Below are 52,665 nucleotides of genomic sequence, written 5' to 3'. Positions count from 1 at the left end.
CTGACGTTTGGTGTTTGCCTTCCGCTATATAGTGAGCCGGTAGACCAGCCAGCCGCGGAATTACTTTTAAAGTAATAAAGAGGCTGGAACTCCTGTCCAACCTCTTTTTAACAATTGAATTACTTTTCGTCAGCTGGCTTTTCCTTAGCCCACTTGCGAATCGCTTCAATCTTCTTTTCTTTTAATGCTCGCTTGTACTTAGGAGCAATTGGGCGACGGCCTTGAACGCCGTATGGGTGTGCTTTACGCATAGCTAATATGCCTCCTTATTGTGTACGTAAATTAATTAACGTTCCAATTATACCGGGCTGGCAAATAAAAAGCAAGCCCTGGTCAAAAAGCATTCACAAGCGGGCCCGTTTCAACTTTTTCCGCCCAAAAAATTTACTAAATTTTCCCTTTTACTAAGGCATTTTACTAGCAACCAGAAGTCTACTCCACCAACGCATCCGCAAAGATGGTTAGACCAATTTGATATTATTAGCTTTTAAATACTGATATATTAGGACTTGCATTGTAGACCAATCAAGTGTAGTATACAAAATGTAAATAAGAGCGACGGATAAAAAACATTACTCAGCTCCGGGAGGAATTTATTATGACTAACACTAAATCACTGAACGTTTTCATTACCACTGCTGACTGGCGGGCCCTGGACCGGCAAAGTGCAGCAACCGAATTGGACCTGCTTTGTGCAGACATCAACCACTAATTTAAGCTTAGGAGAGGCTGGGAATTAACTCAGTCTCTTTGCTATTTTAAAGGTAATAATGCAACAGTGCAGTAGCTGGCTGGCAGTTCAAGCACTGATAAATCAGCATTTGACCAACCCCATACGCCTTGTCGAGGAGGTTGTTTCCCACTCCCTTCTATATTTTAAACGGCTGCTCGCGCGTTGAAACAGCACGCCATGTTCTTCACGGCTTTTTCCTTGCCAAATCAGTTGCAGATGACATAATGTTCTTAGTCGGAAAGCAACAAATCATTTGACCTTTTTTGACCAATCGAGTATAGTATTAATATCGGTTAGCAATACTTGCTAACAAGTGCTAATTTACAAGGAGGCCACATAATGAACTTAGTTCCTACCGTCATTGAGCAGTCATCACGCGGTGAACGTGCTTATGATATTTACTCACGGCTTCTGAAGGACCGGATCATCATGCTATCTGGTCCAATTGAAGACGAAATGGCAAACTCAATTGTTGCGCAGCTCCTCTTCTTGGACGCGCAAGACTCAACTAAAGATATCTACCTTTATATCAACTCTCCTGGTGGTGTCGTTACCTCAGGGATGGCGATTTACGACACGATGAACTTTATCAAGTCAGACGTGCAAACGATCGTGATCGGGATGGCCGCTTCCATGGCGAGTGTCCTAGTTTCCTCCGGGACCAAGGGCAAGCGCTTCGGTCTGCCACACTCCCAAGTACTGATTCACCAGCCATCTGGTGGCGCACAGGGTCAGCAAACCGAGATTGAAATTGCGGCAACGGAAATTTTGAAGACCCGGAAGATGATTAATGAAATCCTGGCCAAGAATTCCGGTCAGCCAATCGAAAAGATTAACCGGGATACTGAACGGGACCACTACTTAACCGCCCAAGAGGCCGTTGATTACGGCCTGCTAGACGGGATCATGGAAAATAATTCCAGCTTAAAGTAGTGTTCTAGTGACCAACCGTGATGGTTAAAAAAGCTCCAGAAATCGATGAACCGATTTCTGGAGCTTTTTTCGTTACCGCTAGCTATTCGAGAGCTGGGCTATTTAGGCACGCAAACGCGGCCGGGAAGAAAAGCTATTTTCCTCCCGACCTCGTGTGCAATTTAGTACCAGTACACAAGTGCCACGAGCTTTAAACTAACCCCGGTCACAGGGCAAACTGATTATAACCATCAACAAATGCCCGCTGACCATCAAGCACCAGCTTCATTAGTGCCCCGTTAGCCGGGTTTGCGTACTGCTGCCCCGGGTCCAGTGTTCCCGCCAGGTACTGAATAATCGATCCATGGCTCGCCACAACGACGTTGCTACCGTCGGGGAGCGCCTCCAAGAGCTTCAGCGCCTGGTTGAGCCGGTGGTCAAGCTGCTGGCTATCCTCGGCCAGGTGGGCCGGGTCGGCCTCCTTTAACAGGTCGTGCGCCCGCCGAATTCCAAACTCGTCAACTAGTTCGCCGATCCGCCGCAACCGCTGACCCCCAAGCTGGCTCGCCCAAATGGCCCCCTCTTCGTTGCTGTGCCCTTCAAAGGAACCGTAAAAGACCTCGCGAAAACATTCCTTGGTTGTCGGCCGGCTAATATTCGCCGGGTGCAGCTCATCAATAATCAGCTGCGCCGTATCAACCGCCCGTTTCAAGTCGCTGGAAAAGAAGTAGTCAATTCGCAAGGGTGCAAGAACCTTGGCAACGCGCAGCGCGTCCTGCTGTCCCTGCGCGGTTAGGGGCGTATCCGACCAGCCTTGCAGACGAGCAAAGCAGTTGAAATAGGTCTGACCGTGACGGAGAAAGTACACCGTAATTGCCATTGTCTAGTCACTCTTCCTTACGCTACCGCTGGCGTGCCCAGCCAATCAATAATTTCTTTCATCTTGGCGGTAATCGCCTCGGTTCCCGGCAAGAGGAGCTTGCGAGGATCATAGCCCTTTTGCGCTTGGTCGAGGTCACGCGCTTGTTCGATGTAGTCCCGGGTTGCTGCCTGGAAGGCCAGCTGGAATTCAGTGTTAATATTCACCTTCGCAATCCCTAGGGCAATCGCACGTTGGACCTGGTCCTTAGGGATTCCGGACCCACCGTGCAGGACCAGCGGAATGTCCACGGCATCCGCAATTGCCGCCAGGCGGTCGAAGTCCAGTCCCCGCCAGTCTGCCGGGTAAATTCCGTGAATATTCCCAATTCCGCACGCCAGCTTATCAACTCCCAGTTCAGCAAACTTTTTGGCGTCAGCAACCGAAGCCAGTTCGCCGCTATTGGTGTCCTGGTTTTCACCGACTTTGCCAATCTCCGCTTCCACCGAAATTCCCCGCTGGTGGGCCGCCTGGACAATTTGGGCAGTCTGGTCATAGTTGGTGGCCAGCGGCAGCTTATGACCGTCGTACATCACGGAAGAATAGCCCAGGTCAATGCACTCCATTGCGGCCGCAAAGTCGCCGTGGTCCAGGTTGAGCACGACCGGCACCGTAATCCCCATCGCGTCAATCTGGTCGGCAACCATATCACGGACAAACTTAAAGCCGCCCATGTACTTGGCCGCCCCCATCGATACCTGGACCAGGACCGGGGTTCTGGTTTCGTTGGCCGCTTGCAAAATTGCCCGGGTCCATTCAAGGTTGTTAATATTGTAGGCACCCACTGCGTAGTGGTTTGCCCGGGCATCGGCAAAGATCTGGTTACCATTATCAAAATAAGCCATTGTGTTAACTTCCTTCCTCATTAATTAAAGCGCATTAGAGACGGGAGCCTGCTGCCAGTTCACCATTTCCAGGAAATGGTCTGCTTGTAAGCTGGCACGACCGATCAACACCCCGTCAACATCAGGATTGGCCATAATCGCGGCGATATTTTGGGGGTTAACGCTCCCGCCGTATAGGATCCGGACCTGGTCCGCTAAGCGCTGGCCATAAACCGCCGCAATCATTTCCCGAATGCGGCTGCACCCCTTTTGGGCGACCAGCGGGTTAGCAGTTTGACTGCTCCCCACCGCCCAGCTCGGTTCGTAGGAAAGGACGATTTTCTTGAGCTGGTCCGGCGCGACCCCATCGAAAACGCCCTTGAGCTGGTCAAAAATGTAGTGGATCTCGCCATTAATTTCCGCCTGGACCATCTTATCATCGGTACAGATAATCGGCGTCAGCCCCGTAGCCAGGGCCGTCAAGACCTTTTGGTTAATCGTTTCGTTATCTTCATGGAATAAGCGCCGGCGTTCGAGGTGGCCCAGCATCACGTACGAGGCGCCAGCGTCCGCCAGACAGCGGACACTAATCTCGCCAGTGTACGGCCCCACCAGCTCACTGGCCGCATTCTGGGCAATGATCTGCAGGTTGGCCCCCTGGACCATCTGTTTCATGTTCGCTAGGGCAACCGCCTGGGCGGCAATGCCGACTTCTTCAACCCCAGCCTGGGGCAAGCATTCTCGGATCTGCTTAATAAATTCTACTGATTCCTGAATATTCTTGTGCATTTTCCAGTTTGCAATAATAAATGGTTTGCGCATACTATCCCTCCTGTGCCTAGGCCAGCGCCCGAAATAGGCAGGCGGAATAATCGGCTTTATGATCCAGCGGTCCTGGAGTCACGCGATTTCCTTCCCGGTGCTGACCACTAAAGTCAGTGTCAAGTTTTAAGACCGTCCCGGAGCCCGCGTCATTAGCAAAGGTTAACAGGCGGCAGCTGTCTTCATCGACCACCTCGTCCAGGTTGTGCTTCAGGTAAAAGCCGGTTGGTCGATCTTCTACTTTTAGCTGGACCGCTGACTCGTTGTCGTCAATCACGAGGTTGCCCGCCTTATTCGCGGCCAGTTGAACCAAACGGTTATCCTTAGTCGCAAAGAAGCTGTTGTTGCCCCGCTTTTGGCCACTATTGCGACAGTCGTCAGCTACCTGCCGTTGGGCAAGTGCCAAGGCGGTCGTCAGTTCTGGCCGTAAGGACTTGTTAATAAATAAGTTGTTGTAAAAGTACGAGCTTTGCTGCTGACCGTACTGCTGGCCCCGGCTAATCCGGTGAAAGAGCGGGCTATTTTCTGCCTGTCCCGCCTTGGCCGACAGCCAGGCGGTCCGCCCGTAAATCAGGTTATGGGTCAGGAGGATCTGATAACTTTCCAGCCGGAGTGCGTAGTCAGACAGCAGGAAGTTGTTATCAATCGTGGTCACCCCGACGGAATTTTCAATTCGGATGTCTTCACCCAACCCAGCGAGCAGGTCCTGGTGGTGCTCAGCGGCTGATTGCTTTGCCGAGAGGCCGTTAGCATACATGAGGTTCCGGCTGATCTGCGCACGTTCAACCCGGCCGCCTAGCCGGACGCCCCGCCGGCAGTCATGAATGCAGTTCCGGCTAATCTTTGCACCGACCACCGGTGAGAGGTCAATCGCCCCCGCACTTTTACCACGGAGGTTCAGCCGGGTGTTGATCCTAAACAGGTGGTTATGTTCAATTACGGGTGCTGGGTTACCGTCCACCCCGATAATACCGACCTGGCCGCAGTCAAAAATCCGGCTGTTCTTAATCAGGTGCCGGCTCGGGTACTGAGCAAAGTCCGTGCTGGCTGGCGTGGTCGGGTAGCGCCCCAGAGAAATCCCCGCGCACTTGCCGTGGGTGATGTTGCAGTTGAGGATCTTCCAGCCCTGCGCCTGGTTCGTACCCACGACCGCCTTATTGTAGTCTGGTCCGACCCAGCGGCTCGCCGCCTTGGTCAGTACAAACCCGGAGAGCACTAAGAAGTCGACTTGCCGGCGCTGGGGATAGAAGCAGGTTTCACGGAAGGTCAGTTCCACGTTGGCGTGGTTCGGGTCCACGCCCAAAAAGTTTGCATAGATGACGGTCGTATCGGCGGCCTGGTCCTGTTCGGTGTACCAGTGGGCCGCCCCGGTTGCTGGCGACTGCTTGACCGCCGCAAACCGGTCAGCTTCCGCCAGCGCCCGGTTGTTTAAGAAGACCTCGCCCGCGTGCTGGCGGCCAGTTCCCTGTTTAATCAGCGTCGTGTACGGGTTATAGTCACCAAAGCGGCGGTTGGCAATCACGATTCGCCAAACATCTCCGGCTACCTGCTCCCATTCGTCCAGGCGTTCCGCCCCGCTAATAACGGTCGAATTCTGCTTTACTGCCCGGTATAGGATTGGCTTATCCTTGCTTCCAGAATAACGGGGGTTCACGCTCTCGCGGTACACTCCCGGCATTACCCAGACAACGTCACCCGGCTTGGCAACGTCCGCGGCCGCTTGGATTGTGGCAAACGGTGCCTGACTAGTTCCATCACCATGCTGCTTGGCACAAGCATCAACGTATAACTGCATCTTAGTCATCCTTTCTCGTATTACCATGCAAGGTCATTATCAACCGTCCGGCCCCGACCCGTCGCCTGGTCCAGCAACAGGCGCTGCTCAAAGTGGGCCACGTTGCGTTTGGTTTCCTTCACCATGTCGGGGTTCACCGATACGCAGTCGATCCCGTTGCGGATCAAGAAATTCGTAAAATCAGGGTACTCTGATGGTGCCTGCCCACAGATCGAAACGGTCCGGCCGTCCCGGTGGGCAACCGTAATCAGGTGGCTGATCGCCCGTTTAACGGCTAGGTTGCGTTCGTCAAAGAGGGCCGAAACGGTATCATTATTACGGTCACAGCCGAGCACCAGCATCGTTAAGTCGTTGGAGCCGATTGAATACCCATCCACGTACTGGTTGAACTGGTCCGCCAAAATGATGTTGGCGGGGATTTCAGCCATCATGTAGACCTTAAAGTCCGCACTCCGGTGCAAGCCGGCCTGGTTCATTAACTGCGTTACCCGGGCCAGTTCCGCGACCGTCCGAACAAACGGGATCATTACGTTGACGTTCCGTAGCCCCATTTCGTTCCGCACCCGCTTAACCGCGGCCAGCTCCAACTTGAAGGCTTCGACAAAGTGCGGATCATAGTAACGGGAAGCACCACGCCAGCCCAGGAGGTCAGCCGGCTCGTGCGGCTCAAACTCCTCACCGCCCGTTAAGTGCCGGTATTCTCCCGACTTAAAGTCCGAAAAGCGCAGGGTTAACGGCCGGGGAGCCATTGCCCGGGCCACCTTGGCAATACCCCCTGCCAAGAAGTCCACAACTTTTTGCGGCTGGCCGGCCTTAATCAGGGCCAGGGGGTGTTCATGAATGGCGGTGGTCCAAATAAATTCTTCCCGCATCAGGCCGATACCGTCTGCCGGCAGGGCCGCGTAACGTTGCGCGAGGTCCGGATCACCCAAGTTCATCATGACCTGGGTAGCGGTCGGCGCAAAGTATTCGGCCACCGCTTGCTCGGCCGGAGCGGCTTCCTTTGGCGCTAACTGCTTCGTCAGGTCCCCCGCGTAGACGACTCCATTCCGGGCATCGACCGTTACCTGGTCGCCATCATGCAGGGTTGTCATTGCCGCTTGCCCGCAGCTCGCCGTGCCGACTAAGCACGGAATCTGCATTTCCCGGGAAACAATCGCCGCGTGACAGGTCATCCCGCCATTGTCGGTAACGATTGCCGCGGCCTTCTTCATCGCCGGCACCCAGTCGGGCGAGGTCATTTGGGTTACCAGCACCTCCCCGGACTTAAAACTATCAATGTCAGCTGGATCAGCAATCACGTGCGCCCGGCCACTGGCCAGACCCGGACTGGCGGGAAGACCCTTGAGAACCGGCCGGTGGTCTTCAAGCGAATTATTTTCTTCTGCCGGAGCTGCTGGCTGCTGGTTCGACCAGGCCGTTTCGGGACGGGCTTGGACCAGCCACAGGCGACCGGTCGGGCCGTCAAGCGCAAATTCCATATCCATATGGCAGCCATAGTGCTGTTCAATCCGTTTGGCGTAGCCCGCCAGTTCCTTAACCTGGTCGTCACTTAGCGCCGGTTGGTCGGCCAGGGCTGCGGGAACGGTCTGCTCATAGGTTCCCCCGCCCGGCTTCTGCAGCAACTCAACCGGCTTGTTGGTAATCGCCCGGTCGATAATTGCCAAGTCTGGCTTGTTGATAACGTAATGGTCTGGAGTTACTTTCCCGAGAACGATGTATTCGCCGAGCCCCCAAATCGCGTCCACCACAATTTGCTGGTCATTGCCGTCGGCGACGTTAAGCGAGAACATGATCCCCGCAGCTTTGGAAAAGACCATCATCTGGATAGCCGCACAGAGCGCGACCTTCTCGTGCGGGAAATGCTGCTTGTGCCGGTAATAGGTTGCCCGGTCGGTAAAAAGCGACGCGTAGCATTCCTGAACCTTCTTAACTACCAGAGCGGCACCGCTAACGTTCAGGTAGGTCTCCTGCTGGCCCGCAAAGGAGGCGTTTGGCAAATCCTCCGCAGTCGCACTGGAGCGCACCGCGACAAAGGGATCCGGCTGGTCCATCTTTTCGGCCAGCTGTTCGTAAGCCGTCGTAATTGCCATGGCCAATTCTTCTGGCATCGTGGCGCTGATAATCAGGGAGCGGATTTGGTTGCACACCGTGTGCAGCTCGTCCGTATTTTCATAGTCCTTGATTTCAGCAAGCAACTGGTTAACCCGCTGGTTCAGACCGGTGGCTTCCATAAAACGGCGGTAAGCGTGCGCGGTTGTGGCAAAGCCATACGGTACTGGTATGTCGGTTGCCGAAGTGAGCTCACCAAGCGAGGCCGATTTACCCCCGACTAAGTCCACATCCTGCCGGCGCAATTCATCAAACCATAAAACATCCTTTTGTTCTCGTTTTACCATCACGGCATCTCCTTTTTCTGAATGTATCTTTTTCCTAATCGGTCTGGGCAAAGCTGTCAACCACTTTTTGGGGATGTAATTTTGAGCAACTGGTTGCATCCGCGGCAACACTATATTAAATAATTGATATTTTTTATTAATGTACGGTTTGCCGTGGGCTTGTTAACTTTGTAATTTGGAGCTTTTTCCAAAAATTTAAATTGGTATATATAAATTTTCTTTGATTTAAAAGGGTTTACGGTAGATTGGTCTAATTTTTAAAATAAAAAAATCACCATTGGTAAGCGACTTTACTCGTCAATTACCAATGGTGATTTTTCTGATTCTGGTTAGCAACAGCGGGGTCCTTATTCCTGCCCCAGCCCGCCAAACCGGTTCATGCGCAATTCGTCGGCGTAGGCGTTTAGTTTCCGCAGGCGGTGGTTGACCCCCGACTTGGAAATCGGTCCCCCGGGCACAAGCTGGCCAAGTTCCTTGAGGCTGACCTCCTGGTGGTTCAGCCGCGTCTGGGCAATGTCCCGGAGCTTGTCCGGGAGGCTGACTAGACCCACGGTGTCCTCAATCAGCTTGATGTTTTCAATCTGTCGGGTCGACGCGTTCGCAATCTTGTTCATGTTGGCGTTCTCGCAGTTTACCAGCCGGTTGACCGAGTTGCGCATATCGCGGACAATTCGGACATTCTCAAACTGGAGCATCGAGTTGGTTGCCCCAATCAGTGACATAAAGTTAGCAATCTTTTCTGCTTCCTTGAGGTAGACAATGTAGCCGCTGCGCCGGGCCGTCGTTTGCGCATTGAGGCCAAACTGGTTCATCATCCGGGCAATCATTTCATTGTGTTCCTCATATAGGGAATAAATTTCCAAGTGGTAGCTGGAGGTTTCGGGGTTATTAACTGAGCCCCCCGCTAAAAAGGCCCCCCGCAGGTAGGAACGAACCATCCACTCATCCTTGAGCAGGGCCAGTGGCACCTGCTCCTTGATCTGGAAATTCTGCAGGATTCCCAGGTCGTCGAGCACCCGCCGGGCGGAATAACGCAGGCGGACGATGTACTGGTTATTCTTCTTCAGCTTCATCTTCCGCCGCACCACGATTTCGCTTTCGACATCGTAAAATTCCTTCAGGAGCGAATAAATCCGGCGGGCAATCGCCGGATTTTCAGTTTGGATATTGAGGATTAACTGCCGGTTGGCAATCGCAATGCTGCCGTTCATCCGAATCAGGGCCATCAGCTCGGCCTGGGCGTTCTGCTGGTGAACCTTAATTGCCGTTAATTCCTTTTTGACTTCACTTGCGTAGGACATTGCACTCCTCCTCTATTCATGGACCTGGTGGAGGCGGTTCATCAGCTCGGCGACTACCCGGTCACGGTCATGGAAGGCCCCGTTATCTTTGAGCCGCAGGAAGTTGGCACTGATCACCCGGCAGCCCAGGTCCCGCAAGCCCTGAAAATCATGCCCGACCGGCTGGGAAATCTCATTCCACTGCTTAAAGTCCAGGTAGTTTTTTGGTACCGGCTGGATATTGACCAGGACCGTGTCGATAAAGTTTTGCCCCAGGTGGTCGTTTAGCACCCGGACGTGGTCGGCATCCGTAAAGTGGTCGGTCTCGCCCTTCTGGGTCATGATATTGCAGATGTACACGACCTCCGCCCGGCTTTCGCAGATCGCGTCCCGGACCGCCCTGATCGTCAGGTTCGGCAGGATGCTGGTGAAGAGGCTCCCAGGGCCAATCACAATCTGGTCGGCAGCCCGAATTGCCGCCAGTACTTCCGGGACCGGCTGGATCTGGTCGCCATCCGCACCATCAGCCGTCGTTACCCAGACCCGTTTAATCTGCCGGTGGGCCGCCGTAATTTCCGCTTCCCCGCTGAGCTTCGTCCCATCTGTAAACTCCGCGTTAAGGGTCAGGGGTTCGTTGGCGACCGGGTAAACGTGGCCGCGAATCTTCATCATCTGGGAGAGTTCCTGGACCGCTGGGAAAATCCCCCCCCGCATTTCGGAGAGGGCCGAAATAATCAGGTTGCCGATGGCGTGGCCGGCAAAGAATTGGTCCGAGCTCTTGAACCGGTACTGGAAGACGTCTAACTCCAATGGTGACATCTCTGACAGGGCAACCAGCACGTTTCTAATATCGCCCGGCGGCACCACGTTGATGTAATTGCGCAGGATTCCTGAAGAACCGCCATCATCAGCAACCGTAACGACTGCCGTGACGTCGGCATCCTGGTCACGCAACCCGCGCAGGACAACTGGCAGGCCGGTGCCGCCACCGATCACGACGATTTTCGGTTTATGGATCATCCGTTATCACTTCCTTCCTACTGTGCCTTGCTAACGTCGCGGTGGTAAAGGTTGACCTTATACTTGTCATCCTTGAGATCCGCGGCTAGCTGATTGGCAATCGTTACCGACCGGTGCTGGCCGCCAGTACAGCCAATCGCCACCGTCAGACTGCTCTTGCCCTCCTTGATGTAGCCAGGCAGGGCGTTCTCCAGCAGGGACCGCAGGTGGGCGTAAAACTGCTGGGCCGCCGGACTGCTCATCACGTATTTCTGAACCGCCGCGTCATTGCCGGTCAGGTGCTTCAGCTCCGGCAGGTAAAAGGGGTTCGGCAGAAAACGAACGTCCATCACGATGTCGGCATCCAGAGGCAGACCGTACTTAAAGCCAAACGACATCACTTCAACGAAGAAGTTGTTCTCTTCCCCATTGCTAAAGAGCTTGTCAATCCGCAGCTTGAGGTTCCGCGGGGTCAGGTCGGTGGTATCAATAATCACGTCCGCCCGACTCTTCAGCTCACTCAGCAGCTGCCGCTCCATCTCAACCCCGTCCATGATCCGGCCCTGGCGTGCCAACGGGTGGAGCCGACGGGTTTCCTTATAGCGGGACACCAGTTTGACGTTATTGGCGTCCAAGAAGAGCAGTTTGACGTCGAGGTCGGCGCGCCCCTTCAGCTTGTGCAGTGTCGGCAGGACCTGGTCATAAAAGCCGCGTGACCGTAAATCCATGACCATCGCGACCTTCTTAAATTCGCCGGACTCCTCGATTACATCGACGAACTTCTCCGCCAGGTTGGGCAGCATATTATCGATTACAAAATAGCCGAGATCCTCAAAGCTATGGACTGCCAGGGTCTTTCCGGCCCCGCTCATCCCAGTGATAATTACCACTTTAATTTTTTCCGTCATCGCTACTTCTCCTTCTCAGACAACTTCCTTTGTATTGTACCACAACTATGCCGGGCGTGTCTTTTATTGCAATCCAGCGGCTAAGTTTTGCTTAGCCAATAGCCTGACCGTCGTCTCCGGCAGGAAGCGGGCAACGTGAGCGGGCGTCAGCGCCTCGTCCCCAAAGACCTGAATGCCATGCTGGCGCAACAGGGCCGCCGTCACCCCCGAACCGGCAATCCGCTGGCCGGTAAAACTGCCGTCGTACACCTCCCGGGTCCCACAGGCCGGGCTTTTTTGCTTCAGGTAGGCAACCGTCACCCGCTGCTTCTGGGCAATCGCTAGAACCCGCTGGGCCGCTGCCAAGTAAGCTGCCGTGACGTCCCGTCCGGACCTGGTCACCACCCGGGCCCTTCCCGTCAGAACATCCGCCCCCGTTCCGCCCTGGATCTCCGCCGGCTCGCGCGGGGTAGCAAAGCCCGCCATAATTTCCGGGCAGACCGTGATGGCCGCCCCCAGCGCTAAGAGCTTCACCGCTAGTGGCTGGCGGGCATTACCGCCATCGTACCGCACGTTGAACCCCGCTAAACATGAACTCAGTAAAATCATCACTAACCGCCTCCTTGCTGTTCCCATCTTACCATGATCTTAAAAGGGCGGTCCCGGGACTTTCCCCGGCAACCGCCGACTGAATTATTCAACTGCTTGTAAGTTCTTAATGGTGTTATCGCCGTCTTCGCTCGTCAGGTGGAGGCAGTTAGCCGCGTTGGCATTGGCCTGCTGTTCGCCGCTATCGTGGTCGGCGCCGTTAACTTCATTGTCGCCGGTCGCGCTCTTCAAGAAGTAACCGTCAACGTGCGCGTCAACTGCTTCATTGTCACCGTCACTGTTTTTTACGAAGTAGTTGCCCCGGAAGGTAACGTTCCGGCTGGTGAAATCACCCGACTCCAGCTGCGCTTTGCCGCCTTCGACCGTCAGGTTCCGCAGGTCGACGTCCCCATCCCGGGCGTCAATCGTAACCCCGGATAAGTCAACCCCGTCCACCGTGACGTCACCGCTGGTCGCCTTGATCGTTCCAGCGAGCTTGGTTCCCTTAGGGACGGTAATCGTAATGTCGTCCACGGTCGCACTGTTGTCCCAAAATACTCCAGCAACAGTGCGCGTTTGCTTAACTGTCAGCAGCTGGTCAGTGATGAGTGCCTTGGGCTGCGTCATGCTAACTCCCCGGTAGCTTACCTTAAACTTCCGGCCGGACTTAATTGTGACGTTAGCTGAATCGACATTCAGGTCCAGGCGGTCAAAGTGCTGGTTAGTCAGCAAGTTTTCGTTGACCTTCTTAGTAATTACCGGCTTCAAGCCGTCAAAGGAAACGTTGCGCGCACCGTGACCCCAAAAGCCAACTGCCGTCAAGATCAGGCCCACAATTAGGATGCCTACGCTAAATTTAAATAACTTCTTCATGGTTACTTCGTCCTCCTCTGCTGGAGTTTTTGGTAGAGAAACTTAGAAAGGTTGGCAATCCCTTGTGCCAACAGGCGGATAATCCAGTAGCCGACGGGAATAAAGATCAAGAAGCCGCCGAGCACCACTAGGCCGAGGCCCAGGTAGAAAATCCCGGTCATTGGTGCCGCCGCAATCAGGCCCACGCCCAGGTAGAGCATGGCTCCCGCTGTCACCAGCAGGCCCACGATAATGCCGAGCAGGCCAAGGATAATGCCGATGACAGCCCCTAAGGCCGCAATCAAAATTCCCAAAGCCACGATACTTAAGACCAGGGTGATCGGCGAGGTCACGATTGCAATCAGGACCAGCCAGAAGACCCGCCAGCTGGACTTGGTTGAAGCAACCTTTCCCGCACCGCGGTCCTGCTCGTTGGCCTTAATCGAATAGTCCGCCAGAATCTGGTGGCTGAGCTGCCGCGGTGTTCCTAATTCCGCCGTAATCTGCTCCCAGGTATCGTACTGGGCATCCGCGATATACTCATCATAAAAGTCAATGGCGTCCGCCCGCTCCGCTGCTGGCAGGGTATTTAAGTACCTGCCCAATTCTTGAATATATTTTTCTCGTGCGTTCATTGCTGTTCACCCCGCTGATAGAAAATTTGGTCTAAGTTATCTTTATACTGCTCCCATAGGCGAAGAATTTCTTGCAGGCGCTGCTCACCAGCCGCAGTCAACTGATAATAACGGCGGTTGCGCCCCTGAAAAGGCTGATCGTAGGTCGTCAGATCACCGTTTTTCTTCAGCCGGCGTAGGACCGGATACATCGTCGATTCCGAAATGTCAATAACGGACTGGACCCGCTGAGTTAAGGCGTAACCATAGTAGTCGTCCTGCTTGAGGATTGCCAAGACCAGGCCGTCGAGAAGTTCTGCCGTGATTTGTATCTTCATTCCATTCACCTCTCTTAATTCATTAATATTATATATTGTATAATATTAAATGTAAATATATTATTTTAAAAGATGCAAAAGAAAAACAGTGCCCCAGCTTAAACTGAGTTCACTGTTTTATCACTATTTGCTTTTCTTTTTGGCAGCCCGGGCCGCTGCCCACTGCTGGTCACGTTCCAGCATCTCTTTCAGGTAACGGCCGGTATAGCTTTCCTTAACCTGGGCAACCGCTTCCGGCGTTCCCGTGGCAACCACCTGGCCGCCGGCGTCCCCGCCTTCGGGCCCCAGGTCGATCAGCCAGTCGGCCGACTTGACCACGTCGAGGTCGTGCTCAATCACCAGGACGGTGTTGCCAGCATCGACCAGCCGCTGGAGGACGCCGAGGAGCCGTTTGATGTCATCCATGTGCAAGCCAGTCGTCGGCTCATCCAGGATATAGAAGCTCTTGCCGTGAGACTGGCGGTGCAGTTCGGCCGCCAGCTTCATCCGCTGGGCTTCCCCGCCAGACAGGGTCGTCGCTGGCTGGCCCAGGTGAACGTAGCCGAGGCCAACGTCCTCGATTGTTTGCAGCTTCCGGCGGATCTTCGGAATTGCACTGAAGAATTCTAGGGCTTCTGAAACCGTCATGTTCAGGACTTCCGCAATGTTCTTGCCCTTGTATTCCACTTCCAAAGTTTCCGAATTGTAGCGGGTCCCGTGACAAACCTCACAGGGCACATATACGTCCGGCAGGAAGTTCATCTCAATCTTGAGAATCCCATCCCCGTGGCAGGCCTCGCAACGGCCGCCCTTGACGTTAAAGCTGAAGCGGCCCTTGGTATAGCCGCGAACCTTGGCCTGGTTGGTCTGGGCAAAGAGTTCCCGAATGTCATCGAAGACCCCGGTGTAGGTCGCCGGGTTGCTCCGCGGCGTCCGGCCGATCGGCGACTGGTCAATGTCGATGACCTTTTCAATATTGTTCACCCCGCTGATGGAAGCGTACTTCCCCGGCTTAGCGGAATTATGGTTGAGCTTCTGGGCCAAAATGCGTTTCAAAATCAGGTTGACCAGGGTCGATTTCCCCGAACCGGAAACCCCGGTCACGCAGATCAGCTTGCCAAGGGGAAAATCGACGTCAATCTGCTTCAGGTTGTTGGCCGCGGCCCCCTTAATCACGATGTGCTTGCCGTTGCCGGGCCGCCGTTCTGCTGGCACCGGGATAAACTTCTTGCCAGAAAGGTACTGGCCGGTCAGCGACTTGCGCGACCGCATTACCTGCTTGGGGGTACCGGCCGCCATCACCCGGCCACCGTTCTCGCCGGCACCGGGACCGATGTCGATGATGTAGTCGGCGGCCCGCATGGTATCCTCATCGTGCTCGACCACGATCAGGGTGTTGCCGAGGTCCCGCATTGCCTTGAGCGATGAGATCAGCCGGTCATTATCCCGCTGGTGGAGCCCAATCGACGGCTCATCCAGAACGTACATCACCCCGGAGAGGTTGGAACCGATTTGGGTTGCCAGCCGGATCCGCTGGGCCTCACCCCCGGAGAGGGTCCGGGCCGACCGGCTGAGGGTCAGGTATTCGACCCCAACGTTTTGCATGAAGGTCAGCCGGTCAAGAATTTCCTTGAGGATTGGGCGGGCAATCTGTTCATTCTGTTCCGATAAATGAACCTGCTTAAAGAAGTCAATCGCGTCGCTGATCGACAGGTCGGATACCTGGCCAATGTTCTGTCCGTTGATTTTAACGGCCAGCGCCCGCTCGTTCAGCCGGTAACCGTGGCAGGCCGGACAGGGCAGCTCGGTCATGTACTTGCGCATCTGCTCCCGGGTAAAGTCCGAATTGGTTTCCCGGTAACGCCGCTTAACATTATTGACCACCCCTTCAAACGGTACGTCCACGTCCCGGACCCCGCCGAAGTCATTTTCGTAGTGGAAGTGGAAGGTCTGGTCGCCGTTGCCATAGAGAACCTGTTTTTGCTGCTTCTTTGGCAGCTTGTTAAAGGGAGTATCCATGTCGATGCCGACTGAATGGCAGAACTGCTCCAACAGTTGGGGGTAGTACTGGGACGAGATCGGGTTCCAGGGCGCCATTGCCCCATCGCGCAGAGTCTTGCTACGATCCGGGACCACCAGGTCAACATCGACCTCCAGTTTGGAGCCCAGGCCTTCACAAACCGGGCAGGCCCCCATCGGTGCGTTAAAGGAGAAGAGCCGCGGCTCCAGCTCGCCGACCGTAAAGCCGCAGATTGGGCAGGCATACTTTTCGGAAAAGGGAATCGGCTCGCCACCAATCACGTCCGCAATTGCGTAGCCGTTGCTCAGGCGGAGGGCGGCCTCAAAGGAGTCAAAGAGCCGGGAGCGGACGCCATCCTTGATGATAATCCGGTCAATGACGACGTTGATCGTGTGCTCCTGGTTCTTGTTCAACTCGGGAACTTCGTCGAGGTCGTAGGTTTCCCCGTCGACCTGGACCCGGACAAAGCCCTCCCGCTTAATCGTTGCCAGGACCTTCTTTTGGGTCCCCTTCTTGGCCCGAACAACCGGTGAGAGGATCTGTAAGCGGGTCCGCTCTGGCAATTCCAGCACCCGCTCGACCATCTGGTCGGGGGACTGGCTGCTAATTGGAATGTGGTCGTTGGGACAAATTGGCGTCCCGACCCGCGCCCAGAGGAGGCGGAGGAAGTCATTAATTTCCGTTACCGTCCCGACCGTCGACCGCGGGTTGTGGGAGGTCGTCTTCTGGTCAATTGAAATCGCCGGTGAAAGACCGTCAATCGAATCAACATCTGGCTTATCCATCTGGCCTAGGAATTGCCGGGCATAGGCGGACAAGCTTTCGACATAGCGCCGCTGGCCCTCGGCATACAGGGTATCAAAGGCCAGTGAACTCTTCCCAGACCCGGACAGACCGGTGATGACTACCAGCTTGTTCTTGGGAATCTTGACGTCAATATTTTTTAAATTGTGGGCCCGTGCCCCGTGAATAACAATCTTATCGTTTGCCAACGGATTACCCCTCCTCTACTTTGCTTTCCGTCCCGGCTTGGTCTTCTTGCCGGTCATTTGCGCCTTTAGTTCCATCACGGTGTCCCGGAGTGTGGCCGCCTGCTCAAAGTCCAGCCGCTTGGCCGCCGCCTGCATCTGCTCAGTCAGCTCAGCAACCATCTTCGTCTGGGCATCCCGGGACAGCTTGGCGAAGTCCTGCGTGGTAAACTCCGTACTGTCAGCCTGCTCGCCGGTGTCGGCCGTTTCCTTGGTTGCCGAAATGGCCTCCTGGATCGGCTTAACGATTGTGTGGGGCGTGATGTGGTGCTCTTCGTTGTACTTCATCTGGATTGACCGCCGCCGCTTCGTTTCATCAATCGCCTTCTGCATCGACTCCGTGACCTCATCGGCGTACATAATCACGGCCCCGTGTTCGTTCCGGGCCGCCCGCCCGATTGTCTGGATCAGGGAGCGCTCGTTGCGCAGGAAGCCCTCCTTATCCGCATCCAGGATCGCCACCAGGGAGACCTCTGGCACGTCCAGACCTTCCCGGAGCAGGTTGATTCCCACGAGGACGTCAAACTTGCCCAAGCGGAGGTCGCGAATAATCTGCGTCCGCTCCAGGGTCTTAATATCACTATGCAGGTACTTGACCTTGAGACCGAGGTCCTTCAGGTAGTCCGTCAGGTCCTCCGACATCTTCTTCGTCAGGGTCGTCACGAAAACCCGCTCGTGGCGTTCGATCCGCTTGTTGATCTCACCGACCAGGTTATCAATCTGGCCCATCACCGGCCGGACCTCAATCGTTGGATCCAATAAGCCGGTTGGCCGGATAATCTGCTGGGCCACGTGGTCGGTCTGCTCCATCTCGTACGGCCCGGGCGTTGCCGACATATAGACGACCTGGTTGACGTGCTGCTCAAACTCGCCGAGCTTCAGCGGCCGGTTATCGAGGGCGCTGGGCAGACGGAAGCCGTAGTCAATCAGCATCTGTTTCCGGGCCCGGTCGCCATTGTACATCCCCCGCACCTGGGGCATCGTCTGGTGGGACTCGTCAACCACCAGCAGGTAGTCCTTGGGGAAGAAGTCCAGCAGGGTGTACGGTGGTTCGCCGGGTTTGCGCCGGTCCATGTAACGGGAATAGTTTTCGATTCCGTTGGTATAGCCCATCTCCCGCATCATTTCGATGTCGTAGGTGGTCCGCTGCTGAATTCGTTCCGCTTCCAGCAGTTTGCCCGCATCGGTAAACTGCTGAACCTGCTTTTTCATGTCCCGTTCGATTTCCGGCAGGGCGACGTCCATAATGTCCTCGTTGGTCATAAAGTGGGTGGCGGGGAAAATTGAGACTTCTTCCCGGTCCCCCTTTACCTCGCCGGTCAAGGCGTCAACTTCCCGGATCCGGTCAATTTCGTCACCAAAAAATTCAATCCGCAAGGCCGTTTCACTGTGGGACGCCGGGAAAATTTCCACCACGTCGCCGTGCACCCGAAAGCGGCCCCGCTGAAAGTCAATGTCGTTCCGGTCGTACTGGATCGTGACCAGCTGGCGCAGGAGGAAGTCCCGGTCGAGCTGCTGACCAACGTGCAGGGAAACCACGCTGTTTTGGTACTCATTCGGGTTCCCCAAACCAAAGATGCTGGAAACCGAGGCCACTACGATCACGTCGTTCCGTTCAAGGAGGGCCGTCGTAGCGGCGTTTCGCAGCTTATCGATCTCGTCGTTAATTGAAGCGTCCTTTTCGATGTAGGTATCACTCGACGGGACGTAGGCCTCCGGCTGGTAGTAGTCATAGTAGGAAACGAAGTATTCGACGGCGTTGTGGGGGAAGAACTTCTTCATTTCTCCGTACAGCTGCCCCGCCAGCGTCTTGTTGTGCGACAAAATCAGGGTCGGCTTATTAACGTTCGCGATGACGTTGGAAATGGTAAAGGTTTTCCCGGTCCCGGTCGCCCCCAGCAGGATCTGGGCCTTATCGCCATTTTCAATTCCCTTAGTCAGCTGGTCAATGGCCTCCGGCTGGTCCCCGGTCGGCTGGTAATCAGAAACTAGGTCAAATTTTCGGTCTGCTTGACGATAAATCACAAGCTGTTCCTCCCGTTGCTTATTGCGGCGCCATACCGCTAATTTAGACACATTTTAGTGTATCATGCAAACATGCATTCGTCTAATAATCTGACCATTATAAAAAGAGCCGCGACGTGGTTTTAGCCATCTCACAGCTCCATTTGATTTCAAGTTAATTTATTCTTCGGCAAATGCTTGCAGTGCCTTTTCAAAGTCAGCCAGTTTAGCATTGGCCTTGTCCAGTGAGTCCGCACTGGTACCGATGTAATACTTCAGCTTTGGTTCCGTTCCGGATGGGCGAATTGCGATCCATGTTTCGTCATCCAGGACGTAGCGGAGGACGTTCGATTCTGGAATGCCTAGTTCACTGACCTGGCCGTCGGCAGTCGTCTTCGTCCCCTTGGCGAAGTCCTCGGTTACGACAACTTGGTGACCAGCAAAGTCAGCTGGGGCTTCTTCCCGGAACTTCTTCATTAGGCTCTGAATCTTGGCCGGACCGTCGACCCCGGCGTAAGTGTTGGCAATCGTCTTTTCACGGAAGTAGCCGTACTTCTGGAAGAGTTCCTGCAAGCCATCGTACAGGGTCATATCCCGGCTCCGGTAGTAAGCAGCCACTTCTGCCAGCAGGGTCAGTGACTGGATGGCGTCCTTGTCCCGAACGAACGGCTTAATCAGGTAGCCGTAGCTTTCCTCAAAGCCAAACATAAAGGTATGGTCAGCCTGCCCGCTTTCGTACTGGTGGATCTGGTCAGCAATCCACTTGAAGCCGGTCAGGACGTTAATCATGGCCACCCCGTAGCTTGCGGCCACCTTTGCCGCAAAGTTGGTGGAAACGATCGACTTAACAGCCGCCGCGTTCTTCGGCAGTGTCCCCGCCTGCTTCCGGGCTTCCAGGATGTAGGCCAGCATAATCGTGGCAATCTGGTTCCCCGTTAGCAGTTGGTACTCGCCGTCTGGCTGCCGGACAGCACAGCCGAGCCGGTCGGCATCCGGGTCGGTCGCAATCAGCACGTCGGCATCAATCTTCTTCCCTAAAGCAATCGACCGGACAAAGGCCTCCGGAAATTCCGGGTTCGGGTGCTCCAAGCCGGGGAAGTCCCCGTTTGGCTGGGCTTCGGTCGGCTCAATCGTGAAGTTGGTAAAGCCGGCTTGACGGAGGGCCCGTTCACCCAGCATCCGCCCGGTCCCGCACAGCGGCGTGAAGACGAACTTCATGTCCTTGCCATACCGCTTAGCTAGTTCGGGGTTAACGGTGACTTCCTTAGCAAGCTGGAGGTAGGCGTGGTCGACGTCCTCACCCATAATGGTTTCCAGGCCGTTGCTCAGCATTTCCTGTTCATCAGCCAGTTGGATGTCGAAGAGGTCACTGATTTTACGGATGTAGCCGGTCATCATGTCCGACTCCTTTGGCGGCATCTGGCCCCCATCTTCACCGTAAATCTTGTAGCCATTGTATTCCTTCGGGTTGTGGCTGGCGGTAATCATGATTCCGGCGTAGGTTCCCATCTGCCGAACGGCAAACGAAAGCTCCGGTGTCGGGCGAACATTGTCATAAATGTAAACCTTAATACCGTGTGCCCCCAGCACCCGGGCCGAATCATGGGCAAAACGGTAGGAGTTATGCCGGGAGTCGTAACCAATCGCGACCCCGCGCTGCTTAACCGCTTCCCCCAGTGAGTCCATCAGGGTGGCGAGACCTTCCGTTGCCTGGCGGACCGTGTAAACATTCATCCGGTTAATTCCCGGGCCCATCAAGCCCCGCATCCCGGCAGTACCAAAGGATAGTGGGCCATAAAAGGCATCTTCGATTTCCTGCTCATCGGTCATGGCGGCTAATTTCTGCTTGAGGGTTGGCTCTAAATCAGTCCGCGCTTTCCATACTTGGTATGTGTCTTTCCAGCTCACAATAAAGTCTCCTTTACTTCTTTAATCTGTACTTAGTATACCGCATCTTTCTGGCAGCGGCTGCTTTTACCAATAGTTTTACTAAACTTTTACTGAAGGGCTGTAAAAAGAGGCTGGAATTAACTCAGCCTCTTCCTACCGATTATTCATGACTTGTAATGTACTGGTAGGCCTGCTGACCAGCGATGGCGCCATCCCCGACCGCGGTAGCAATCTGCCGCAGCGGCGTTTCACGAACATCACCGATCGCAAAGATTCCCGGAATGCTGGTCCGCATCACGGTATCGGTCTTCACCCAGCCCTGGTCGTCCAGGATTCCCAGGTCAGCGAAGGGCTTGGTCAGCGGAATGTTGCCGACGTAGATAAAGACCCCGTCAGCGGCCAATTCACCGTCAGCTCCCGTTACGTTGTTATGGGTCTTTACCCCGGTAACCTTAACGTCATCGCCGATGATCTCGGTCACGCTAGTGTTAAAAACGAATTCCATCTTCGGGTTCTTTCGCGCTTCGTCCTGGAGCATCGGCTGGGCCCGGAGTTCGCCCCGGCGGACCAGGACGGTTACCTTTGCCGCTAATTGGGTCAGGTACAGTCCCTCTTCGACCGCGGAATCACCGCCGCCGACAACCACCAGGTGCTTGCCCTTAAAGAAGGCCCCATCGCAGACCGCACAGTAGGAGACCCCCCGGCCGCCGAATTCTTCTTCGCCCGGGACACCCAGCTTCCGGTGGTCTGAACCGGTCCCGATCACCAGCACGGGCGCAACGTAGGTTTCTCCCATGTCGGTAGTGACCTTCTTGTTTGCTCCATCAACTTCAACCTTGGTAACCGTACCGTAGGCGTACTCTGCACCAAACTGGGTCGCCCCCTGGTACATCTTTTCCGCCAGTTCCGGTCCCTGAACGTCCTTGAAGCCGGAGTAGTTCACAATTGAAGCGGTGTTGTTAAGGTTGCCGCCATAAGCACCCCGGTCTAGCATGACCACCTTTAAATTAGCCCGTGAAGCATACAGGGCGGTCGTCATCCCGCCAGGGCCGGCACCAATAATAATGACATCATATTGTTTCTCTTCTGCCATGGTTTATTCCTCCATCCTGGTTACTATCCATAATGATATTAGCTGGCGCGCCCTTTGTCTAGTAAATAGCTTACTAAAAATAAGAAAAGGTGCCATGACCATTGCCGGTCGCGGTACCTTTTTAATTTACTTGCTGCTCTTTTTATCTTCAGCAGTCAGCTTCGCACCCAACGCCTTGATGTAGTCGCGCAGCTCATCCTTCACCTGCGGGTGGTTCAGGCCGTATTCAATGTTGGTTTGGATCCAGCCGAACTTGTTACCGACATCGTAACGGTCGCCTTTGTACTCGCGGGCAAAGACGCGCTGGGTCTGGTTCAGCGTGTCGATGGCGTCCGTCAGTTGAATTTCGCCGCCCTTGCCCGGCTTGGTCTTGGCCAGGACGTCAAAAATTTCGGGAGTAAAGACGTAGCGGCCGATGATTGCCAGGTCGCTTGGGGCGTCCTTTGGTGCCGGCTTTTCAACAAAACTGGTTACGTTGTACAGGCCCGGCGTAACTTCCTTGCTCGGGTTAATCACACCGTACTTGGCGGTGTCTTCATGCGGTACCCGCATTACGGCCAGCGTCGAAGCACCAGTCTGCTGGTAGCTTTCGATCAGTTCCTTCGTCAACGGCTGACCATTGTTGTTGATGTTGTTCAGGTCATCGCCCAACATAACAACGAACGGTTCGTCACCAATAAAGTCCCGGGCGGTCAAAACCGCGTCCCCTAATCCCCGGGGATGGGATTGGCGGATAAAGTAAATGTTGACGTCCGTAGTCTCCTCGACCAGCTTCAGCATTTCGTCCTTGTGCTTAGAACGCAGGTTGTCTTCCAATTCTGGGTTAGAGTCAAAGTGGTCTTCAATTGACCGCTTGTTTTTGCCGTCCACCACGACGATGTCTTCAATTCCTGACTTGCGTGCTTCCTCAACGATGAATTGGATCGTTGGCTTGTCAACAATTGGCAGCATTTCCTTTGCTAACGCCTTAGTAGCCGGCAAAAAACGAGTACCTAATCCCGCTGCTGGGATGATTGCCTTGCGAACACGTTTCATAACAATATAAGTCCTTTCGTAACTTCAATTTCTCTCAAAGTCTTCCAAGAGTATTTTACCATACTTATTCGATTTCTGACGTTAAGTCCCGACTCATCAGTTGAGAAATGGCATCCTTAATGTCCTTACCGGAATAGAGGACTTCGTACAGCGCCTCGGTAATCGGCATCTTGACCTGGCGCTTCCGGCTTAGTTCGTAAGCCGCCTTGGTCGTGTAGACCCCTTCGATGACCATCCCCATGTTTTGAATCACGTCAGCGAGTTTTTGCCCCTGGCCTAGCTGGTAGCCAGCCCGCCAGTTTCGTGAATTCTTACTCGTCGCCGTTACTACCAGGTCACCGACCCCGGACAGGCCAATGAAGGTCATTGGGTTCGCACCAAAGGCAACCCCGAGCCGGCGAATCTCGGCAAGTCCCCGGGTAATCAGGGCCGCCCGGGCGTTATCGTGGTAGCCCAATCCCTGGAGCGCCCCCGCCCCGATGGCAATAATATTTTTCAAGGCCGCGCCAAATTCAGCCCCGATTACGTCATCGTTGGTGTAGACCCGGAAGTAGGAATTGCTAAAGAGTTTTTGGACTTCCTTGGCATTGTCAAGGACCGTGCTGGCGGCCGTAACCGCGGTCATATCCTTGATTGCAACGTCCTCCGCGTGGCTCGGGCCTGACAGGACCACGATCCCCCGCCGGTGGTCGGGTGCGATTTCCTCTTCCAGCATTTCAGAAGGCCGCTTGTAGGTGTTTTGTTCCAAGCCCTTAGTCGCGTGAATGATCAATGGCCGCTGGCGGAGCTCCCCGAGCAGCTGGTCCAGCTGGTGGGCAACCTGGCGAAGACCCTTGGTCGGGATGACAATCAGGAGGACCGAAGCATCCTTGACTGCCGCCCGCATATCGGTAGTGGCGACCAGCTGGTCAGAGTAGACCAAATCCTTCATGTATTCTGGATTGCGGTGCTCCGTGTTCAAGCGGTCAACCTGCTCCTGGTTTCGCGCCCACAGCATTACGGAATGACCATTTTCCACCAGCATATTAGCAAGGGTACTTCCCCACGAACCAGCACCTAAAACTGCAATTTTTTCTGCCATAACCATTCTCCTTAAACTAAAATCCTATTTACTTCTCCAATACCAGGGCACCTGCTTTGTCCGCCGCCGGACAACCATGACGACCAGCGCAGCTGCCAGAAAAACCAGGGACAGCAGTTGGGAGATCCGAACCGGCCCCAGCATCAAGCTATCGGTCCGCATCCCTTCAATTACGAAGCGGCCCGCGGCATACCAAATTACGTAAGTCAAGAAGACCTCGCCCCGCTTAAACAGGTGGCGGCGGTGCCGCAAAATCATCAGGAGGGCAAAACCGCTGAAGTCCCAAAGCGACTCATACAGGAAGGTCGGTACCCGGTAGGCACCACCAATATTCATCTGGTTGATAATCCAGGCGGGAAGGTGCTGCGCGACCAGGGCCGCCCGGCTGGTAACCCTGCCAAAGGCCTCCTGGTTCATAAAGTTGCCCCAGCGGCCAATTCCCTGCGCCATAATCAACGTCGGTGAAATAACGTCCAGCATGGTCCACAGTGCCAGCCGGCGAGCATGACAGAATACTACCAAGGTGATGAAGCCCCCGATAATTGCGCCGTAGATGGCAATTCCCCCGTCCCAGATTGCCACAATTTCACCGGGATGACGGAAATAGTAGGGCCACTGGAAGGCCACGTAGTAAAGCCGCGCACAGATAATCGCTACGGGGATTGCCCAGAGCAGGTAATCATAAAAGTCATCCTCGGGGATCCCTAAGCGCTGGCCTTCACGAACTGCCAAGATGAGGGCCAGTACCACCCCGCTGGCAATAATGATCCCGTACCAGTGAACCTGGATGGGCCCGAGGCGAAAGGCAATCGGGTTCAACGCTGCCGTTACCGCCGCCATTACTTCCCCTGCTCCTTGCTATCCCGGGCTGAATTCTGCTTAATCAGCCGGTTCAGGTTTTCGTCAAAGGTCTTGGTGGCGTCATAGCCCATCGTCTCGGCCCGGTAGTTCATCGCCGCGGATTCGATAATGATGGCGAGGTTCCGCCCAGTCTTAACCGGGACCGAAACCTTCGGAATAATTACCCCTTGGATGGTCTGGGTGTCCCCCCGGTCACCGAGGCGGTCAAACTTGGTATCCGGCGTCCAGGTTTCCAGGTGGACAATCAGGTTGATATTGTCCACCGGCATGATGGCCCCGGTCCCGTAGAGGGTGGAAACGTCAATGATCCCGATCCCCCGGATTTCCATCAGGTGTTGCAGAATGGCCGGAGCGGTCCCAATCAGGGTTTGTTCGTCCCGGGCGTACACTTCAACCCGATCATCGGCAACGAGCCGGTGCCCACGCCGAACTAATTCAAGAGCCGTCTCACTCTTCCCGACACCAGAATCACCGGTAATCAGGACCCCGACTCCGCTAATGTCGACCAGGACCCCGTGCAGGGATTTCCGGGGGGCCAGCCGGCCGAGCAGGTAGGAAGTCATATTACTCAAAATCTGCGAGGAGGTCAGGTGGGTCCCCAGGATGGGAATCTGGGCGTCCTCCGCCGCCTTCTTAAGCTCTTGCGGAATCGGCAGGTTCGTCGAGATGACGAAGCACGGCGTCTGGGGTGTACACATCCGGGTCATGTACTCCACCATCTGGTCATGGGTCAGGTCCTTGGAAAAGGAAATTTCGGTAATCCCGAGCAACTGAATCCGCATTGCCGGGTAGTGCTTGAAGTAACCGGCAAATTCGAGGGCCGGCCGGGAAATATCACTGGTCGTAATCGTCCGGCCCAGGTAATCTTCACCCTGTAACACCTTCAGGCGAACCTTGTCTATTAATTCCTGCACAGTAACATGGTTTGGCACGCTCATTCACTCCTTAATAATTATCCTGATGACTACTGATGATCGTGTTGCAGACCGACATAATAATGGCGATGAGCATTGCCGACCAAAAAGATGAAAAGCCGAAATTGTACGAGCCGATCAAATGTGAAGTCAGCTCAAGCATTAAGCCGTTAATAACGATACTGAACAGTCCCAGCGTCAAGATATTGATTGGCAGTGACAAAATCACTAGGATCGGCTTTACCGCGACGTTTAAGATTGCCAAAATAAACGCCGCCAGCAAGGCCATCCAGGCACTGCCGATGTAGAACATCCCCGTGCCGACAAACAGGCCGGCAAGGGCGATGAACAGCACCGTATCAATTAGCACTTTTTTCCAAAATGTCATTATAATCTTCCATTTCTTTTAATATCTTTTTCTTCGACGTCAGTCAGCGTCCGGCGCTGCCGCCGCTGGTCATGACTGGTGGTCATCCGCTCCTGCAGCTCACTTAGGCCCTTGATTAAGCCTAAGATTCCAGGGTGCTGCGGGTCAGGCGGCATAATCAGCACCATGATGGCATAGATGATGATCCCCGGAACAATCCCGCTGAGAATGCTCAGGATAACGTAAGCCACCCGCAAAAAAATTGCTGGACAGCTAAAGTACTGGCCAAAGCCCCCAAAGACCCCGGCAATTATCCGGTCAGACCCGGACCTGGTTAACCGTTTCCGACGACTTTCCCTCATCTAACCACTCCTTTATGTTAAACCTTAACGGCTTTCAACGGGAACTGCAATTGCGATTATTGCGGATTCTGCTGGCTAAGCTTCCACTGCAGGTAGGCGTTGATAAAGGGATCCAGTTCCCCGTCCATCACCGCCTGCCCATTATGGGTTTCGTAACCACTCCGGTTATCCTTTACCAGGGTGTAGGGGTGGAAAACGTAGGAGCGAATTTGGGACCCCCAGCCAATCTCCAGCTGCTCGCCTTCGATTTCGGCCCGCTCCTTGGCCTTCTTTTCCTCTTCCAGCTCATACAGTTTCGACTTCAGCATATTCATCGCCGTCTGCCGGTTGAGCAGCTGCGAACGTTCCGCCTGCGAAGAGGCCACCAGGCCGGTTGGCAGGTGGGTAATCCGGACCGCCGATTCGGTCTTATTGATGTGCTGACCTCCCGCCCCGCTGGAACGGAAAGTGTCCACCCGCAGGTCGGCCGGGTTGATGTCAACCTCAACGCTGTCATCTAGTTCCGGCATCACGTCAACCGACGCAAAGGAGGTGTGCCGCCGGCCAGCGGAGTCAAAGGGTGAAATCCGCACCAGCCGGTGAACCCCCTTCTCACTGCGGAGGTAGCCAAAGGCGTTGCGGCCCTTAATTAGGAGGGTCACACTCTTAACGCCCGCAACTTCCCCCGGTTCATAGTTGGCGGTTTCTACGGTCAGGCCGTGTTGTTCAGCCCAGCGCACGTACATCCGAAGAAGCATTTCTCCCCAGTCCTGGGCCTCCGTGCCACCGGCTCCCGGGTGAATTTCCAAGATGGCGTTCTTACCGTCGTACTTTTCGCTCAGCAACTGGCTAAGCCGGTACTGTTGCAAAGCCTCAGTGGTTTTCGCAAAGCTGGCCGCGAACTCCTGCTCCAGGTCCGGATCCGGTTCTAACTCCAGCAATTCCAGGTTCGTCTCCAGGTCTGCCAACTGGTCGCGCAGGGCAACGTAGGTGTCCCGCTTTTCTTTCAGGTCGTTATTGTCGTTAATCAGCTGCTGGGCCTTTTCGTTATCATCCCAAAAGCCCGGCTGAGCCATCCGGTGCTCATTTTCCGCGATCTGCTCATCAAGGGCATCCAGGTCAAAGAGACCTCCCGAAGCGGGCAGCTTCCTGCTGCATTGCTTCTATTTTTTTCTTGGCTTCACTTAATTCCATCAACAATTCCTCCCGATTACAAACATACGGCAGTGGTACCGCCATGGGTCACCGAACTGCCGCACCTTCTAGTAATTTTCTCAGTTGCCGCACTTAGCGGGTAACGTTTTGCCGAATTTCAGACTTCATGAATAGCCGGGTGGTTTCGTATTCAATGTCCGCTACCATCTGCTCAAACATGTGGTAACCTGCCGTCTGGTATTCCACCAACGGGTTTAACTGGCCGTAGCCCCGCAGGCCAACTGACTGCCGGAACTGGTCCATGATGTCGATGTGGTCGGTCCAGTGTGAATCAACCACCCGCAGCAGGACGACCTTTTCAAATTCCAGCATCTGGGATGGGTCGGTCAAAATCTGCTGTTTCTCATCGTAAACCTTTTCGGCAAAGGTCATCAAAAAGTCGACCATTTCATCCTGCGACTTGCCCTGCAGGTCCTTTACGGAAACGATATCCGGTTTAACCAGCACTTCTTCGGCAAAGTCCACGATTCCCTGCAGGTCCCAGTCCTTTTCATCACCCAGGGTGTGCTGTTCCACTTCCCGCTGGATGGTGCGCTTAAAGATCGGCATCAGGACCCACTTCAAGGACTTGTCTTCCGTAATGATCTGCTGGCGTTCCTTATAGATGATTTCACGCTGCTCGCGCATTACGTCATCGTATTGGAGCACGTTCTTCCGGGAATCGTAATTGTTCCCTTCAACCCGCTTTTGCGCTGATTCCACCTGGTGGGTCAGAAAGCGGCTCTTGATTACGGCATCCTCGCCCTGCACCTTCATCCGGTCCAGGAAGGCCTTGATCCGTTCACCACCGAACCGCTTCATCAGGTCATCTTCCAGGGACAGGTAGAACTGGGATAAGCCCGGATCCCCCTGCCGGCCTGACCGTCCCCGCAGCTGGTTGTCAATCCGCCGGGATTCGTGTCGTTCGGTCCCAATCACCGCCAGGCCGCCCAGTTCCCGGACGCCGGGGCCGAGCTTAATATCGGTTCCCCGTCCGGCCATGTTGGTCGCAATCGTTACGGCGCCCCGCTGACCGGCATTCTTGATGATGTCGGCTTCCTTCGCGTGGTTCTTCGCGTTTAAGACCACGTGGGGAATGTGTTCCTGGTCCAGCAAGTGGGAAAGGTACTCGGAGGTTTCGACCGCGACGGTCCCGACCAGGATTGGCTGGCCCTTAGCGTGCAGGCTCTTGATCCGCTTCACCACGGCCGCAAACTTGCTCTGCAGGGTCGGGTAGAGAAGGTCGGGCTCGTCCTTTCGGGCAACCGGCCGGTTAGTCGGGATCGTGATGGTTTCCATGTTGTAAATTTCCCGGAATTCTTCCTGCTCGGTCTTGGCAGTCCCGGTCATCCCCGCCAGCTTGCTGTACATCCGGAAGAGGTTCTGGTAGGTAATGTTAGCCATCGTCTTGTTTTCTTCCTGGATCTTGACGCCCTCTTTGGCTTCGATCGCCTGGTGAAGGCCATCGGAGAACCGGCGGCCCTGCATCACCCGTCCGGTAAAGGAATCGACGATCAGCACTTCACCGTCGGAAACCACGTAGTCCTTATCCAGCAGCATGATATAGTTAGCCCGCAAGGCCTGGTCGAGGTGGTGGGTCAGGGCCGTATTTTCAGGATCGTAAAGGTTCTTTAGGTTAAAGTACTTTTCTGCCTTCTTGATCCCCTCATCGGTTAACGAAACCGTCTTGGACTCTAGGTCAATCTTGTAGTCCGCCTCGTTTTTCAGCTGCTTGACGAAGCGGTCCGTCTGCTTGTACAGCTTGGAAGTCCCCGTTCCCGGGCCAGAAATAATCAACGGTGTCCGCGCTTCATCAATCAAAATCGAGTCAACCTCATCGACGATCGCGTAGTTCAGGCCCCGCTGAACCTGGTCTTCCTTGTAAACCGCCATGTTATCACGCAGGTAGTCGAAACCGATCTCACTGTTGGTGGAATACATAATGTCCGCCTGGTAGGCCTGCCGCTTTTCGTCGGGGCTCATCTCGGAGTTATTGATGCCGACGCTGCACCCCAGCCAGTTATACAGTTGGCCCATTTCCGTGGCGTCCCGTTTTGATAGGTATTCGTTAACGGTAATAACGTGGACCCCTTTGCCAGAGATGGCGTTCAGGTATACCGGCATCGTCGCCGTCAGAGTCTTCCCTTCACCGGTCTTCATTTCGGCAATGTTCCCCTCGTGTAGGACAATGCCCCCCATGATTTGAACGTGGAACGGGTAAAGTCCGAGGACCCGCTTAGCCCCTTCTCGGGCAACCGCAAAGGCTTCGGGCAGGAGAGCGTCGAGGGATTCCCCCTTTTGATAACGCTGGCGGAACTCGTCCGTCTTTGCCTTGAGCTGGTCGTCGCTGAGTTCTTCCATTTCCTTGGCATAAGACTCAACCTTGTCCGCAATCTTATTAATCCGCCGTAACTCACGGCGATCGCTTTCAATCCATTTTTTTAAAATGTTGGCCATAAAAGCGTCCTTCCTAATTCAGGCTTGAGTTGCTGAATAAAAGGTACTACTCAAGCCAATTATATTTTTAATTCTAACTGTAATATTTTACCACGTTGGCAGGCGATTGAAAACCGATTGACCCAGACAAAAAGCCCCTAGAACTCGGCACCCGAATCCTAGAGGCAGTTAGCAGTGAGTGTCCTCACCAGCGATTAGCTATTCTGCTTCAATTAAACCGTAACGACCATCGCGACGACGGTAAACGATACTCGTTCCATTGGTCTCAGCGTCTTGGAAAACGAAGAAGTCATGACCCAGCATATCCATTTGCAGAACCGCTTCTTCAGGGTCCATTGGCTTGAGTGACACTTGCTTAGTCCGGACAATCTTTAATTCGTCACTTGCGGCGTCATCGTCTGAAGGAACGAATTCCAGGTTCTTCAAGCCCTTTTCACGAGACTTGCGGTTAACCTTCGTCTTGTACTTCCGGATCTGGCGTTCCAGCTTGTCGGTTACCAAGTCAACACTACCGTACATATCATTGGAGGTTTCTTCAGCCCGCAACGTTAGGTATGGGAGCGGAATAGTAACTTCAACCTTGTAAGTACGGTTTGGATAAACCTTTAAGTTCACGTGGGCAGTTGCCTCAACGCTATCCTCGAAGAACTTTTGCAGCTTGCTGATCCGCTTCACCACGTAGTCCCGGATTGCGTCAGTAACTTCAACATTTTCACCACGAATATTGAACTTTAACATTGTACTTCTCTCCTTTCAGTCCAAGCAATCGCTTGTTCTGATATCAGAAGGACCACTCTTCTCATATCCTATCTATATTATAGTGTACTTATCATTAATTAACAAATTTATTCACAAATCATTTAAAGTAATTTAACGAGCTAAAGAGATACTTATAACACCGGCTGCTCCAGCCTGGTAAATCAGGTCCGCGGCATGGTAGAGGGTCCGACCGGTCGTATAGACATCGTCAACCAGCAAGACCCGCTTCCCGGCTACGGCCTTTGACGAGTCGCTAAGGACAAAAGGCTGGGGCGTTCGCAGCCGCTCCCGCCGGTGCTTCTGGGACTGTGCGGTCTTCTTTACCGCCCGGTTTTGCAGGCAGGGGGTCCAGTCAACGCCGTCCAGCAACCCCGTCACCTGGTTGAAGCCCCGGGTCGCCATTGTTACCTGCGTAACGGGAATCGGTACCACGACCGCCGCTGTTAACTGGCGAACTGCGGCCGTAAACTCCGCGGCAAAGACGGTCCGCAGGCGGTAATCGCCAGCAAACTTATACCGGTGCATGAACTCCTTCATCGCTCCATTGTAGCGGTACAGCGCCCGGTGGGTAAGTTGCCAAGGATATTTTTGACGCCAGGAGCAGCAATCCGGACAAAGCTGGTCCGTCTCCTGTGGCCGACAGCAGGCCGGGCAGCAGTTTACGTAATCAAGGGCCACAAATTGCTGCCGGCAGTTCGGGCACACGGTTGCCGGTGGCAGGCGTCCCGGCCACAGCAAGTCCCGCAACGTCAGCTTAACGGCAATTCGGCGGTTACATAATTGGCAGTTCATGCTGGCACCGTCGGCCCTTTTGGTTCATCAACCGGATCTGGCGAAGGGCCCGGTTTACCCGCCGGCAGTGGGCAGTTACCCAAAAGTCAACCCGGCCCTCGGGACGACTGGCAGACCGGCCGGACCGGCCGGCAATCTGCACAAGGGCCGCACTAGAAAAGATGTCATCATCCGCGCCCAGTACAAAGACGTCAATCTCTGGAAAGGTCACCCCCCGTTCAAGAATCGACGTTGTAATTAAAAAATGATACCGGTGGTCGCGCATCCCCTGAACTTTTTCCAGCCGTTGCGGATCTTGGGCATGAACCGTTGCAAAGGCAGCCGTCGGAAAGCCCCGGGTACAGGCCCGGGCAACAGTCGCCAGGTCAGCAACGTGGGGCACAAACAGCAGAAAGCGGTGACCGCCCTGGAGGCTTGCCCGTAAACGCCGTTGCACCGCCACCGGCAACGCCCCCTCCTGCACTCGCTGCCGCCAGCGGCGAACGATGTGGCAATGGACCTCGGGTAAAAGGTGGCCATGGTAGCGTAACGGGAGGTAGGTTACCCGCAAGTGCCGCCGGCGAGCCTCCCCCATCAGGTATTCGCCGGGGGTGGCGGTTAAAAATAATTGACCGCCATTGACTTTAACCGCCTGCTGGCTTGCGTAAAACAGAACCGGATTAGCGGCATACGGAAACGCGTCGACCTCATCAATAACCAGGTTGTCAAAAGCACGGTAAAACCGTAACAGCTGGTGCGTCGTACAGACCGTTAATTGGGCATAGTGGTAGGGACGTTCTTGCCGACCGTGCAAAAGGGCGATCTCGGTGCTGGCAAAGGCCGCCCGCAAGCGGGGATATAGCTCTAAGCAGACGTCAATCCGGGGCGAGGCAATCGCCACCCGTTCTCCCCGGGCCAGACAAGCCGCTAGACCGACAAACATCATCTCCGTCTTGCCAGCTCCGGTGACCGCCCAGAGCAGCTGCCGCTGGTGGGCCAGCATCCCCGCGCTAACCTGACGAGCAGCAGCTTCCTGCAGGAGTGATAACTGGCCACGCCAGGTTAAAATTGGCGGGCTAATTGTAAATTGATTTGGCTCTGGAACATGATAAAATTTGCATAGTGTCGAAACCCGGCCCAGGCTAATACAATGCGGGCAATAGTACTCACCCCTGGGGAGGGCGGCCACCGCCTTGGGGGTCCGCTGCCCACAGCGGTGGCACAGGATTTCCCGCGTCTCTACCGTAATTGCTGGTAAAGTCTGAACGCCTGCCGGCGGTAATTCATCCCGCCCGGCCAGGACCCGGCGGCCATAATAATTTTCCAGCATTTTTTCGCCCCCCTTCACTGTTTAAATACGGGCAATCCATAATTTTTCACGAAAGAAGTTTACACTATGACAACCCCTTTTCTAACCATCGCAACCGCTAAACAAGCAGAATTAACAATTAAAAAGTCCCGCTTCATCTGCTCCCTCCAACGGGTCAGCAGTGAACAAGCGGCCCAGCAGTTTATTAAAGAAGTCCAGGCAGCCAATCGCAAAGCCAACCATAACTGCTTCGCATACCTCGTGGGCGACCAGGACCAAATTCAACGAGAAAGCGATAATGGCGAACCCAGTGGCACGGCGGGAGTTCCGATCCTCGAATCCCTGCAAATGGCAAAGCTGCATAACGTTGTCGCCGTGGTCACCCGTTACTTTGGCGGGATTAAGCTGGGCGCGGGCGGCCTCATTCGGGCGTACAGCAACGTCACCACCGCGGCGGTGCACCAAGCCGGGATTGTCCAGCGAATCAAGCAGCTGCAAATCGCCGTCACCGTCAGCTATCGTCAGCATGACCCGCTCCTGTACTACATCAAGGAGCACCAGCTAACCGTCAGCAACGAAGAATACGGCGTCAACGTTACCTGCAACGTGTTGATCGACGAAGCCACGGCGGACCAAACAATTGCCCACCTGCAGAACCGCTTCAACCACCAGCTGAAGATTCAAAAAATGGGTACCCGCTTTCACGAGGTCCCCTATAAAATTAATAACTAAAAAGCGTTCCGCGCGGTCTTTTCAACCGTCCGAAACGCTTTTTTACTATGCTAATACTGCTTCGGCAATGTTTAAAATAATAATCAGGGCAAGCAGCACTGCCAACAAGCAGGCAAGCCGCCGAGCGTGACGGTCACCGGCCTTAATCTGCGGCCAAAATGTTCCCAGGTACGCTGCCATAAGCAGGAGGCTGCCGAGGATCCCATAAATCCCCGAGTGAAATCCCCGGTTGTCAATCGTATACCCGGCCACCAGGAAGAGCCCCAGGGCAAAGGCAACGCCAATTAAAATCTGTCGTTTCGGCATCACAACACCCTCACTACTCATGGAGGTGGTAGTTATAGCTGGCCACAATAATGTTTTCCCGTGAATTCAGCAGTGCCCGCAAGCGGACACTGGTCTGGTTATGCAACGCCAACTGCCACGGGTGCTTAGGAATAAACTGCGGCACCAGGACAGTCGTCGAATAGTTGCGCGCCTCCGCCCGCTTGGCAATCACGTCGACGAAGCGGAGGGTTGGCTTGGCAATTGACCGGTAAGAAGAATGGATGTCCACGAACCGGACATCCGGGTACTCAGCCTTAAATTCATTGGCCGTTTTATGCTCCTTACCCGGGTTTTCATCAAAGGAAACGTGCATGGCAATGACGTAGTCCCCGATTGAACGGGCGTAGTTAATCGCCCCCCGGGTCACACGGGTCACGTTACCAACCAGGACGATCACCGTGGCTCCATCATAATCATGGAGCTGCACCTTCGTCTTTTCAGCTACCCGGAGCTGCGCCGCCACCTTTGTGTAGTGGGAGTGGACCTTGTGGAACATATAGAGCAGTAGCGGCATGATGATCAGGTATGGCCAGACGTTGCCAAAGTGCTGCCAGAATAAGAAAGCCACTAGTGAGAGGGAAATTGCCGCACCGACAAAGTTAATGCAGGCCTTTCCAACCCACCAGCCTTCCCGCCTCCGGAACCAGTGAATGATCATTCCGGATTGGGAAAGGGTAAACGGGACAAACACCCCGACGGCGTACAAGGGGATCAGGCTGTTAGTCTGACCGTGGAAAATCAGGATCAGGATAATCGCCCCAATGGCCAGGGAAATAATTCCGTTCGAGTAGCCCAACCGGTCACCGCGATCCATGAAGGCATGGGGCATATACTTATCCTTGGCCATGTTAAAGGCCAAAATCGGGAAGGCGGAGAAACCGGTGTTGGCCGCCACCGCCAAAATCATGGCCGTCGATAGCTGCAAGAGGTAAAAACCCAGCCCGTGACCGCCAAAGATGGCGAGGGCAATCTGTGAAAGAACCGTGGTCCGCCCGTTTGGCACTACCCCGATAAAGAAGCTGAAGAAGATGATGGCAATAAAGAAGAAGGCCAAGATGGCACTCATAATTGCCAGGGTCGTGGCGGCGTTCTTTTCCTTCGGCTTATTGAAGTTCGGCACCGCGTTGCTGACCGCTTCTACCCCGGTCAGCGAGGAAGAACCGGCTGAGAAGGCCCGGATAAACAGAACCACACTCATCCCGGCAACCGGGGTGCCGTAGTCTGCGGGAGCCTGGTAATGGATCTGACCGGTCGCCACATTGTAGAATCCCCAGATAATCATGACGAAAATCATAATCACAAAAAAGTAAACGGGCACCGTTAAGAAGTTTGCGCTCTCGCTCATCCCCCGGAGGTTCATAAACATAATCAGCAATACGATAATAATTGCAATCGGAATTGAAAATTTGTAGAGTGCCGGAACCGCCGAGGTAATCGCCTCGACCCCGGACGTCGTGGAAACCGCTACGGTCAGCATATAATCGACCAGCAGTGATCCACCAGCGACCAGGCCCCCATTGCTCCCCCAGTTTTGGGTGGCAACAATGTAGGCCCCACCACCACTCGGGTAGGCCCGGATAATCTGCTGGTATGATAGGGTAATCGCCAGCAACAGAACCAGCACAATTGCGGCAATCGGCACCGAGTACCACAGCGCCGCTGCTGAGAGCGTCACCAGGACAGTCGTAATCTGCTCAGGGCCATACGCCACTGACGAAATCGCGTCAGACGACAGCATGGCCAGGGCCTTGAACTTTGTCAGGTGGGTCTGCCCCTCATCCAGGGTCTTCAATGGTTTCCCAATTAATACACGTTTAAGATAACGCCACATTGCTATCCTCCTACTAAATTAATTGTTAAGCATTTTAGCATCCTTATATGACTGAACAATGTTACAACTAATTATCCTACTTTTCAATCACCATGGCGATTAAAATTCCGATTTTCAGTATAATTCCCCGTATTTCCCGGGAAATATTCTCCCTAAACAAAAAAGGCGCTTGCCGCAGCAACCGCCCTTTATCTTTAATTTAACTTCAAATTACATCATACCGCCCATACCGGCACCGCCTTGTGGTGCGGCTGGTTGGCTGCCTTCTGGTTCTGGCTTGTCGGCAACGACTGCTTCAGTCGTCAGCAACAGGGCAGAAACTGAGGCCGCGTTTTGCAGAGCAGAACGGGTAACCATCGTTGGGTCAACGATTCCGGCTGCAACCATGTCTTCAAACTTGTCGTCGGCAGCGTTGTAACCAATGCCTTCCTTTTGACCCTTTAATTCATTAACGATTACTGAGCCTTCAACACCGGCATTTTCAGCAATCTGACGAACAGGTGCTTCCAAGGCTGCCTTAACGATGTTGACACCAGTCAATTCGTCACCACTGGCTTCAACCTTTTCAAGGGCTGGAATAACGTTTACCAGGGCAGTACCACCACCAGGTACGAAGCCTTCTTGAACAGCGGCCCGAGTAGCGTTCAGGGCATCCTCAATCCGGTACTTCTTTTCCTTCAATTCGGTTTCGGTAGCGGCACCGACCTTAACAACGGCAACCCCACCAGAAAGCTTTGCCAGCCGTTCTTGCAGCTTGTCCTTGTCAAAGTCTGAAGTCGTGTTGGCAATTGCCTGCTTGATTTGGTCAACCCGTTCGGCAATTGCTTCCTTAGCGCCGGAGCCGTCAACGATCGTGGTGGCATCCTTAGTAACCGTAACCTTGTTAGCTTGACCTAATTGGTCAACGGTAACGTCCTTCAGGTTCATGCCCAGGTCGTCAGAAATTACCGTACCGCCAGTCAGAACGGCGATGTCTTGCAATTGGGCCTTCCGCCGGTCACCAAAGCCAGGGGCCTTTACAGCACAAACGTTAAAGGTTCCCCGAATCTTGTTCAAAACAAGGGTTGGCAGAGCTTCACCGGTAATGTCATCAGCGATAATCAGCAGTGCCCGACCTTGTTGAACAACATTTTGCAGTAATGGCAAGATATCTTGGATGTTGCTGATCTTCTTGTCAGTAATCAAGATGTATGGGTTGTCCAGATCAGCTTCCATCTTGTCGTTGTCAGTTACCATGTATTGGGACATGTAGCCACGGTCGAAGCTCATCCCTTCAACTACGTCGACGCTGGTGTCAACACCACGGGAGTCTTCAATCGTGATGACCCCATCGTGACCAACCTTTTCCATCGCGTCGGCAATCAGCTTACCAACCTCAGGGTTAGCAGCAGAAATGGAGGCGATTTGGGCAATATCACTCTTGGTCTTTACTTCGTGTGACATACTCTTCAGAGCTTCAACAGCTGCCTTGGTAGCCTTGTCAATCCCGCGCCGGATTCCAACCGGGTTGGCACCAGAGGTAACGTTCTTCATGCCGGCGTTAACAATTGCCTGGGCCAGGACAGTGGCAGTCGTCGTACCATCACCAGCGATGTCGTTGGTCTTGGATGCAACTTCCGCAACTAGCTTGGCACCCATGTTTTCAAATGGGTCTTCCAAGTCGATGCTCTTGGCAATCGTAACCCCATCGTTAGTAATCGTTGGGTTGCTGTACTTCTGGCCTAAAACAACGTTCCGGCCCTTTGGCCCCATCGTTGTCTTAACAGTATCAGCCAGCTTATCTACACCTGCGAGCATTGCACCGCGGGCGTCTTCTGCAAACTTAATGTCTTTTGCCATTATATTGTCACCTCAAATAAGAAATTCGTTTTAAAGTGTTATGTTCTATTTTTAATAATCCTAGTCGATTACGGCAACTAAGTCCTTTTCGTGAACAACCAGGTACTTTTCGCCGTTGTATTCAACTTCATTGCCGGCGTACTTGTCAAACAGTACCCGGTCGCCCTCTTTAACAGCTGGAGCAAGCTTTTGACCGTTCTCAAGGGTCCGTCCCTCACCAACGGCAATTACCTTACCAGTAGTCGGCTTTTCCTTTACGTTGGAAGCAAGGACAATCCCACCAACCGTCTTTTCTTCTTCAGTTTCAGCTTGTAGAACAACGCGATCTCCTAATGGTTTTAACACGTCAATCCCTCCATCTTGTTAATAAATAAATTTGCTTTTAGCACTCTTCCTTGTTAAGTGCTAACCGCAATTCTTACTATACACCACTCTTCACTCAAAAAGCAACTGATATGTTTGACTAATTTTGACTAATTAGCGGCAATAAAAAAATCCCACCGACCTCAAGAAAGAAGCGTGTGGGAATAATAACTATTTTTTATTGCCGTCAGAGTAATTTTTAATGAAGTAAATAAGGGTTTGCAGTTCGTTGGTCAGGTCAATATTTTGCACCTGAACCTCCTTCGGCACAGATAGCCGCACCGGTGAGAAGTTCAAAATCCCTCGGACACCGGCGTCCACCAGCTGGTCCGCCACCTCCTGGGCGTGCTCGCCGGGAACGGTCAGAATCACAATATCGATCTGCTGCTCCTGGAGCTGCTGCTTAATATCCTTCGCGGGGTAGACCGGGATCCCGCTCTTAATCTTATTCGCCAGCTCCGGCTTGGTGTCAAAGGCCGCGCTAATCCGCAGGTTCGTATCCTGGTGAAAGTTGAAGTTCAGCAGGGCACTTCCCAAGCTGCCGACCCCCACCAGGGCCACGCTGACCAGCGAATCCTGGTGCAGGATTCCCTTAAAGAACTTTAACAGGCTGGCCACGTCGTAACCGTAACCCCGCTTCCCTAATTCACCAAAGTAGGAAAAGTCCCGGCGAATGGTTGCTGAATCAACCTGCACTGCCTCTGAAAGTTCAGTTGAAGATACCCGCTCCTTTTTCGCGTTCAACAAAATTGTCAGATAACGATAATAAATTGGTAACCGGCGCGCCGTAGCCCGTGGTATTTTTTTGGTCGTCATATTTATCCCCCTATTCTTGTGCAACGTGTCCCAGTAAAGTGATTGGGATAGAACTTGCTAGTTGGTAGGCCACGCCGCTCTTGTGAAATTTAGCTCCTAATCATTCTAGCAATTAACCGCCGTTTTGTGAAGCCGTATACAAAATAATTCCACTTTTTTAATAAAATAATCGGAAATCTGCTAAAATAATGGTTGTTACCATAATGATATGAGCGAGGTTTCAAAATGATTCTTTTGCAAACAAATAACGTCGAGCGCCGCTTTGGGGCCGACGTCCTCTTCCATGATATCAACCTGCAAATCCAGGAGCACGGCCGAACGGCGCTGGTTGGCCGCAACGGAGCTGGCAAGACCACCCTGCTGAAAATGATTGCGGGAATTACTAGTCCGGATGAAGGAAGCATCAGCAGGACGAAGGAGCTTTCGATTGGCTACCTGGCCCAGGATCAAGGTTTAGATAGTCAAAACACCATCTGGGCAGAACTCGATACGGTCTTTGCCGACCTGCATCAAGAAGAGCAGGACATCCACGACTTGGAAGCCCAGTTGGCAACCCTCGACGCAAGCAGCGACCAATACATGCGGGTAATGGAACAGTACGACCGTCTGCAGAGTGATTTTAAAAAACGGGGCGGTTTTGAGTACGAATCCCGGATGCGGGGAATTCTGACCGGATTTGGCTTCGGTGAACAATATTACGACACCCCGGTGAACGCCCTCTCTGGTGGTCAAAAGACTAAGCTGGCCTTAGCCAAAATCCTGCTGCAGGCACCCAACCTGCTGATCCTGGATGAACCGACCAACCACCTGGACATGAACGTCCTCGCCTGGCTGGAGGACTATCTGAAGAGCTACCAGGGGGCCCTGTTGGTCGTTTCCCACGACCGCTACTTCCTGGACCACGTCGTCAAGGATGTTTACGATTTGGACAATCGCACCCTGCGACACTACACCGGCAACTACACCCAGTTTGTCCAGCACAAGCAGGAATGGCTGAAGGCCGAGTGGAAGCACTATGACCAGCAGCAAAAAAAGATTGCCAAGCTGGAGGACTTTGTGAACCGCAACATCGTCCGGGCATCGACCACCAAGCGTGCCCAGGCCCGGCGCAAGCAATTGGAAAAGATGGATAAGCTGGACCGGCCGGCAACCGATGACCAGTCGATCCACTTTCAATTCCATAGCGAGAAAGCAAGCGGCAACGAGGTGTTGGACGTTGACCAGCTCAAGGTCGGCTATGACGACCAGGTCCTCGCCGGTCCCCTCTCCTTTGCGGTTCGCAAGCCCCATCGGGTTGGCATTATCGGTCCGAACGGGATCGGCAAGTCGACCCTCTTAAAGACCATCCTCCACAAAATTCCGGCGGTCAGCGGGACGGTTAAGTTCGGTGCCAATTTGGACATCGGCTACTACGACCAGGAACAGCAGCAGCTCCACCCCGACAAGACGGTGCTGGAGGAAGTCTGGGATGACCATCCCGAAGTGCCGGAAAAGGATATCCGCTCCCTCCTGGGCAGCTTCCTCTTTGTCGGTGATGACGTCTACAAGGTTGTTCACGAATTGTCGGGGGGTGAAAAAGCCCGTTTAGAGCTAACCAAGCTTTCGTTTCAGCCGATCAACTTCCTGATCCTGGACGAACCGACCAACCACCTGGACATTGACAGTCGTGAAGTCCTCGAAAGTGCCATCAACGAGTTTCCAGGTACGGTACTGTTCGTTTCCCACGACCGCTACTTTATCAACCAGGTGGCGACCGACATCCTAGATATGCGCAAGACCGGCATTCAACACTACGAGGGTGACTATGACGACTACCTGACCGCGGTGGCCAAGACCGCACCGGCGCCAGCACAGGCCAGCGCGGGCCAGTCCGTCCATTCGCCTTCACAGGGGAAACAATCCTACCAGCAAAGCAAGGACCAGCAGCGGGCCCGGCGCAAACTGCAACGCAAGGTTGATGACTTGGAAGACCAGCTGGCCCAGCTGGAAGAGCAGCAAAGCACAATTGAAGCGGAAATGAGCAAGCCGGAGGTGGCAACGGACATCGGCAGGCTGACCGACCTGCAGAAAGAGCTCGACCAGCTCAAAGCCCAGTCTGACGAAGTCGAACTGGCGTGGACGGCGGCCGCCGAAGAGTTAGAAAATTTTGACCAGAAAAATTAATGAAGCGGCTAGGGGAACACATCCTTCTCCAGCCGCTTCTATATTATTTAAACAAGTGTAGCTTACCAATCCGCGCCACGGCCTCTTCCAGCCGGTCTGGTGAAATCAAGAGCCCGATGCGGACATAGCCTTCACCGTGGCTGCCAAAGCCGTTGCCGGGTGCAACCGCCACCCCAGCCTTTTCCAACAGCAGGTCAGCAAAGCCTTCGCTGCTATAACCAGCGGGCACGGGCATCCAGGCGTAGAAGGTTCCGGCCGGAACAAAGGCGTGCCAGCCGATCTTTTCTGCCGCGTCGACAAAGGCGTTCCGGCGTTCCTCATAGCGGTGGACGATCTCGGCAATCGCCGCGTCCCGCCGCGGATCCCGCAATGCGTCGATCGCCGCCTTTTGCAGTGCCGGAAACAGGCTGACAAACAGGTGGTCCTGGATTAAATTCAGCGCGCTAATAATGTCGCGATTACCCACCGCAAAGGCAATTCGCCAGCCCGCCATGTTAAAGGTCTTGGAGTAGGTATAGAATTCCACGCCGACTTCCTTAGCTCCGGGGGTCTGCATGAAGCTCAACGGAGCCTGGCCATCAAAGCCCAGCGCGCCATAGGCAAAGTCGCTGATGATCCCAACATGGTACTTCTTGGCCCAGGCCACCAGTTCTTCGTAGAATTCCTTCGTGGCAACCGCACCAGTCGGGTTATTCGGGTAGTTAAGGTAGAAGAACTTGGCCCGCCGAGCAACCTCTTCCGGAATCGACTGCAGGTCCGGCAGAAAGTTATTTTCCGCCAGCAGGGGGACCGTTTCAAATTGCACGCCGCCCAGCGCTGCTCCGGAAAAGTAGTCCGGGTAGCCGGGATCCGGTAACAGGTAGGTGTCACCCGGATTCATCAACGCCCAGGGCAGTTCAACCAGGCCAATCTTGGAACCGCCAAGGATGGCAACTTCCTGCGCCGGGTCCAAGCTGGTCCCGTACTTTTCCTGGTAAAAGTCGGCCGCCGCCTGCTTAAATTCTGACAAGCCCTGGAACGGTGAATACTTATGGGTCTGCGGGTCAGCGACCCACTTTTGGGTTGCCTGAACGATGTAGTCGGGTGTTGGCTTGTCAGGGTTCCCCTGCCCTAAGTTAATAACGTCAACCCCCGCGGCAACCTGCTTGCCAACCTTAGCGACCAGGTTGGCAAAAAACTGCTTCGGTAGCGTATCCAGTAAGTGTGACTGTTGAAATTCCATGATTATTCCCCTTTTCTCCTAGCGATATAGTTCTGGACGGCGGTCAGCAAAAACGGGGATCGGTCCCCGCACCGTTGCTAATTGGGCAAGATCAAGCTCAGCAAAGGTGACCCCATCGTGTTCTCCGGCATCGACAAGCACCCGGCCCAGCGGATCGATTGCCAGCGAGTGACCATTAAAGTGGTTGTCCGGATCGTCACCAACCCGGTTAACGGCAACTACAAAGCACTGGTTTTCGACCGCCCGGACCTGCAGCAGCAGCTTCCACTGCGGGATTCGAACAGCGGGCCATTCCGCCGGGAAGTATAAAACGTCGGCCCCGTGACGTGCGACGGTCCGGATCCATTCGGGAAAACGCAGGTCGTAACAAATAAAACTGGCGCTGGGAACCCCGGCAAGGCGGAAGTAATTTTCCTGGTCCCCGGCCACTAGGTACCGGTCCTCAGCCATCAGTCCAAAGAGGTGGACCTTATCGTATTGCCCCAGCAGGTTGCCTAAGGGGTCCACCACGAGGGTGCGGTTAACAAAGTGGTCACCAGTCTTGACCGCGACCGAGCCGCCCACGATTCCGATATGGTACTGCCGGGCCAACTCCTGAAGCAGGGCCAAAGTTGTCCGGCCATCTTCGTCCGCCAGCTGCGGCAACGCGTCAAGGGCGTAGCCGGTATTCCACATTTCCGGCAGCACAACCACGTCGGCATTCCCCGCCGCGGCCGTTGCCACCAGTTCCCGGACCCGGGCCCGATTGGCCGCCGGTTGGGCAAATTGAATGTTAAACTGTCCCAGCGCTACTTTAATCTTCATTTCTTACCACCCCATTAAATTCAAAAAGCCCTCATCCAAAAGGACGAGGGCTCCCGTGTTACCACCTTAATTTACCAGCGCCTCGCAGCACCAGCCTTGCTAAGTTTAAACTTGGAGTCGCTAGCGGAACTCACCCGGTACCGACTTGCCCAAACGGCTCGTCGGTGCAAACGATTGGCAGACCATCTTTCGTTTCGTCAGCAACCTTCTTTCAGCAAAACAAAGGCTCTCTGCATACCTAACAGAAACGTACTCATCCGTCGTTTTTATAATTTTCTTAAGCGTATTTTAATCTCCATCTCATCAAATGTCAATCATTTCTCATAATTAGTTTTTAATTCAACTTCTATTGTAAAATAGAACTATCAACTCAGAGGAGGATACCTTAATGAAAATCGCAGTCGTTGGCGTGGGCCACATGGGCTCAGCAATTATCAAGGGACTATTAAGCCAGGCGGAAAATCACGTTATCGGGATGAACCCGGTGAACCCGCGGGTCAGCAAATTTGCCCAGGAAGAGGGTTTCCACCTGGTTAACAGCTGCGAAGAAGTCGTCAGCAAAAAGCCGGCCGTCGTGATTGTGACCACGCCCGCCAAGGTTACCCTGACCGTCCTAAAGCAACTGGCAGGTCTACCCGCTCATACGGTGATTATTTCCGCAGCCGCTGGCGTCCACCTCGCGGAAATTGCCGCCATTTTCCCTGCCAACCCGCTCGCGGCAATCATTCCCAACATTCCGGTGGCCGTCAACGCGGGGACCATTGGACTTTCCTTAGGCCCTAACGTCATGGCGCCGGCATTCGATAAAATCAGCCAGGTCCTCAACCCTCTCGGGGAGGTCATCCGGGTTCCCGAAAGCCAGCTTGATATCGTCGGGGTGATTGGCGGCTGCGGACCAGCATTCGTCGACGTCTTTATGGACGCCCTCAGCGACGCCGGCGTTAAATACGGTTTGGACCGGTCAACTGCCTACCAGCTTGCTGCAAGTATGGTTACCGGCAGCGGCCAGCTCGCCCTGCGGACCGGGTTGACCCCGGCACAGCTCCGTGACCAGGTGACCTCCCCCGGCGGCACCACCATCCGCGGCGTCGAAGCCCTGGAAAAAGCCGGTTTCCGCTATGCAGTCATCGACGCGGTAAACAAGGCCAACGGGTAATTACTAGTTCTCCCTGCAAAAGCACAGGCGGGCACTAGCATTCGGTAAAATCGAATGCTGGTGCCCGCTTTATTTTACATTGATTTCATGCGGTCAAACATTAATCCCGGAACCGCGTTCAGGTCTAGGGCGGCCCGGTCACCATGCTGGTAATTAACTGCCGCTGCGGCACCAATCATCGCCGCGTTATCACCGCACAGTTTCAGCGGCGCCTGCAACATCAACACATCAGGGTAGTGCTTTGCCATCTCACGGTCCAGCCGGGTCCGCAGGCCATGGTTAGCCGCAACCCCACCGGCCAGAATCAGCTGCTTAACTGGGTACTGGTCGAGGGCCCGCAGCGTTTTTTCCGCTAGCACGTCGACCACGCTCTGTTGGAAGCTTGCCGCCAGGTCAAATTTATTGAGTTCTTCCCCCCGCTGGTCGGCATTATGAACGGTGTTGATAAAGGCACTCTTGAGCCCGCTAAAGGAGAAGTCCAGGTTATCCTCCTTTTCCATTGCCCGCGGGAAGTGGAAGGTATCCTGCCCCTGCGCCGCCCATTCATCGATCGTCTTTCCTGCCGGGTAGTTCACGCCTAGGACCCGGCCGATTTTGTCATAGGCTTCCCCCGCCGCATCGTCCCGGGTTTCGCCAATGATTTCATATTCGTGTTCCCGTGGCATGTACACCAATTCAGTGTGTCCGCCAGAAACCAGCAGGGCCATTTGCGGGTACTTAAACTCGCCGACGAACCGGGCAGCATACAGGTGCCCGGCCATGTGGTTGACCGGAACCAGGGGCAATTGGTGGGCCCAGGCGACCACCTTAGCTGCGGTGACACCAACCAGCAGCGAGCCAACTAACCCCGGGCCGTAGGTAACCGCCACCGCCATTAAATCCGAGTAATCAACCCCCGCTTCGGCTAACGCCTGGTCAATGCAGCGGGTAATCCACTCAATGTGGTGCCGGCTTGCCACTTCCGGGACCACCCCGCCGAAGCGCTGGTGGCTGTCAATCTGGGTGGCCACAATGTTGGAGAGGATCTTCGTTCCGTCCTCGACTACCGCCACACTCGTTTCGTCACAACTTGTCTCAAAGGCAAGAATTAATTTTCGTTCTGCCATGTGTTCTTATTCTCCTCTACTCAATAGGTCGACCTGCATATCAATTGCGTCCTCATGGTTATCCAGGTAGTACCGGTGTTTGATGTGCTGTTCGCGAAAGCCAAACTGCTCATACAGGTGCCGCGCCACCAGGTTGTGAACCCGGACTTCCAGGCTCAGCGACCGCAGCTGCAAGTGACGGGCATAGGCAAGGGCGGTCTTGATTAAGTACGTCCCCAGACCCCGGCGCTGCCAGCCCGGGGTGATTCCCAGCTTGGTAATGTGGAGGTCCAAGTGGTACCAGTCAACCGCCATCCCGATAAAACCAACCGTCTCTGCGTCAGTGGCAATCACGAGGTAGAGACGGTCGTGGGGACGTTGCAATTCTAGCTGAAAGGCGGCGTAGCTCCACGGCGCCGTCCCGTAAATTTGTTTTTCAATCTCAACCATCCTTTGGACGTCCCGTTCAGCCGCCTGCCGGACGGTAAAGTGCCGGCCCTGAACCACAATCAGCCGCCGGCTAAAGTCCAAAATCGGTTGGCGCCGCGCGTTAATGGTGCAGTGGTACCACGATTTAAACTTCTCGAACATAATTCTGCTTATTTTCTCCTGGATGTAGTTTCTGCCAGTTGGCCTCCGCCTCGGTAATCCGGAGGTAGTGCGGTACAAAGGGATCGATTGCCTGGGCCGCCGGGCGGCTTTCACCCGCGAGGGCCAGCTGGTAAGTTGACGGAATCCCGTAAGCCCGGGGAGCTAAGGTCACGTTTGCCGGTAGGGCGTTAACCTGGTCGTTAAGCCGCTTGGTCATGTGGCCGAGCAGGATCACCGGACGGTCCACCCGTGCCAGCTGGTCGAGCAGGGTCGTCATTGCCAAGTGCTGGTCGGCAATCAAACTGACCAGCTGCCCCTCCTGCCACTGGTAGGCACCCGCAAAGACGTTGCCCCGCCGCGCGTCAAAGAAGGGGACAATGACCTGCTCGCTGCCTGGTAAAACGTTCCGGGCAACTACTTCCAAACTGGAAACGCCCACTAGGTCAATCTTCAGCGTATCCGCCAGGGTCTTGGCCGTCGTGGCGGCAATCCGGATACCTGTATACGAGCCAGGACCTTGGGCGACAACGACCCGGTCAATGTCTGCGGGGGTCCACTGAACCAGCTGAACCAGCTGATCAATCGTTGGCATCAAGTAAATGCTATGGTTGCGGACCATGTTTAACGTTGTGGTGGCCAGCAGCTGGTCATCCTCAACTAGGGCCACGCTCATCGGGTGGTTTGAGGTATCAATGGCAAGTACTTTCATTTCGATCATCCTTTCAATCATAGACCATCTTATCACACCCACCCCGCTTTTGCTGACCGAAAGCCGGGGGCGCGCCAAAAAACTCTCAGTTGCTCTGGAATTCATTAGCTGACGCGGGACACAGATGGGGCTTCAGCGCCGGCAAAGCCAAACTCTGAAGCCCCATCTGCAATTATCTCGTGCAGCCGCATTGCACCGCACTATATCGTTTCACGTTAATTAGTCCCGGTCATCATAGCCCTTAGGGTGCGCGGAATGCCACTTCCACGCCGTGGCAATGATATCGTGAACATCATCGTACTTTGGCTTCCAGCCCAAGACTTCCCGGGCCTTATCACTCGCCGCTACTAGGGAGTCAGGGTCCCCTGGACGCCGGGGTGCCATCTTAGCTGGGATCGGCTTCCCGGTAACCTCCCGGGCCGCCTCCAGCATCTGCTTATTGGAGAAGCCGGTTGATGAGCCCAGGTTGAATGCGTTGCTCTGGTTGCCGGCTTCCAGGTACTTAATGGCGAGAATGTGGGCATCGGTCAGGTCCATGACGTGAACATAGTCCCGCACGTTCGTCCCGTCCGGGGTGTTGTAGTCATCACCGAAGATACTCAATTCATCCCGCTTCCCCTGGGCAACTTGGAGGATAATCGGTACCAGGTGCGTTTCTGGACCGTGGTCCTCCCCGATTGTACCGTCTGGTGCGGCTCCGGCAACGTTGAAGTAGCGCAGGGCCACAAACTTAATCCCGTACGCCTTGTCCGCCCAGGCCATCATTTCTTCCATCATCAATTTGCTCAGGCCGTAAGGATTAATCGGCTTTTGCGGGTCAGTTTCCTTAATCGGCATATGCTCAGGTACCCCATAGGTGGCGGCGGTTGAACTAAAGACGATGTACTTGATCCCATGATCGTGCATTGCTTCTAGCAGGGTAATCATCCCACCAGTGTTGTTGTCAAAGTACTTCAATGGCTTGCTCATTGATTCTGGAACGATTGAAAAGGCCGCAAAGTGAACGACCGCGGTAATGTCCTCGTTCTCAAAGATCTGATCCAAGAACTCCCGGTCCCGGATGTCGCCCTCGTAAAACTTCGCCTGCGGGTTAATTGCGGCGCGGTGTCCGGTCGACAAGTTATCGGCAACAACCACGTCTTCACCATGTTCCACCAGGTTCTTCACCATATGGGAGCCAATGTAGCCGGCCCCACCAGCAACTAGAATTGCCATCTTACTTCCTCCTTGCTTCAACTACCGCCAGCAACTGACGGTTGCGCTTCGTTCACCCAAATTGTAGCACAGACCCGCTAAAATAATTAGTAAATTTTAGTAAAAAGGAGTAAAACTAGTCAAAGTCGAGCTTGTGCTCCTGATACTTGTATAGGAGGCCCTCACGCAGCCCGCTATTGCTAAACTCCACCTCATCAATTGCTAACTGGCGCATCAAGGCGAGCAGCGGCAGGAGGCCACCCACAATGACATCGGCCCGTTCCCGGGTTACCCCGCGGATTGCCGCCCGGCTGGCCCGATCCCCTTCTAGCAGTTCGTGCATGATTTGAAAAGCCGTCGCCGAGGTCATCATCAGGCCGTGAATCGGCGCGGCCTTGCCTTCGACCGCGTTTCGCCAGCGGTAGATTTTGGCGAGGGCCCGGTTGCAGCCGCCCAGGGCAATAATCCGGCTGTCCCGGAAGCGGCTGAGCCAGCGCTGGTGCGACAATGCCTCATCAACCTCGACCATGGCGTCGAAGAGGTTGGCAGCCTGAATTTGATCGCCGAGGTGGTAGTGCTGGGATAAGATCACTGACCCCAGGGGGATACTGATGGTTTCTTCAGCGGCCCCGCTTTCGACCCCGACGAGCTCCATACTGGCACCCCCGGTATCAATAATCAGCCCCCGGTCAATTTCCAGACTATGGGTAACCCCCACGTAATCTAAGTAAGCTTCCTGGGCCCCGGAAATTACCCGAATGGCAAAGCCGGTTTCCTTTTTCGCCCGTTGCAAAAATTCTGCTTGGTTTTTTGCCTGCCGGACTGCCGCCGTCGCCACCGCAATCACCTTGAGCCGTGAATACTGGTCGCAGATTTCGCGAAATTCCCGCAGGGCGTCCAGTGTCCGTTCGACCGGTTCCTTTTTCAGGGTCTTTTCCGGCCCCATCTGTGAAGAAAGCCGGACGTAGCGCTTGATATACTGCCGGGTCACCACCTCGTTGTCCGGCAGGATCTCGCTGATCTTAAGCCGGACCGAATTCGAGCCGAGGTCAATCACCGCTAGTCTAGTCGTTTTCGCCATTAGCATCATCCTTTTCTTTTAAGTGCAGGCTCGGTACGTGCTTTGAGAGGGTTTCAAAGACGTTGGGGAAGTGGCGCCGGGCCCGCTGCTGCTTATTGTCCTGTTTATTCAGACGGACCGCCTCCTGAACAAAGTATTCCTGGGAGTTAAATGGTGCTGCACCGTCACGGTCGATCCGCTCGTAGTGGTCCCCCTCTAAGACCCGGGTTTTAACGTTGTCCCGCCACATAATATCAAAGATTTGAATGGCCCGGGCCTTGGTATCTGCCTGGGTGACCGGATACAATTCTTCGACCCGCCGGTTCAGGTTGCGGGTCATCATATCGGCACTGGCGAGGTAAATTTCCTCGTGACCGTTACTTTCAAAGTAGTAAATCCGGGAGTGTTCCAGGAAGCGGCCAACGATGGAATGGACCTCAATATTATTGTGCAATTCAGGCAGGTCATTGCGCAGGCAGGTGATTCCCCGAACCAGCAGCTGGACCTTGACCCCATTAGCCGCCGCGTCATAAAGGTGGGCAATGATCTGCTTATCCGACAGAGAATTCATCTTCATCCGGATCAGGGCCGGATTGCCGGACTTGGCCACCGCAATCTGGTCGTCAATCTTCTGGTTAATGAAATTGCGAATCCCGTCTGGCGAAACCCGGAGCTGGTAAAAGTACGGCGGCCGGGCAAACCCGGAGAGCATGTTAAAGAGGTTGGTCATGTCGACCCCTAATTCATGGTCACAGGTAAAGAGCCCCATGTCAGTGTAAAAGTGCGCGGTAACGTCATTATAGTTCCCGGTTCCCAGGTGCATATAGCGCCGCAGACCGTCCTCATCCCGGCGGATAACCAGGGCCACCTTACAGTGGGTCTTTAAGCCCACCAGGCCGTAAATTACGTGGCAGCCCATCTGCTCCAAGCGCTGGGCCCAGCGAACGTTATTCTGCTCATCAAACCGGGCCTTGACTTCGACCAGGACCGTTACCTGCTTGCCCCGCTGGGCGGCCATCCCCAGGTACTTGATAATTGGCGAATTTCCCGAAACCCGGTAGAGGGTCATCTTAATGGCCAGCACTGCGGGATCGGTCGCCGCCTGGTGGATAAAGTTAACGACCGCGTCAAAGTTGTCGTAGGGGTGCTGGAGCAGGTAATCCCGCTGGCGAATCGCCTTGAAGATGTTGTGTTCCATGTCCAGCTGGGGGTTTAGGTAGGGCTTGAACGGTTTGAAGCGCAGGTCGGCGTGCCCGTCAACCATTCCCGACAGCTTCTTCAAAAAGGTCAGGTCAACCGGGCCGTCAACCCGGTAGATCGACCGTTCTGAAACGTGGAGGTTATCAATCAGCTGATCCTCTAACCAGCCATCAATGCTATTCTCCACTTCCAGCCGCATCACCTGGCCGTGCTCCCGTTCCCGCAGCTGGTGCTTGACGGCCCTTAGGAGGTCCGAGGTATCTTCTTCCGCCACGTCCAGGTCCATGTCCCGCATGACCCGGTAGGTAGCCGTCGCCAGGATCTGGTAGCCCGGAAAGAGCAGGGTCAGAAACTCTTTGACCAGTTCGTCAATCAGGATAAAGTTATTTTCTCCCGGTAGCCGGACCAGGCGCTTGTAAATTTCCGGCACCCGGACTGTTGCAAACTTAATTTCGGCTTCCTGCCGGTCGTCATGGGGTTCGGTTTGCTTTTTATTAACTTCCTGGTCCCCCTCCAAGGTTTCGTGTTTCCCGGGCTGCCGGGCCGCCGGATCCCGCCGCAGACGGATCGCAATGTTGAGTGAACTATTGGAGATAAACGGGAACGGCCGGGAACTATCGTCAGCCATTGGTGTCAGGACCGGCATCAATTCGTCGTTGAAATAGCGGCGGATAAACTCATACTGCTTCTGGTCCAGGTCCTGGATGTGGAGAATGTTAATCTGCTCCTTTGCCAGCTGGGGAATGATCTGTTCATTGTAAATCTCATAGCGTTCCTGGACCATCCGGTGTTCCTTGCGGTTGACCGCGTTCAGCTGCTCTTCCGGCGTGAGCCCTGAGGCATCAGTCGTGGTCACGTTGGCCGCCGCCAGTTTATGGAGCGAGGCCACCCGGACCATAAAGAACTCATCGACGTTGCTCTGGGTGATCCCGAGGAAGTTTGCCCGCTCCAGCAGCGGGTTGCTGACGTCCGTGGCCTCACCGAGGACCCGGCCATTAAAGTCAATCCAGCTGAGTTCCCGGTTGACGTAATTTTCTGGTTTATAAAAATCCTTGTACATTCCTAATTGCCCCTCTCAATTAAGATTGGTTGAATTCCGTAGACATCCTTAAATAATCTTGCTTTTGAACTGAACGACCACTTTTCCAAAACCAGGTCGTCGTTAGCGGTTGCCTTGATCTTGAGGCGGTTGTCGCTGGTGAGTTTAAGACTGACGGCGGTGATCTTCTGCTGGCGGGAATCATCAAGCGAATCCACTACCCGCAGGATCGCCGCCAGCTTGGCAATCGTCAATTGAATATTATCGTCGAGGTGGCGATAGTGCGGCTGCATCGCGGTCGGTGACTCTGCACTGTGGTAACGGGCCACTTCGGCAATAATCCGGTTGTCTTCGTCCGACAGCCCGATCAGCGGGTTGGCCCGCAGGATATAGGCCGAGTGGCGGTAGTGGCCGCTCTGGTTAATGAAGTTGCCAATATCATCAACCATGCTGGCGATTTCCAGCAGGAGCCGCTCATGGTTGCCCAGCCGGTGGATCGGCCGCAGCTGGTCGAAAAACTGGAGGGCAAACCTGGTCACAAACCGCTGGTGCGCGTTGTTGACCCCGTAGCGCTCCGCTAGGTCGTGGGCCGAGGTCCGGATCATGGTATGGATTTGCTGGCGCGACTGGTCGTTGTTGACGGCGATCCCGCTGGCCAGCCCGTCCATTACCGAAATATCAGTCACGTAAATATTGGTTGGGTGAATCAGCTCGGCCGTCCGGGCGATCACCAGGTAATTTGGCACCAGCAGCTCCCGTTGCCGGCTTTCAACCAGCTCCTCGTCCCAGAGGCGCTGTTCGGGCGCTAGCAGGTCAATCTGGTCAAGCGGGTTCATAAAGACTTCACTGGAAACCTCGCCCAGGTGGTGGCGCCCTTCAATATACCGTTTGGCAAGGGTGGGCGCATTTTGAATCAGCAGGGTCGTCTTCTTCTTTTGGATCAGTTCCGGAGCGATGTAGCCCAGCTTGCTATTGATATAGTCCTGGATAATTTCCTCGGGATTGGTGGTGGTTTGGCGCAGGTGCTCCACCAGCCGGCTGATTTGCGCACCGCCGAGGTCAAGCTCCCACAAAGTTTCAAAGTTGCCGTGGTGGAAGAAGGCCAGGGTCATCGAATCAAGCCCCAGACTGACCAGGTAAAGGCAGTGCCTGCTTAGCTTGCTAAATTCCGCCAGGTGGGTGACGACACAACTCATCGACTGGGCCATCAACTGGTTGTTGTTGAGCCACTTGATCCGAAGACCGGTCCGGACCTCTAGCTGGTCGGCCACGTACTGGGCCGTCACCTCATCCAGGTCCTCTAGGGCCCCGTAAAACGAAATTTCCTTGACTTGATAATCCTTGACCAGTTGCTTAAAGCCGTCCAGGTTATTAACAATCGCTTCCATATTCTGGGCATAGTTGGCAATCTCCTCAGTACCAACCATCAAGGCGCCAGACTGAACATTGTTAACCACCTTCAGGCTCGG

General features: G+C 54.4%; 46 protein-coding genes (1 of these 46 only partly in view). 4 read left to right on the top strand and 42 right to left on the bottom strand.

The features are described 5' to 3' along the window. Positions 1–119: 119 nt before the first annotated feature. Positions 120–251 (bottom strand): hypothetical protein, encoded by a 132-nt coding sequence (locus tag HMPREF0494_RS11725; protein ID WP_003714049.1) that lies wholly within the window; start codon positions 249–251, stop codon positions 120–122. Between the two features lie 821 nt (positions 252–1,072). On the opposite strand from HMPREF0494_RS11725, the gene clpP reads away from it, so the two are divergent. Further along, entirely contained in the window at positions 1,073–1,666 is a 594-nt protein-coding gene (clpP, locus tag HMPREF0494_RS07350) for an ATP-dependent Clp endopeptidase proteolytic subunit ClpP (RefSeq protein ID WP_003714133.1), read from the top strand. Between the two features lie 205 nt (positions 1,667–1,871). On the opposite strand, the gene HMPREF0494_RS07345 is transcribed toward clpP, so the two are convergent. From HMPREF0494_RS07345 to HMPREF0494_RS07215, 27 genes are all read right to left on the bottom strand, one after another. Then, the gene (locus HMPREF0494_RS07345; protein ID WP_007124326.1) at positions 1,872–2,525 is read right to left on the bottom strand and encodes a histidine phosphatase family protein; all 654 of its coding nucleotides are present in this window, start codon (positions 2,523–2,525) and stop codon (positions 1,872–1,874) included. A gap of 17 nt (positions 2,526–2,542) precedes the next feature. Beyond that, positions 2,543–3,409: a class II fructose-bisphosphate aldolase gene (locus tag HMPREF0494_RS07340; protein ID WP_040458904.1), complete on the bottom strand. Its 867-nt coding sequence runs from the start codon at positions 3,407–3,409 to the stop codon at positions 2,543–2,545. Between the two features lie 24 nt (positions 3,410–3,433). Continuing rightward, entirely contained in the window at positions 3,434–4,210 is a 777-nt protein-coding gene (tpiA, locus tag HMPREF0494_RS07335) for a triose-phosphate isomerase (protein ID WP_007124324.1), read from the bottom strand. Between the two features lie 16 nt (positions 4,211–4,226). Continuing rightward, positions 4,227–6,005 (bottom strand): right-handed parallel beta-helix repeat-containing protein, encoded by a 1,779-nt coding sequence (locus tag HMPREF0494_RS07330; protein ID WP_040458903.1) that lies wholly within the window; start codon positions 6,003–6,005, stop codon positions 4,227–4,229. A 20-nt stretch (positions 6,006–6,025) separates the two neighbouring features. Beyond that, positions 6,026–8,404: a phosphoenolpyruvate synthase gene (gene ppsA, locus HMPREF0494_RS07325; RefSeq protein WP_040458902.1), complete on the bottom strand. Its 2,379-nt coding sequence runs from the start codon at positions 8,402–8,404 to the stop codon at positions 6,026–6,028. A gap of 347 nt (positions 8,405–8,751) precedes the next feature. Continuing rightward, the gene (gene whiA, locus HMPREF0494_RS07320) at positions 8,752–9,705 is read right to left on the bottom strand and encodes a DNA-binding protein WhiA (RefSeq protein ID WP_007124321.1); all 954 of its coding nucleotides are present in this window, start codon (positions 9,703–9,705) and stop codon (positions 8,752–8,754) included. A 12-nt stretch (positions 9,706–9,717) separates the two neighbouring features. Beyond that, on the bottom strand, positions 9,718–10,704 hold the full coding sequence (locus HMPREF0494_RS07315; RefSeq protein ID WP_007124320.1) for a gluconeogenesis factor YvcK family protein: 987 nt from the start codon (positions 10,702–10,704) through the stop codon (positions 9,718–9,720). A 17-nt stretch (positions 10,705–10,721) separates the two neighbouring features. Continuing rightward, positions 10,722–11,591: an RNase adapter RapZ gene (gene rapZ / locus HMPREF0494_RS07310; protein WP_007124319.1), complete on the bottom strand. Its 870-nt coding sequence runs from the start codon at positions 11,589–11,591 to the stop codon at positions 10,722–10,724. A gap of 63 nt (positions 11,592–11,654) precedes the next feature. Continuing rightward, complete coding sequence (locus HMPREF0494_RS07305) at positions 11,655–12,179, bottom strand: 2-thiouracil desulfurase family protein (RefSeq protein ID WP_007124318.1); 525 nt, start codon at positions 12,177–12,179, stop codon at positions 11,655–11,657. Positions 12,180–12,263: 84 nt separating this feature from the next. Next, entirely contained in the window at positions 12,264–13,031 is a 768-nt protein-coding gene (locus HMPREF0494_RS07300) for a DUF4097 family beta strand repeat-containing protein (RefSeq protein ID WP_007124317.1), read from the bottom strand. 2 nt (positions 13,032–13,033) lie between these two features. Beyond that, complete coding sequence (locus tag HMPREF0494_RS07295) at positions 13,034–13,645, bottom strand: DUF1700 domain-containing protein (RefSeq protein WP_007124316.1); 612 nt, start codon at positions 13,643–13,645, stop codon at positions 13,034–13,036. Next, a complete protein-coding gene (locus tag HMPREF0494_RS07290; RefSeq protein ID WP_007124315.1) occupies positions 13,642–13,962 on the bottom strand; it encodes a PadR family transcriptional regulator in 321 nt (106 codons plus the stop codon). Before HMPREF0494_RS07290 ends, HMPREF0494_RS07295 begins: the two co-directional genes overlap by 4 nt. 123 nt (positions 13,963–14,085) lie before the next feature. Then, positions 14,086–16,953: an excinuclease ABC subunit UvrA gene (gene uvrA, locus HMPREF0494_RS07285; RefSeq protein WP_007124314.1), complete on the bottom strand. Its 2,868-nt coding sequence runs from the start codon at positions 16,951–16,953 to the stop codon at positions 14,086–14,088. A gap of 15 nt (positions 16,954–16,968) precedes the next feature. Continuing rightward, the gene (uvrB, locus tag HMPREF0494_RS07280) at positions 16,969–19,014 is read right to left on the bottom strand and encodes an excinuclease ABC subunit UvrB (RefSeq protein WP_040458901.1); all 2,046 of its coding nucleotides are present in this window, start codon (positions 19,012–19,014) and stop codon (positions 16,969–16,971) included. Positions 19,015–19,173: 159 nt separating this feature from the next. After that, complete coding sequence (locus HMPREF0494_RS07275) at positions 19,174–20,901, bottom strand: phospho-sugar mutase (RefSeq protein ID WP_007124312.1); 1,728 nt, start codon at positions 20,899–20,901, stop codon at positions 19,174–19,176. 142 nt (positions 20,902–21,043) lie between these two features. Beyond that, a complete protein-coding gene (trxB, locus tag HMPREF0494_RS07270) occupies positions 21,044–21,976 on the bottom strand; it encodes a thioredoxin-disulfide reductase (RefSeq protein WP_007124311.1) in 933 nt (310 codons plus the stop codon). A 126-nt stretch (positions 21,977–22,102) separates the two neighbouring features. Then, positions 22,103–23,011, bottom strand: coding sequence for a UTP--glucose-1-phosphate uridylyltransferase GalU (galU, locus tag HMPREF0494_RS07265; RefSeq protein ID WP_007124310.1), 909 nt, complete (start codon positions 23,009–23,011; stop codon positions 22,103–22,105). 64 nt (positions 23,012–23,075) lie between these two features. Continuing rightward, complete coding sequence (locus HMPREF0494_RS07260) at positions 23,076–24,092, bottom strand: NAD(P)H-dependent glycerol-3-phosphate dehydrogenase (RefSeq protein ID WP_040458900.1); 1,017 nt, start codon at positions 24,090–24,092, stop codon at positions 23,076–23,078. 24 nt (positions 24,093–24,116) lie between these two features. Further along, the gene (lgt, locus tag HMPREF0494_RS07255; RefSeq protein ID WP_007124308.1) at positions 24,117–24,932 is read right to left on the bottom strand and encodes a prolipoprotein diacylglyceryl transferase; all 816 of its coding nucleotides are present in this window, start codon (positions 24,930–24,932) and stop codon (positions 24,117–24,119) included. Continuing rightward, the gene (gene hprK / locus HMPREF0494_RS07250; RefSeq protein ID WP_040458899.1) at positions 24,932–25,885 is read right to left on the bottom strand and encodes an HPr(Ser) kinase/phosphatase; all 954 of its coding nucleotides are present in this window, start codon (positions 25,883–25,885) and stop codon (positions 24,932–24,934) included. Before hprK ends, lgt begins: the two co-directional genes overlap by 1 nt. Before the next feature lie 13 nt (positions 25,886–25,898). Beyond that, positions 25,899–26,255 (bottom strand): phage holin family protein, encoded by a 357-nt coding sequence (locus tag HMPREF0494_RS07245; protein ID WP_007124306.1) that lies wholly within the window; start codon positions 26,253–26,255, stop codon positions 25,899–25,901. Beyond that, complete coding sequence (locus HMPREF0494_RS07240) at positions 26,255–26,596, bottom strand: PspC domain-containing protein (RefSeq protein WP_007124305.1); 342 nt, start codon at positions 26,594–26,596, stop codon at positions 26,255–26,257. The genes HMPREF0494_RS07245 and HMPREF0494_RS07240 overlap by 1 nt, the downstream gene beginning before the upstream one ends. A gap of 56 nt (positions 26,597–26,652) precedes the next feature. After that, a protein-coding gene (prfB, locus tag HMPREF0494_RS07235; RefSeq protein WP_148466425.1) for a peptide chain release factor 2 occupies positions 26,653–27,769 on the bottom strand; the annotation gives its coding sequence in 2 pieces (ribosomal slippage) (positions 26,653–27,696 and positions 27,698–27,769; 1,116 coding nt in all). Positions 27,770–27,862: 93 nt separating this feature from the next. Next, on the bottom strand, positions 27,863–30,226 hold the full coding sequence (secA, locus tag HMPREF0494_RS07230) for a preprotein translocase subunit SecA (RefSeq protein WP_007124302.1): 2,364 nt from the start codon (positions 30,224–30,226) through the stop codon (positions 27,863–27,865). 198 nt (positions 30,227–30,424) lie between these two features. Beyond that, entirely contained in the window at positions 30,425–30,964 is a 540-nt protein-coding gene (gene hpf, locus HMPREF0494_RS07225; protein ID WP_007124301.1) for a ribosome hibernation-promoting factor, HPF/YfiA family, read from the bottom strand. 132 nt (positions 30,965–31,096) lie between these two features. Next, complete coding sequence (locus tag HMPREF0494_RS07220; protein ID WP_040458898.1) at positions 31,097–31,777, bottom strand: ComF family protein; 681 nt, start codon at positions 31,775–31,777, stop codon at positions 31,097–31,099. After that, positions 31,758–33,086 carry an ATP-dependent helicase ComFA gene (locus tag HMPREF0494_RS07215; RefSeq protein ID WP_040458897.1) on the bottom strand — a complete coding sequence of 443 codons (1,329 nt, stop codon included), beginning with the start codon at positions 33,084–33,086 and terminating at the stop codon, positions 31,758–31,760. The genes HMPREF0494_RS07220 and HMPREF0494_RS07215 overlap by 20 nt, the downstream gene beginning before the upstream one ends. A gap of 66 nt (positions 33,087–33,152) precedes the next feature. Here HMPREF0494_RS07215 and HMPREF0494_RS07210 point away from each other — a divergent pair, with 66 nt between their 5' ends. Then, positions 33,153–33,797 carry a YigZ family protein gene (locus HMPREF0494_RS07210; protein ID WP_007124297.1) on the top strand — a complete coding sequence of 215 codons (645 nt, stop codon included), beginning with the start codon at positions 33,153–33,155 and terminating at the stop codon, positions 33,795–33,797. 45 nt (positions 33,798–33,842) lie between these two features. On the opposite strand, the gene HMPREF0494_RS07205 is transcribed toward HMPREF0494_RS07210, so the two are convergent. The 5 genes from HMPREF0494_RS07205 to HMPREF0494_RS07185 all read right to left on the bottom strand — a co-directional run bounded on the left by HMPREF0494_RS07205 (position 33,843) and on the right by HMPREF0494_RS07185 (position 38,973). Further along, positions 33,843–34,103, bottom strand: coding sequence for a hypothetical protein (locus tag HMPREF0494_RS07205; protein ID WP_040458896.1), 261 nt, complete (start codon positions 34,101–34,103; stop codon positions 33,843–33,845). A 13-nt stretch (positions 34,104–34,116) separates the two neighbouring features. Continuing rightward, positions 34,117–35,955, bottom strand: a complete 1,839-nt coding sequence (locus tag HMPREF0494_RS07200) for an APC family permease (protein ID WP_007124295.1) — start codon at positions 35,953–35,955, stop codon at positions 34,117–34,119. Positions 35,956–36,165: 210 nt separating this feature from the next. Then, positions 36,166–37,794 (bottom strand): chaperonin GroEL, encoded by a 1,629-nt coding sequence (gene groL, locus HMPREF0494_RS07195; protein ID WP_007124294.1) that lies wholly within the window; start codon positions 37,792–37,794, stop codon positions 36,166–36,168. 60 nt (positions 37,795–37,854) lie between these two features. Next, complete coding sequence (gene groES, locus HMPREF0494_RS07190) at positions 37,855–38,139, bottom strand: co-chaperone GroES (RefSeq protein ID WP_007124293.1); 285 nt, start codon at positions 38,137–38,139, stop codon at positions 37,855–37,857. Between the two features lie 189 nt (positions 38,140–38,328). Beyond that, positions 38,329–38,973: a redox-sensing transcriptional repressor Rex gene (locus HMPREF0494_RS07185; protein ID WP_007124292.1), complete on the bottom strand. Its 645-nt coding sequence runs from the start codon at positions 38,971–38,973 to the stop codon at positions 38,329–38,331. 225 nt (positions 38,974–39,198) lie between these two features. On the opposite strand from HMPREF0494_RS07185, the gene HMPREF0494_RS07180 reads away from it, so the two are divergent. Next, positions 39,199–41,136: an ABC-F family ATP-binding cassette domain-containing protein gene (locus HMPREF0494_RS07180; protein ID WP_007124291.1), complete on the top strand. Its 1,938-nt coding sequence runs from the start codon at positions 39,199–39,201 to the stop codon at positions 41,134–41,136. A gap of 43 nt (positions 41,137–41,179) precedes the next feature. On the opposite strand, the gene HMPREF0494_RS07175 is transcribed toward HMPREF0494_RS07180, so the two are convergent. Next, complete coding sequence (locus HMPREF0494_RS07175; RefSeq protein ID WP_007124290.1) at positions 41,180–42,358, bottom strand: pyridoxal phosphate-dependent aminotransferase; 1,179 nt, start codon at positions 42,356–42,358, stop codon at positions 41,180–41,182. Positions 42,359–42,376: 18 nt separating this feature from the next. Then, positions 42,377–43,162, bottom strand: coding sequence for a carbon-nitrogen family hydrolase (locus HMPREF0494_RS07170; protein ID WP_007124289.1), 786 nt, complete (start codon positions 43,160–43,162; stop codon positions 42,377–42,379). Between the two features lie 388 nt (positions 43,163–43,550). On the opposite strand from HMPREF0494_RS07170, the gene proC reads away from it, so the two are divergent. After that, complete coding sequence (gene proC / locus HMPREF0494_RS07165) at positions 43,551–44,318, top strand: pyrroline-5-carboxylate reductase (protein WP_007124288.1); 768 nt, start codon at positions 43,551–43,553, stop codon at positions 44,316–44,318. A 74-nt stretch (positions 44,319–44,392) separates the two neighbouring features. On the opposite strand, the gene tsaD is transcribed toward proC, so the two are convergent. The 7 genes from tsaD to HMPREF0494_RS07130 all read right to left on the bottom strand — a co-directional run. Further along, entirely contained in the window at positions 44,393–45,424 is a 1,032-nt protein-coding gene (tsaD, locus tag HMPREF0494_RS07160; protein WP_007124287.1) for a tRNA (adenosine(37)-N6)-threonylcarbamoyltransferase complex transferase subunit TsaD, read from the bottom strand. Between the two features lie 6 nt (positions 45,425–45,430). Further along, positions 45,431–45,994, bottom strand: a complete 564-nt coding sequence (rimI, locus tag HMPREF0494_RS07155; RefSeq protein ID WP_007124286.1) for a ribosomal protein S18-alanine N-acetyltransferase — start codon at positions 45,992–45,994, stop codon at positions 45,431–45,433. After that, complete coding sequence (gene tsaB / locus HMPREF0494_RS07150) at positions 45,978–46,703, bottom strand: tRNA (adenosine(37)-N6)-threonylcarbamoyltransferase complex dimerization subunit type 1 TsaB (protein ID WP_040458895.1); 726 nt, start codon at positions 46,701–46,703, stop codon at positions 45,978–45,980. The genes rimI and tsaB overlap by 17 nt, the downstream gene beginning before the upstream one ends. A gap of 219 nt (positions 46,704–46,922) precedes the next feature. Then, a complete protein-coding gene (gene galE / locus HMPREF0494_RS07145; RefSeq protein ID WP_007124284.1) occupies positions 46,923–47,918 on the bottom strand; it encodes a UDP-glucose 4-epimerase GalE in 996 nt (331 codons plus the stop codon). A 115-nt stretch (positions 47,919–48,033) separates the two neighbouring features. Further along, complete coding sequence (locus HMPREF0494_RS07140; protein ID WP_040458894.1) at positions 48,034–48,978, bottom strand: Ppx/GppA family phosphatase; 945 nt, start codon at positions 48,976–48,978, stop codon at positions 48,034–48,036. Further along, complete coding sequence (locus HMPREF0494_RS07135; protein WP_007124282.1) at positions 48,962–51,217, bottom strand: RNA degradosome polyphosphate kinase; 2,256 nt, start codon at positions 51,215–51,217, stop codon at positions 48,962–48,964. The genes HMPREF0494_RS07140 and HMPREF0494_RS07135 overlap by 17 nt, the downstream gene beginning before the upstream one ends. Positions 51,218–51,219: 2 nt before the next feature. Next, on the bottom strand, positions 51,220–52,665 hold the 3' portion of the coding sequence (locus HMPREF0494_RS07130) for a hypothetical protein (RefSeq protein WP_007124281.1). Its footprint extends 69 nt past the window's final position; 1,446 of the gene's 1,515 nt are visible here — the last part of the coding sequence; the start codon falls outside the window, past its right edge; the stop codon is at positions 51,220–51,222.

Source organism: Limosilactobacillus antri DSM 16041 (genome assembly GCF_000160835.1).
GTDB classification, from domain to species: domain Bacteria; phylum Bacillota; class Bacilli; order Lactobacillales; family Lactobacillaceae; genus Limosilactobacillus; species Limosilactobacillus antri.
Note: the sequence above shows the minus strand (reverse complement) of the source record. Positions and strands in the feature narration are given on the sequence as shown.

Excerpts from the sequence above, each read along its gene's own strand:
- tsaD (WP_007124287.1), bottom strand. The coding sequence starts at position 45,424 with ATGGCAGAACGAAAATTAATTCTTGCCTTTGAGACAAGTTGTGACGAA.
- ppsA (WP_040458902.1), bottom strand. The coding sequence starts at position 8,404 with ATGGTAAAACGAGAACAAAAGGATGTTTTATGGTTTGATGAATTGCGC.
- HMPREF0494_RS07185 (WP_007124292.1), bottom strand. The coding sequence starts at position 38,973 with ATGACGACCAAAAAAATACCACGGGCTACGGCGCGCCGGTTACCAATT.
- HMPREF0494_RS07200 (WP_007124295.1), bottom strand. The coding sequence starts at position 35,955 with ATGTGGCGTTATCTTAAACGTGTATTAATTGGGAAACCATTGAAGACC.
- secA (WP_007124302.1), bottom strand. The coding sequence starts at position 30,226 with ATGGCCAACATTTTAAAAAAATGGATTGAAAGCGATCGCCGTGAGTTA.
- HMPREF0494_RS07345 (WP_007124326.1), bottom strand. The coding sequence starts at position 2,525 with ATGGCAATTACGGTGTACTTTCTCCGTCACGGTCAGACCTATTTCAAC.
- HMPREF0494_RS07240 (WP_007124305.1), bottom strand. The coding sequence starts at position 26,596 with ATGAGGGAAAGTCGTCGGAAACGGTTAACCAGGTCCGGGTCTGACCGG.
- whiA (WP_007124321.1), bottom strand. The coding sequence starts at position 9,705 with ATGTCCTACGCAAGTGAAGTCAAAAAGGAATTAACGGCAATTAAGGTT.
- HMPREF0494_RS07180 (WP_007124291.1), top strand. The coding sequence starts at position 39,199 with ATGATTCTTTTGCAAACAAATAACGTCGAGCGCCGCTTTGGGGCCGAC.
- HMPREF0494_RS11725 (WP_003714049.1), bottom strand. The coding sequence starts at position 251 with ATGCGTAAAGCACACCCATACGGCGTTCAAGGCCGTCGCCCAATTGCT.
- tpiA (WP_007124324.1), bottom strand. The coding sequence starts at position 4,210 with ATGCGCAAACCATTTATTATTGCAAACTGGAAAATGCACAAGAATATT.
- galE (WP_007124284.1), bottom strand. The coding sequence starts at position 47,918 with ATGGCAATTCTAGTTGCTGGTGGGGCCGGCTACATTGGCTCCCATATG.
- clpP (WP_003714133.1), top strand. The coding sequence starts at position 1,073 with ATGAACTTAGTTCCTACCGTCATTGAGCAGTCATCACGCGGTGAACGT.
- HMPREF0494_RS07260 (WP_040458900.1), bottom strand. The coding sequence starts at position 24,092 with ATGGCAGAAAAAATTGCAGTTTTAGGTGCTGGTTCGTGGGGAAGTACC.
- HMPREF0494_RS07340 (WP_040458904.1), bottom strand. The coding sequence starts at position 3,409 with ATGGCTTATTTTGATAATGGTAACCAGATCTTTGCCGATGCCCGGGCA.
- HMPREF0494_RS07140 (WP_040458894.1), bottom strand. The coding sequence starts at position 48,978 with ATGGCGAAAACGACTAGACTAGCGGTGATTGACCTCGGCTCGAATTCG.
- HMPREF0494_RS07210 (WP_007124297.1), top strand. The coding sequence starts at position 33,153 with ATGACAACCCCTTTTCTAACCATCGCAACCGCTAAACAAGCAGAATTA.
- galU (WP_007124310.1), bottom strand. The coding sequence starts at position 23,011 with ATGAAACGTGTTCGCAAGGCAATCATCCCAGCAGCGGGATTAGGTACT.
- HMPREF0494_RS07290 (WP_007124315.1), bottom strand. The coding sequence starts at position 13,962 with ATGAAGATACAAATCACGGCAGAACTTCTCGACGGCCTGGTCTTGGCA.
- proC (WP_007124288.1), top strand. The coding sequence starts at position 43,551 with ATGAAAATCGCAGTCGTTGGCGTGGGCCACATGGGCTCAGCAATTATC.
- HMPREF0494_RS07330 (WP_040458903.1), bottom strand. The coding sequence starts at position 6,005 with ATGCAGTTATACGTTGATGCTTGTGCCAAGCAGCATGGTGATGGAACT.
- hpf (WP_007124301.1), bottom strand. The coding sequence starts at position 30,964 with ATGTTAAAGTTCAATATTCGTGGTGAAAATGTTGAAGTTACTGACGCA.
- HMPREF0494_RS07295 (WP_007124316.1), bottom strand. The coding sequence starts at position 13,645 with ATGAACGCACGAGAAAAATATATTCAAGAATTGGGCAGGTACTTAAAT.
- tsaB (WP_040458895.1), bottom strand. The coding sequence starts at position 46,703 with ATGAAAGTACTTGCCATTGATACCTCAAACCACCCGATGAGCGTGGCC.
- lgt (WP_007124308.1), bottom strand. The coding sequence starts at position 24,932 with ATGGCGGCGGTAACGGCAGCGTTGAACCCGATTGCCTTTCGCCTCGGG.
- trxB (WP_007124311.1), bottom strand. The coding sequence starts at position 21,976 with ATGGCAGAAGAGAAACAATATGATGTCATTATTATTGGTGCCGGCCCT.
- rimI (WP_007124286.1), bottom strand. The coding sequence starts at position 45,994 with ATGTTCGAGAAGTTTAAATCGTGGTACCACTGCACCATTAACGCGCGG.
- rapZ (WP_007124319.1), bottom strand. The coding sequence starts at position 11,591 with ATGACGGAAAAAATTAAAGTGGTAATTATCACTGGGATGAGCGGGGCC.
- HMPREF0494_RS07305 (WP_007124318.1), bottom strand. The coding sequence starts at position 12,179 with ATGATTTTACTGAGTTCATGTTTAGCGGGGTTCAACGTGCGGTACGAT.
- groL (WP_007124294.1), bottom strand. The coding sequence starts at position 37,794 with ATGGCAAAAGACATTAAGTTTGCAGAAGACGCCCGCGGTGCAATGCTC.
- HMPREF0494_RS07170 (WP_007124289.1), bottom strand. The coding sequence starts at position 43,162 with ATGAAGATTAAAGTAGCGCTGGGACAGTTTAACATTCAATTTGCCCAA.
- HMPREF0494_RS07300 (WP_007124317.1), bottom strand. The coding sequence starts at position 13,031 with ATGAAGAAGTTATTTAAATTTAGCGTAGGCATCCTAATTGTGGGCCTG.
- HMPREF0494_RS07135 (WP_007124282.1), bottom strand. The coding sequence starts at position 51,217 with ATGTACAAGGATTTTTATAAACCAGAAAATTACGTCAACCGGGAACTC.
- HMPREF0494_RS07315 (WP_007124320.1), bottom strand. The coding sequence starts at position 10,704 with ATGATCCATAAACCGAAAATCGTCGTGATCGGTGGCGGCACCGGCCTG.
- HMPREF0494_RS07220 (WP_040458898.1), bottom strand. The coding sequence starts at position 31,777 with ATGAACTGCCAATTATGTAACCGCCGAATTGCCGTTAAGCTGACGTTG.
- HMPREF0494_RS07215 (WP_040458897.1), bottom strand. The coding sequence starts at position 33,086 with ATGCTGGAAAATTATTATGGCCGCCGGGTCCTGGCCGGGCGGGATGAA.
- HMPREF0494_RS07245 (WP_007124306.1), bottom strand. The coding sequence starts at position 26,255 with ATGACATTTTGGAAAAAAGTGCTAATTGATACGGTGCTGTTCATCGCC.
- HMPREF0494_RS07205 (WP_040458896.1), bottom strand. The coding sequence starts at position 34,103 with ATGCCGAAACGACAGATTTTAATTGGCGTTGCCTTTGCCCTGGGGCTC.
- HMPREF0494_RS07175 (WP_007124290.1), bottom strand. The coding sequence starts at position 42,358 with ATGGAATTTCAACAGTCACACTTACTGGATACGCTACCGAAGCAGTTT.